The 57,671-nt window shown below is 36.2% G+C and carries 42 protein-coding genes (2 of these 42 cut by a window edge); 29 read left to right on the top strand and 13 right to left on the bottom strand.

Annotation, left to right across the window (positions count from 1 at the left end):
* From clpB to B8977_RS00470, 3 genes are all read left to right on the top strand, one after another.
* Nucleotides 1-356, top strand: partial view of an ATP-dependent chaperone ClpB gene (gene clpB, locus B8977_RS00480; RefSeq protein ID WP_084015317.1) — the final stretch only. Its footprint begins 2,254 nt before the window's first position; only the last 356 of its 2,610 coding nucleotides appear in the window; its start codon lies beyond the left edge, outside the window; the stop codon is at nucleotides 354-356.
* Between the two features lie 117 nt (nucleotides 357-473).
* Nucleotides 474-1,832: a helix-turn-helix transcriptional regulator gene (locus B8977_RS00475; RefSeq protein ID WP_084015316.1), complete on the top strand. Its 1,359-nt coding sequence runs from the start codon at nucleotides 474-476 to the stop codon at nucleotides 1,830-1,832.
* A 206-nt stretch (nucleotides 1,833-2,038) separates the two neighbouring features.
* Nucleotides 2,039-3,574 carry a T9SS type A sorting domain-containing protein gene (locus tag B8977_RS00470; protein ID WP_159447429.1) on the top strand — a complete coding sequence of 512 codons (1,536 nt, stop codon included), beginning with the start codon at nucleotides 2,039-2,041 and terminating at the stop codon, nucleotides 3,572-3,574.
* Nucleotides 3,575-3,656: 82 nt separating this feature from the next.
* Here the strand turns inward: B8977_RS00470 and era are convergent, their stop codons facing one another.
* A complete protein-coding gene (gene era / locus B8977_RS00465; RefSeq protein ID WP_084015314.1) occupies nucleotides 3,657-4,544 on the bottom strand; it encodes a GTPase Era in 888 nt (295 codons plus the stop codon).
* Between the two features lie 74 nt (nucleotides 4,545-4,618).
* On the opposite strand from era, the gene scpA reads away from it, so the two are divergent.
* The 6 genes from scpA to B8977_RS00435 all read left to right on the top strand — a co-directional run bounded on the left by scpA (nucleotide 4,619) and on the right by B8977_RS00435 (nucleotide 14,353).
* On the top strand, nucleotides 4,619-6,742 hold the full coding sequence (gene scpA, locus B8977_RS00460) for a methylmalonyl-CoA mutase (protein ID WP_245828372.1): 2,124 nt from the start codon (nucleotides 4,619-4,621) through the stop codon (nucleotides 6,740-6,742).
* A gap of 3 nt (nucleotides 6,743-6,745) precedes the next feature.
* Nucleotides 6,746-7,270: a hypothetical protein gene (locus B8977_RS00455; RefSeq protein WP_084015312.1), complete on the top strand. Its 525-nt coding sequence runs from the start codon at nucleotides 6,746-6,748 to the stop codon at nucleotides 7,268-7,270.
* A gap of 42 nt (nucleotides 7,271-7,312) precedes the next feature.
* Complete coding sequence (locus B8977_RS00450) at nucleotides 7,313-8,554, top strand: DUF445 domain-containing protein (RefSeq protein WP_084015311.1); 1,242 nt, start codon at nucleotides 7,313-7,315, stop codon at nucleotides 8,552-8,554.
* Between the two features lie 82 nt (nucleotides 8,555-8,636).
* The gene (locus tag B8977_RS00445) at nucleotides 8,637-10,247 is read left to right on the top strand and encodes a tetratricopeptide repeat protein (RefSeq protein ID WP_084015310.1); all 1,611 of its coding nucleotides are present in this window, start codon (nucleotides 8,637-8,639) and stop codon (nucleotides 10,245-10,247) included.
* A gap of 111 nt (nucleotides 10,248-10,358) precedes the next feature.
* Nucleotides 10,359-12,689 (top strand): T9SS type A sorting domain-containing protein, encoded by a 2,331-nt coding sequence (locus tag B8977_RS00440; RefSeq protein WP_084015309.1) that lies wholly within the window; start codon nucleotides 10,359-10,361, stop codon nucleotides 12,687-12,689.
* A gap of 191 nt (nucleotides 12,690-12,880) precedes the next feature.
* Entirely contained in the window at nucleotides 12,881-14,353 is a 1,473-nt protein-coding gene (locus B8977_RS00435; RefSeq protein ID WP_084015308.1) for a T9SS type A sorting domain-containing protein, read from the top strand.
* Nucleotides 14,354-14,403: 50 nt separating this feature from the next.
* Here B8977_RS00435 and B8977_RS00430 read toward each other — a convergent pair whose 3' ends face one another.
* A complete protein-coding gene (locus B8977_RS00430; RefSeq protein WP_084015307.1) occupies nucleotides 14,404-15,195 on the bottom strand; it encodes a DUF2797 domain-containing protein in 792 nt (263 codons plus the stop codon).
* 36 nt (nucleotides 15,196-15,231) lie between these two features.
* On the opposite strand from B8977_RS00430, the gene B8977_RS00425 reads away from it, so the two are divergent.
* Together B8977_RS00425 and B8977_RS00420 are read left to right on the top strand one after the other, a co-directional pair.
* Nucleotides 15,232-16,749 carry a GH3 auxin-responsive promoter family protein gene (locus B8977_RS00425; protein WP_084015306.1) on the top strand — a complete coding sequence of 506 codons (1,518 nt, stop codon included), beginning with the start codon at nucleotides 15,232-15,234 and terminating at the stop codon, nucleotides 16,747-16,749.
* Nucleotides 16,749-19,295: a phosphoenolpyruvate carboxylase gene (locus B8977_RS00420; RefSeq protein WP_084015305.1), complete on the top strand. Its 2,547-nt coding sequence runs from the start codon at nucleotides 16,749-16,751 to the stop codon at nucleotides 19,293-19,295. The genes B8977_RS00425 and B8977_RS00420 overlap by 1 nt, the downstream gene beginning before the upstream one ends.
* A gap of 64 nt (nucleotides 19,296-19,359) precedes the next feature.
* On the opposite strand, the gene B8977_RS00415 is transcribed toward B8977_RS00420, so the two are convergent.
* The gene (locus tag B8977_RS00415; RefSeq protein ID WP_084015304.1) at nucleotides 19,360-21,504 is read right to left on the bottom strand and encodes a M12 family metallo-peptidase; all 2,145 of its coding nucleotides are present in this window, start codon (nucleotides 21,502-21,504) and stop codon (nucleotides 19,360-19,362) included.
* Nucleotides 21,505-21,575: 71 nt separating this feature from the next.
* On the bottom strand, nucleotides 21,576-23,768 hold the full coding sequence (locus tag B8977_RS00410) for a T9SS type A sorting domain-containing protein (protein WP_084015303.1): 2,193 nt from the start codon (nucleotides 23,766-23,768) through the stop codon (nucleotides 21,576-21,578).
* A 99-nt stretch (nucleotides 23,769-23,867) separates the two neighbouring features.
* Here B8977_RS00410 and B8977_RS00405 point away from each other — a divergent pair, with 99 nt between their 5' ends.
* The 4 genes from B8977_RS00405 to B8977_RS00390 all read left to right on the top strand — a co-directional run bounded on the left by B8977_RS00405 (nucleotide 23,868) and on the right by B8977_RS00390 (nucleotide 27,372).
* Complete coding sequence (locus B8977_RS00405; RefSeq protein WP_084015302.1) at nucleotides 23,868-24,932, top strand: NAD(P)/FAD-dependent oxidoreductase; 1,065 nt, start codon at nucleotides 23,868-23,870, stop codon at nucleotides 24,930-24,932.
* A complete protein-coding gene (locus B8977_RS00400; protein WP_084015301.1) occupies nucleotides 24,925-25,272 on the top strand; it encodes a DUF6122 family protein in 348 nt (115 codons plus the stop codon). Before B8977_RS00405 ends, B8977_RS00400 begins: the two co-directional genes overlap by 8 nt.
* Nucleotides 25,273-25,316: 44 nt before the next feature.
* On the top strand, nucleotides 25,317-25,784 hold the full coding sequence (locus B8977_RS00395; protein WP_084015300.1) for an RDD family protein: 468 nt from the start codon (nucleotides 25,317-25,319) through the stop codon (nucleotides 25,782-25,784).
* A gap of 115 nt (nucleotides 25,785-25,899) precedes the next feature.
* Nucleotides 25,900-27,372 (top strand): tetratricopeptide repeat protein, encoded by a 1,473-nt coding sequence (locus B8977_RS00390; RefSeq protein WP_084015299.1) that lies wholly within the window; start codon nucleotides 25,900-25,902, stop codon nucleotides 27,370-27,372.
* 85 nt (nucleotides 27,373-27,457) lie between these two features.
* Here the strand turns inward: B8977_RS00390 and B8977_RS00385 are convergent, their stop codons facing one another.
* Both B8977_RS00385 and B8977_RS00380 read right to left on the bottom strand, forming a co-directional pair.
* On the bottom strand, nucleotides 27,458-28,891 hold the full coding sequence (locus B8977_RS00385) for a RagB/SusD family nutrient uptake outer membrane protein (RefSeq protein ID WP_084015298.1): 1,434 nt from the start codon (nucleotides 28,889-28,891) through the stop codon (nucleotides 27,458-27,460).
* Nucleotides 28,892-28,911: 20 nt separating this feature from the next.
* Nucleotides 28,912-31,944, bottom strand: coding sequence for a SusC/RagA family TonB-linked outer membrane protein (locus tag B8977_RS00380; RefSeq protein WP_084015297.1), 3,033 nt, complete (start codon nucleotides 31,942-31,944; stop codon nucleotides 28,912-28,914).
* A 509-nt stretch (nucleotides 31,945-32,453) separates the two neighbouring features.
* On the opposite strand from B8977_RS00380, the gene B8977_RS00375 reads away from it, so the two are divergent.
* On the top strand, nucleotides 32,454-34,340 hold the full coding sequence (locus B8977_RS00375) for an ABC-F family ATP-binding cassette domain-containing protein (RefSeq protein WP_084015296.1): 1,887 nt from the start codon (nucleotides 32,454-32,456) through the stop codon (nucleotides 34,338-34,340).
* 27 nt (nucleotides 34,341-34,367) lie between these two features.
* On the opposite strand, the gene B8977_RS00370 is transcribed toward B8977_RS00375, so the two are convergent.
* Nucleotides 34,368-34,865 carry a DUF6973 domain-containing protein gene (locus tag B8977_RS00370; protein ID WP_084015295.1) on the bottom strand — a complete coding sequence of 166 codons (498 nt, stop codon included), beginning with the start codon at nucleotides 34,863-34,865 and terminating at the stop codon, nucleotides 34,368-34,370.
* 2 nt (nucleotides 34,866-34,867) lie between these two features.
* Nucleotides 34,868-36,373 carry a glutamate--tRNA ligase gene (gene gltX / locus B8977_RS00365; protein ID WP_084015294.1) on the bottom strand — a complete coding sequence of 502 codons (1,506 nt, stop codon included), beginning with the start codon at nucleotides 36,371-36,373 and terminating at the stop codon, nucleotides 34,868-34,870.
* A gap of 116 nt (nucleotides 36,374-36,489) precedes the next feature.
* Here gltX and B8977_RS00360 point away from each other — a divergent pair, with 116 nt between their 5' ends.
* Nucleotides 36,490-37,026, top strand: coding sequence for a TlpA family protein disulfide reductase (locus B8977_RS00360; RefSeq protein WP_084015293.1), 537 nt, complete (start codon nucleotides 36,490-36,492; stop codon nucleotides 37,024-37,026).
* Between the two features lie 65 nt (nucleotides 37,027-37,091).
* On the opposite strand, the gene B8977_RS00355 is transcribed toward B8977_RS00360, so the two are convergent.
* From B8977_RS00355 to B8977_RS00340, 4 genes are all read right to left on the bottom strand, one after another.
* Entirely contained in the window at nucleotides 37,092-40,310 is a 3,219-nt protein-coding gene (locus B8977_RS00355; RefSeq protein ID WP_084015292.1) for a T9SS-dependent choice-of-anchor J family protein, read from the bottom strand.
* Nucleotides 40,311-40,639: 329 nt separating this feature from the next.
* Nucleotides 40,640-41,902, bottom strand: coding sequence for a T9SS type A sorting domain-containing protein (locus B8977_RS00350; RefSeq protein WP_084015291.1), 1,263 nt, complete (start codon nucleotides 41,900-41,902; stop codon nucleotides 40,640-40,642).
* Nucleotides 41,903-42,040: 138 nt separating this feature from the next.
* On the bottom strand, nucleotides 42,041-43,177 hold the full coding sequence (locus tag B8977_RS00345; RefSeq protein WP_084015290.1) for a tetratricopeptide repeat protein: 1,137 nt from the start codon (nucleotides 43,175-43,177) through the stop codon (nucleotides 42,041-42,043).
* Nucleotides 43,177-44,481 carry a helix-turn-helix domain-containing protein gene (locus B8977_RS00340; RefSeq protein WP_084015289.1) on the bottom strand — a complete coding sequence of 435 codons (1,305 nt, stop codon included), beginning with the start codon at nucleotides 44,479-44,481 and terminating at the stop codon, nucleotides 43,177-43,179. Before B8977_RS00340 ends, B8977_RS00345 begins: the two co-directional genes overlap by 1 nt.
* Nucleotides 44,482-44,590: 109 nt before the next feature.
* On the opposite strand from B8977_RS00340, the gene B8977_RS00335 reads away from it, so the two are divergent.
* From B8977_RS00335 to B8977_RS00290, 10 genes are all read left to right on the top strand, one after another.
* Nucleotides 44,591-45,751, top strand: a complete 1,161-nt coding sequence (locus B8977_RS00335; protein WP_084015288.1) for an ABC transporter ATP-binding protein — start codon at nucleotides 44,591-44,593, stop codon at nucleotides 45,749-45,751.
* 6 nt (nucleotides 45,752-45,757) lie between these two features.
* On the top strand, nucleotides 45,758-47,536 hold the full coding sequence (locus B8977_RS00330; protein WP_084015287.1) for a hypothetical protein: 1,779 nt from the start codon (nucleotides 45,758-45,760) through the stop codon (nucleotides 47,534-47,536).
* Between the two features lie 120 nt (nucleotides 47,537-47,656).
* Nucleotides 47,657-48,661: an AAA family ATPase gene (locus B8977_RS00325; RefSeq protein WP_084015286.1), complete on the top strand. Its 1,005-nt coding sequence runs from the start codon at nucleotides 47,657-47,659 to the stop codon at nucleotides 48,659-48,661.
* Nucleotides 48,662-48,739: 78 nt separating this feature from the next.
* Nucleotides 48,740-49,615: a DUF58 domain-containing protein gene (locus B8977_RS00320; protein WP_084015285.1), complete on the top strand. Its 876-nt coding sequence runs from the start codon at nucleotides 48,740-48,742 to the stop codon at nucleotides 49,613-49,615.
* Entirely contained in the window at nucleotides 49,612-50,610 is a 999-nt protein-coding gene (locus B8977_RS00315; RefSeq protein WP_084015284.1) for a BatD family protein, read from the top strand. Before B8977_RS00320 ends, B8977_RS00315 begins: the two co-directional genes overlap by 4 nt.
* Complete coding sequence (locus tag B8977_RS00310; protein WP_084015283.1) at nucleotides 50,610-51,626, top strand: VWA domain-containing protein; 1,017 nt, start codon at nucleotides 50,610-50,612, stop codon at nucleotides 51,624-51,626. Before B8977_RS00315 ends, B8977_RS00310 begins: the two co-directional genes overlap by 1 nt.
* Nucleotides 51,626-52,636, top strand: a complete 1,011-nt coding sequence (locus B8977_RS00305; RefSeq protein WP_084015282.1) for a VWA domain-containing protein — start codon at nucleotides 51,626-51,628, stop codon at nucleotides 52,634-52,636. The genes B8977_RS00310 and B8977_RS00305 overlap by 1 nt, the downstream gene beginning before the upstream one ends.
* A 19-nt stretch (nucleotides 52,637-52,655) precedes the next feature.
* Nucleotides 52,656-53,441 (top strand): tetratricopeptide repeat protein, encoded by a 786-nt coding sequence (locus B8977_RS00300; protein ID WP_159447428.1) that lies wholly within the window; start codon nucleotides 52,656-52,658, stop codon nucleotides 53,439-53,441.
* On the top strand, nucleotides 53,441-55,210 hold the full coding sequence (locus B8977_RS00295; RefSeq protein WP_084015280.1) for a BatD family protein: 1,770 nt from the start codon (nucleotides 53,441-53,443) through the stop codon (nucleotides 55,208-55,210). Before B8977_RS00300 ends, B8977_RS00295 begins: the two co-directional genes overlap by 1 nt.
* Before the next feature lie 33 nt (nucleotides 55,211-55,243).
* Nucleotides 55,244-55,843 (top strand): MarC family protein, encoded by a 600-nt coding sequence (locus B8977_RS00290; RefSeq protein WP_084015279.1) that lies wholly within the window; start codon nucleotides 55,244-55,246, stop codon nucleotides 55,841-55,843.
* Between the two features lie 157 nt (nucleotides 55,844-56,000).
* Here B8977_RS00290 and rnpA read toward each other — a convergent pair whose 3' ends face one another.
* Complete coding sequence (rnpA, locus tag B8977_RS00285) at nucleotides 56,001-56,381, bottom strand: ribonuclease P protein component (RefSeq protein ID WP_084015278.1); 381 nt, start codon at nucleotides 56,379-56,381, stop codon at nucleotides 56,001-56,003.
* A 99-nt stretch (nucleotides 56,382-56,480) separates the two neighbouring features.
* On the opposite strand from rnpA, the gene B8977_RS00280 reads away from it, so the two are divergent.
* Both B8977_RS00280 and B8977_RS00275 read left to right on the top strand, forming a co-directional pair.
* Nucleotides 56,481-56,891: a BrxA/BrxB family bacilliredoxin gene (locus B8977_RS00280; RefSeq protein WP_084015277.1), complete on the top strand. Its 411-nt coding sequence runs from the start codon at nucleotides 56,481-56,483 to the stop codon at nucleotides 56,889-56,891.
* Nucleotides 56,892-57,105: 214 nt separating this feature from the next.
* Nucleotides 57,106-57,671: the 5' portion of a riboflavin synthase gene (locus B8977_RS00275; RefSeq protein ID WP_084015276.1), read on the top strand. Its footprint extends 22 nt past the window's final position; only the first 566 of its 588 coding nucleotides appear in the window; its start codon is at nucleotides 57,106-57,108; its stop codon lies off the right edge, out of view.

Genomic DNA, 57,671 nt, shown 5'->3' with positions numbered 1-57,671 from the left:
AACGAAATTTCCGTCCGGAATTTTTGAATCGAATTGATGAAATTATTTTGTTCAAACCATTAAGCAATAGTCAGATTTCAGGAATTGTAAAAATCCAGATTGACGAATTGGCAAAAAAATTGGCAAAACGTGATATTACTTTGGACATCACTCAGGAAGCGTTGGATTATATTTCGCAAAGAGGTTATGATCCGCAATTTGGAGCACGACCGTTGAAAAGGGTCGTTCAGCATGATGTTTTGAATGAATTATCAAAAGAAATTCTGAAAGGAAATATTCATGACAACAGTGTCGTTTTAATCGATTATTTCCCGGAAAAAGAAGGAGAAAGTAAGTTAATATTCAATGTTAAATAATTAAGTTAAGTTTTTTCATTGTGAAATCCTGTTGGAGCAATCCAACGGGATTTTTTTGTTTTCAGAAATTCTTAATTCCGTCAAAACTCAAAATTTCCCTATCTTTTCATCGAAATTATGAGGGTACTTATTTTATTTATATTCTTTCTGACATCTACATTTTCAATCGCTCAAGAAAATGACCCGCAAAAAAAGCTACTAAAAGAAACTCAGGCAAATCATAATAATTTTAATGAAAATCCTAAAAAAGCTTTTGAAAAAGCAGTTTTATTTATAAAAAATGCAAAGAAAATCAATGCGCATAAGGCGGAATTAACCGCTATCATGACTCAGTGCAAATATTACAGAAATGCTTCTGATTATGAAAAATTTATGGAAATGACAAAAAAACTGGAACAAAAAGCCAAGTTGTACAACGAACCTATTTATGAGGCTTCTGCCAAAGTTTATCAATCTGAGATTTATTACCATAATTCGCAACCAAAAAAATGGCGGGCTGCATTGGAATATGCGTTAAAAGTTTTGGAAAAATCTCCTCCCGATGATTCTTTGACAATGCTCACTCGTTCCAACATCTATATATGTCTATCAAATTATCATACGGATTTCGAAACGAGAATTAAATACATAAAAAAATCAAATGAAAACCAATATGCAAAGGAATTGTATATGGGTTATTCCAACTTGGCTGTAGTTTTTTATAAGCACAATCTTGATTCTGCAAAACATTATGCGTTATTATCTTTAAAGGCAAAAAATGCAAAAAGTGATTACATCTTCAACAATTACATGGTTCTAAGCAAGGTTGCTTTAAAAGAAGAAAAGTATCAGGATGTAATTAATTACGCTAAAAAAGCGGAAGAAATAAAAGGATATAAAGATTGGTATAACATTCAATTACTTTATGCCAACGTAATTGATGCCTATGAAAAACTAAATGATCAGGAAAATCTTACGAAATATAAATCCAAAAATGATTCTCTCACCATATTAATTTCCCAAAATCAAAAGAAATATCTGCTTCGCGCACTCAACGAAAATGAAAAACCCATGTTTGGGAAAAATGCTATCATTGCATTTTCGGTTTTTGTTATCTTATTATTGATAATTTTTTATTTTTTACTGAGAAAATCTCTCAAAAGAAAAAACACTATTTCGAAAGAATCAGAAACAAATATTTGGAATTATGACTATTCTAAACTGGTCGAAATTCTAAAGAATAAAGACAAATCTTTCATGGTTCATTTTGATGAGGCTTTTCCTGAATTCTCTAAAAAATTATTAGAATTAAATCCAAAAATAGTTCAGTCCGAGATAGAATTTTGTGCCCTTTTAAAGTTGAAAATCCCTACAAAAGATATTGCTGCTTACACAAATATCGAAGCAAAAACCGTCAGAAATAAAAAATACCGCATCCGAAGAAAATTAAATATACCCGATGGAACCGATATTTATCAATGGTTTCATGATTTCTAAAATTTTGATTTTTAATACTTTGTAAAATAGATTTCAAAGTAAGGACACTTTGAGGTTGCTCCAAATCTTAGGTAGGGACACTTTTGAGGATGCTGTTTTTTGGCAGTTAGCTATGATTAAGATAGAATTGTACTGAATTTTATTCACTCCCTCCCCTCCTTCAATTTTCCTATTTCATAGCGTAAAACATTAACAAAATGATACACATGAAAAATTATTTATTAATTCTGACATTAATTAATTGTCTGTTATTTTCCTATGGTAACGCCCAAGACGGATGTTTAATTAATAACCCGGATTATCAAAATGTTCCAAGTCCTTTACAAACTTTTATTCCAACCTGTTCAGGCCACTATGAAAATGTTTCTTTTGCAAACATAAGTGGCAGATATGCCTTGATACAACTTACAGCAGGAAATACCTACATTTTTTCAAGTTCAAAATCAACTGACTTGATTACCATTGGTGATGAAAACGGAACTGTTGTTTTAGCCGCAGGATTTTCATCCGTTAGTTATGAATCAACTTCCGACCAAATTGTAAGATTTTACACGCATCTTGATGAGGATTGTAGTGTAGATGGCGTAGCCGACAGTAACAGAGAAAAAAGAGTTCAATGCGGAGACATACAACCTCCTGTAGAAAATGACGAATGCGAAAATGCCATACCATTGGCTTGTGGTGATAGTTCTTCAGGCACTACCACAATCGCTACAGACTCAGGAGGCTACCCTTATGCAGATGTTTTTTATTCTTACACAGGTTCGGGTGAAGAAGAAATCGTTACAGTATCATTGTGCGGCTCAGACTACGATACTTATTTAAGAATATACACCGACTGTACTTTGTCCAGTCTTGTAGCCTACAATGATAACAAATGTGGTGAACAGTCCGAAATTACTTTTGTTTCAGATGGCGTTTCAACTTATTACATAATGGTCGAGGGTTATGGAATATTTGGGGAAACGGATTATGTTGGAGACTATGTGATTAATGTAACCTGCGAAGCGATGCCGGAAGCACCGGAAAACTGCTCAGACCATTTGGTGTTGGATAACAACATGGAAGATGGATATTTTTTCGAGTTCCGTACATTTGCTGACATCCCAGTTGGCGACAATGGATTTATCATAGAAGGCTTAGAGCTTTCAGCATTTTTTGCAGGAACATTTTTTGAAGTTACACTACTATCAAACGAAAATTCTTTACCAGGAACTGAAATTGCAACCACAACAACACAAATCTTAAGCGAGGAGGTTTATGGAACCTTGCATGGATTTGACTTCTTAAATTATACACTAGAATTCGACCAGCCCCTAACCTTAGAACCCAATACAGTATATTGGATGGAGGTTAAATCAGATGCAGGCGGATGGGTAATTACCTATGATCCAGATTCTACAATCGGAAGGTTTGCAGTAGTAGATGATGGAACTGGATTTATAGCGCCCGGAGGAGAATTCGTTTATAAATTAGTTTGCGAAGAAGTTTTAAATGCAGAGGATTTGGAAAAATTCAATTTCTCATATTACCCAAATCCTACAAGCGATATATTGAATTTCAAATCAGAAAAAGAAATCAAAACGCTTTCTGTTCACAATTTGGAAGGACAAAAAGTTTTGACACACCCAAAGATTTCAAACAATCAAGTGAATTTGTCTTCACTTCCACCGGGAGTTTATGTTTTCCGAATGGAATTAGAAAATGGACAAATTGAAACTTTTAAAATTGTGAAGAAATAAATTTTTCTCAAATGTTTAAATGAGAATCCCGCTGGAGAAATTCGGCGGGATTTTTTATAAATTTTGTTTTTTAAGCATCTGATTAATACCCAAACCTCCTCAAGTCACCGTCTTTCTTGCGCCAGTCTTTTTTGACTTTTACAAAAAGTTTCAGGAAGATTTTTTTTCCGAAGAATTTCTCTAAATCTTCACGCGCTTCTTTCCCAACTTTGGAAAGAGATTCGCCTTTATGACCGATGATGATTCCTTTCTGGGTATCGCGTTCCACATAAATTTCACTTTCGATTTGAATCAATTCCAAACCTTCCTTGAAAATCTGTGTCACAATTTCTACCGAATAAGGAATTTCTTTTTTGTAGTTCAAAAGAATTTTTTCGCGAATGGTTTCATTCACAATAAACCTTTCAGATTTGTCGGTCAATTGATCTCCCGGAAAATACTGAGGACCTTCCGGCAAAATGCTGATAATCTTATTTTTAAGCAATTCAATGTTTACTTTTTCCGTTGCAGAAATCGGTAGAATTTCTGCTTTCGGAAGTTGTTCGTGCCAATATTCAACCGCCGATTCCAATCGTTTCTGGTCAGTCGTATCGATTTTATTGATCAAAAGTAAAATCGGAATGTTCACTTTTTTTAATTTATCAAAGAAATCTTCATTTTTCAAACCTTTTTCACCGATTTCTACGACATATAAAATCAAATCAGCATCGACCAAAGCTTCCTTTACATAATCCATCATCTTGGACTGCAGCTCATAAGCAGGCTCCAAAACGCCCGGTGTATCAGAAAAAACAACTTGATAATTTTCGCCGGAAAGAATTCCCTTGATGCGGTGACGTGTTGTTTGTGCTTTGTGCGTAGCGATAGCAAGTTTTTCGTCCATCAACAAATTGAGGAGCGTTGATTTTCCGACATTGGGATTCCCGATGATATTGACAAAACCCGATTTGAATTTTATTTCTTCTGACATAATTTTACAAAAGTACTAATTCTCTCGCATAGATATTTTGCCTTTCTCTTACAGAAAAAATGTATTTTAGCCCTATGAATTTACGAAAGGATTTTTCTCAACTTCAATATAAAAATAAATCGTATCAAACCACTGAATATGAGTCGTTTGAATTAGACAGTTTGACGGTAAAAAATCTTTATGATTACAACGATGTAAAGGATTTGAAACAACTGGAATATCTTCCGGGAATCTCTCCTTTTCTCCGCGGGCCTTATACGACCATGTATGTCCGTAAACCTTGGACCATCCGCCAATATGCTGGGTTTTCCACTGCTGAAGAATCCAATGCTTTTTACAAAAGAAATCTAGCGGCCGGACAAAAAGGTCTTTCCGTTGCATTCGATTTGGCAACGCATCGCGGGTATGATTCTGACCACGAACGCGTTGTTGGAGATGTGGGAAAAGCAGGAGTTGCTATCGATTCTGTGGAAGATATGAAAGTTTTATTCGATGAAATTCCATTGGATCAAATTTCGGTTTCGATGACCATGAATGGTGCAGTTTTACCGATTCTGGCTTTTTACATTGTAGCTGCAGAAGAACAAGGCGTGAACCAAAATCAACTCAGCGGAACAATTCAGAATGATATTTTAAAGGAATTTATGGTGCGAAATACCTACATCTATCCACCGACACCTTCTATGAAAATCATCGCCGATATTTTTGAATATACTTCTCAAAAAATTCCAAGATTTAATTCAATTTCAATTTCCGGTTATCACATGCAGGAAGCCGGTGCCACGCCCGTTTTGGAAATGGCTTATACATTGGCGGACGGATACGAATATGTAAAAACTGGATTAAATGCAGGATTAAATATCGACGATTTTGCGCCGAGATTATCTTTCTTTTGGGCAATTGGAATGAATTTCTTTCAAGAGATTGCAAAAATGCGTGCCGCGAGAATTATTTGGGCGCAAATGATGAAAGAATTTAATCCGAAAAGTGATAAATCTTTGATGCTCAGAACGCATTGCCAGACTTCGGGCTGGAGCTTAACTGAACAGGAACCTTACAACAATATTACCCGCACGGCTATCGAAGCCATGGCTGCCGCTCTTGGCGGAACCCAGTCTTTACATACAAATGCTTTGGATGAAGCGATAGCTTTGCCGACAGATTTTTCTGCAAGAATTGCCCGAAATACACAATTAATCATCCAAGAAGAAACCCAAATTTCCCGTACCGCAGACCCAATGGGCGGAAGTTTTATGATTGAAGCTTTAACCAACGAAATGGTAAAAAAAGCTTGGGAATATATCGAAGAAGTAAAAGAATTAGGCGGGATGACACAAGCCATCGAAGCCGGAATTCCAAAAATGAGAATCGAAGAAGCAGCTGCGAAAAAACAAGCGAAAATCGACATCGGCGAAGACGCAATTATTGGCGTAAATTCTTATAAATCAAAATTAAAGCAAGAAGATTTAGACATTTTAGACATTGACAATACCGCAGTTCGTTTGAGTCAAATCGAAAGATTGAACAAAATTAAACAAGAAAGAAATTCCCAAAAAGTAGATGAAATTTTGACTCAATTGACCGAATGCGCCAAAACCGGAAAAGGAAATTTATTAGAACTTTCCATCGAAGCAGCTAGAAGAAGAGTAACTTTGGGAGAAATTTCTGACGCTTTGGAAAGCATTTTTGGTCGTCACAAAGCACAGACAAGAAGCATACAAGGAGTTTACGCTATGGAAGCCAATCAAAATAATTCATTTTCAGAAGCCAGAAAATTAGCAGATGAATTCGCATTGAAATTCGGACGCAGACCCCGAATTATGGTCGCCAAAATGGGACAAGACGGACATGATCGCGGTGCAAAAGTTGTAGCCACCAGCTATGCCGATATGGGGTTTGACGTGGACATCGCGCCACTTTTCCAAACGCCTGCCGAAGTTGCGAAACAAGCTGTAGAAAATGACGTACACATTTTAGGGATTTCTTCTTTGGCAGCCGGACACAAAACTTTGGTGCCAGAAGTGGTGAAAGAGTTGGAAAACTTAGGTCGTGATGATATGTTCATTGTGGTTGGAGGGGTGATTCCGAGACAGGATTATGATTTCTTGTATGCAAATGGTGCACACGCGATTTTCGGACCTGGAACAAACTTGTCTGAATCGGCAATTGAAGTTTTGAATCATTTTTTAAATGCTTAATTAGTGAAAAGATTTTACTCCGTTTTACAGAAAATTACAGCCGCTTTATGCGGAATCATCATCTCGTGGTTTGCCGTGTATTTTTTGCGTGGAGAAGAATTTTCGCTAACATTTTCGGACCGGGTTTTTGCTTCCTATTTTCCGCAGATTTTAGTTTTTGCTACAGGCGTTTCGATTTATTTGTTGTTCATTTTTCAAATTAAATCTAATTTGAAATGGTGGAAAAAATTATTGATTCTGTTAATTGGATTTTTATTTGCAACAATTCCGTTTTTGCTTTATCACGGTCATTTTCAATATCAGGAGCATAGCTTTTGGAATCGTGAAATTTCGAAGTCTAAAAATTTATATTTCAATAAATCACACTCATCTGAAACAATCAAAATCATTGAATCTAAAAGTCAAATTGATACCTTAAAAATTGAAATTGATACGATTCATTCCAAACAAATTACACCTTATTTTGAATTGCAAAATCCTGTAAAGATTGTGAAGTCAGAAAAGGCGAATTGGGAATTGGGAAAATAAGTTAAATTTTAAACCTTAACTTAGTGCTTAGAAATTCGCACAATGTTATCAAACAAAGAACTTCAACTCCGTAAACACAAAAGAATCGCCACCGGGCTTTTCTTTCTGATGGCGGTTGTGTATAGTTTGATGGTGTATTTTCAGCATCAGAATCCGCAAAGTTGGATGGGGTATGTAGAAGCTTTTGCCGAAGCTGGAATGGTCGGGGCATTGGCTGATTGGTTTGCGGTTACGGCTTTGTTTCGGCATCCGCTGGGAATTCCGATTCCGCATACAAATCTGATTGAACGAAAGAAAAATGACTTGGGTGAAAATTTAGGGAAATTCGTCAAAGATAATTTTCTAACTCCCAGAAACATACGTCCTTATATTGAGAAATTAGATGTTGTAAAATTTGTTTCCATTTGGTTAAATAAACCCAGCAGCAAAGAAGTTTTAGAAGTTGAAATCATTAATCTACTTAAAAAAATCATTCAGGATTTAGATGACGATGAAGTAGAAAATTTTATGGCGAATAAAAGTTCTGAAATTCTAAAATCAATTGATTATCAAAAAATTACTTCTTCAGGAATTCATTACATGATCGAAAAAGATGAGCACATAAAATTGCTCGAAACGCTCTTACCACAAATCAAAGAATACATCGACGAAAGTCAGCAAATGATTCGTGATCGAATCAGTGAAAACCGTCCTTTCATTTCATTTTTGGCTGGAAAAAGAATTTCTCGTGAGCTGACCGATGGTTTGAGTGCTTTCATTGAAGAAATTGAAATAAATAAAGAACATTTTGTCCGAAAAAAATTAACTCAAAATCTTGAAGAATTTGCAGAAGAATTGTTGATTTCAGAAAAGTGGAATGAAAAATTTGAACAGTTAAAAAATGAATTGATTTCTGCCGAAAACCTTAGGAATTATACCGACGATGCTTGGGATTCCATTAAAAAAATGCTTTGGTTAAATATCGAAGAACCCAATTCTTCTTTGAAAAAACACCTTCATAAAAACATCGAAAAACTTTCGGAAAATCTTACCAATGATGAGGGTCTAGGGCTTCGAATCAACAAATGGATTCGTCATTTTCTTTACCGAATGATTCTGAAAAACAGCACAGAAGTTGAGCAACTCATCAGTTCAACTGTTTCAGGCTGGGAAGGAAAAGAGTTGAGCGAGAAACTGGAACTCGAAGTCGGCAAGGATTTACAATTCATTCGTATAAACGGAACACTTGTAGGTGGCTTGGTTGGATTAATTATTTACTTCGTCACGCAACTTTTCACCACTTAGACAGTCTTGTGATTATTGTATCTTTGAATCCGATAAATTTGGTGTGAACAATTTGAAGTATCTTTTATTTTTTACTTTTTTAATGATTTGTGGTTTTTCTCAATCGCAAACCGTAGAAGAATGCGATAAAATCCTCGTCGAAGCGGTAAAAGAAATGAACCAGAAAAACCATGCACGTTCTCTTGAGTTGCTCACGGAGGTCAAGTCTATGGCGCAAACTAATAATTGGAGCAAACAACTTTTTCTTGCTATCAACAATATCGGAGCTAATTATTATCTCATGCTCGATTATGGCGAAGCACTCGATAATTATCTCGAAGCTTACAAAATTGCGCTCAAAGATTTGGATGCAAAACATGAGATGATTGTGCTCAACAACATTGCAATTCTCTATTCCAAAGATGCCAAAAATGACAAAGCCGAAGAATATTTTTTAAAAGCCTATGAAATTGCAAAAGAGAACAATGACAGTGTGAAAATCGGTTTATATGCTACGAATTTAGCGACTGTTGCCAATGCTGAAAATGAGATTCAAAAAGCAGAATCTTACATCAAAATTGCGCTTCCTTTATTGAAAAATATGCCCCCGGTTCTGGCTCAGGCAAAAATCACAAATGCACAAAACTTAGTGTTAAAAGGCAAATTTGAAGAAGCAAAAGAAATCGCACTTGAACTATTGCCCACTTTGAAAACTTCAGAATTCAGCGAACATCGGATTTCTATTTACATGATACTTTCCAAGGTTTATGAAAACGAAAACAATCTTCCGCTCGCGATTGATTATGTAAAACGCGCGGGAAAAGATGCCAATGTCAGCTTGGAAAATAAGATTGATATTTATAATCGGTTGACTGAATTATACAGAAAATTAAATGACAATTCTGTCGCATTTGCTTATAAAGACTCGGTACTTTTTGCAAAAGATTCTTTGAGTCAAATCAAAAACGGAAAACTTTTCGAAAACAGCAGGATTAAGTTTGAATTACAAAATTACCAAAAGGAATTATCTGAAAGTCAGAGTAAATTAAAATCGGAACGAAAGTTATTTTACATGATTTTAGGCGGAATTTTATTTTTAATTTTAATTACACTTTGGGCGATTTGGAATTATTTTTCAAGATTAAGACAAACAAAAATAATTGCTGAAAGCAATCAGAAAATTGCTGAACTTGAATTAGAAAAACAGAAGAACGATAAAATTTTACTGGAACAGCAACTGAATGAAAAAGAGGCTTTGACATTGCTTGAACAGGAAAAATTCAAAAATGAAATCGAAGCTAAAAATCGCCAACTCGCCGCAAAAGCACTTTCACTCTCAACACGTAATGAACTCATTGAAGATGTCATTGACTCTCTATCGGTTCACAGTGAAATTTCCCAAAATCCAAAACTTCGAAAATCAATTTCAGAATTAAAAAATCAATTGAAAAGAGATTCGGATTGGGATGATTTTTTCTCACATTTTGAGGAAGTTAATCATGGTTTTCTGAAAACTTTAAAAGAAAAACATCCGGACTTGACTTCAAATGACGTTCGATATATCAGTTATGTGTACATGAATTTGTCAACTAAGGAAATTTCATTGCTTCTCAATATCACTGTGGAAGCCTGTCGTAAACGAAAAGAACGAATTATCAAAAAAATGAACCTCGCTGAAGACGCTGACTTATATAACTATCTTTCAGTTGTTTAAACAAATGTCACGCTTTTTCTGAATGGTGGTCGTGTTATTTCCGACGAAAATTTTTGTGTTGAAAATCTTTGTTACGAATTTGCGGTTATAAAAATTTACACCCACATTCACATGAGAAAAATTACACTTTTATTGTTACTCAATTGTTGCTGTCTTTCATTTTTATTTGGACAATTCGAAGTGATCGGATCCAAAGAATACGGAAGAATTTTTGGCGTTACTTACGACAAAACAACGGAGAACAAGTTATATGCAATCACATTGGGAAATCATATTTTGAGCTCAAATGACAACGGTCAAAACTGGGATATTTTTTATTCCATTGAAAATGGTTATTTCAACAAATTAGATAATAATTTAAAAAATTACGGAAACGATAAATTGACTTTTGCAATGCGTTCAGTTGGAAACATTGGTCGTACAGTCTATGCTTTAAATACTGTTACTCGTCAAATTGATCTTCAGTACACTGCTCCAAATCCAAATCCGGGTGGAGACAGTTGGGTTTCCTCTTACTCTATTTCGCCATCAGATTCTGATTATGCTATGTTGTCAATTGGTTATCCTCTGGGTTTTGGTGCTGCTGAAACTACCTATTACACCACCGACGGCGGACAAACCTGGGAAGTAGTTTATGATTCTACCCAAAATATTGACATCATTCCGGGACAAGTTGCAATTCACCCAACAAATCCTCAAAAGCTTTATATCGCTCGAGGAAATGGAAATACAGATGTTGACGGAGGTCTTTTGGTTTCGGAAGATGGTGGACAAATCTGGGAAGAAAAAATTGAAGGAATTGTATTACAGCCAATCGCATTTAACCCTAGTAACCCAAATGAAATCTGGGTTGGAACAGGAATCAGTTTTGGGGAATACCCGGAGGGTCTATACAAATCTACAGATGGAGGCGATACATGGAATGAAGTTGAAATTCCTTGGACAGATTATTTATTAGACTGTATCAATGTGATTCAGTTTAACCCGTCTAATCCATTAAACATGATTATTTTGGAAGATAATGAAGTTGCCATTTCAAATGACGGAGGAGCTACTTGGAATCTACACGTTTATGAAGATGCTTTGGATCACCCGGAAGAATATTCTTATGGTTTAGATGCTTCATTCAATCCATTTAATCAAAATGAAGTATTCATTTCTGCAAATTATTATCCTATGTTTTCAACTAACAAAGGTGAAACAATGACGCGAGTTAAAACAAAATATTTTGCAGCAGAAGGAGGAGTTAATTATTTCAACAACGGGACAGAAAAACATTTGTATTATGGAGTTCAATATGGGTTTTCTCATAGAAATTTACAAACTTCAGAAGAAAATGGTTATGACATCATGCCGTTAAATTTTGTGACCAATAATTCCGGAACCGGAGCTATGATTGATCCAAATATGGCTGGAAGAGTTTATACTTTTTCAGGGGGATTTATGGGTTCAAGCCTAAAAATGAGCAACAATCATGGAGAAACATCAACTGAGATTTATTCGATTTTCTCAAATAGTCTGCACGATGTGAAATCTCTGCCGGGAAATCCAAATAAAGTTTGGGCTTCGTTTTCTTCTTTTGGGGACAATCCGGAAGTCTATGAAATTGATTTTGCCGATTTAGGAAACATTCAGGCAAACTCCATTACATTACCAAATTCTTCGGGTGTTGTTATTGGATTTCTATTCGGAACTGATGCCAATACTGCCATTGCGGCAAAAGGAAGCCGTGTTCATAAAACTACAAACGGAGGAACTTCCTGGACAGAAATCAGCAACGGTCTTTCAACGTTACATGCTGACAATGACATGATTTTCAAATTAGTAGAGAATCCATTAAATGCAAATCAGATCTCAATCACTTCAAATAAAGGAATATTTACAACTGTCGACGGGGGTGCAAACTGGACAAGAATAAACAATTCTTTTGTTCACAATTTAAAACATTCAACCGTTACAGAAGGGCATATTATCGCTGCTACACATGATTCAAATGATTCAGAATTCGGTTTGAGATGTTCTACAGATGGTGGATTAACGTGGACGGAAATAGCAGATGAAGAAATGATGTTTTTAAGCTCTTCTTCAGTTTTTGGTTCAACGGACTTTGATTTTCATGATCAATATGTAGATGTATATGTTGCAACTTCCGGTTTAGGTTTAATTAAATTCACAATTGATTTAACTACTTTAAAGGTTATCGAATCTGATTTATTGGTTAAAAACTCAACCGTTGTTTATCCAAATCCAGCAACTGATGTTGTAAATATTGAAAGCAAAGAAAATATTTCTTCAGTTGAAATTATCGGATTGGCAGGTCAGAAATTATTTAATTCAAATGATAAAAAAATCAATGTTTCACATCTCAATAAAGGAATATATATTTTAAAAATTCTTTTAGAAAATGGAAAAATCGAAACACATAAATTGATTAAAAAATAATAATTTATTAAATCTCCTCATAGATAAACCCTTCAGAAATCTGGAGGGTTTTCTTTTTTATTAGGTGTAACATTTTCAAATTTTACATTACTAATCAACCAATTAAACCCAATGTCACAAAATGTCCTCATCAACTTTGCTTAAATTATCAATTAATTTATCAAATTCACAACTCAAAAAAATTAACACAGATGAAAACATTTTTACAATCTTACAAACCTGCCCTAAGCGCATTATTTCTTGGACTAACTATAGCCGGAAATGCACAATTTCAACAAGCGCAAAAAATCGTTGGCGAAAGAGAAAGCCGCGCCGAATTTGGAACTTCCGTAGCAATCGATGACGAATTTGCTATCGTGGGAACCTCTCGTGAGTCTATTGCTGCAGGTGCCGCCTATGTTTATAGAAAAGAAGGAGAAAACTGGAATTTATCCCAAAAAATTGTTGCAAGTGATGCCTTCGAAATGGCTGAATTTGGCGGAGCTGTAAAACTTGGAAACAGTTTGATGGTAATCGCTGCGGGACGATCCAACTACGAAGGTGTTGACAGAACAGGAGCTTTGTATGTTCATGAGCGCGTAGGAAATACTTGGGTTAACACCATAAAATTGAACGCTTCTGACTATACTGAAAATGCATTATTGGGTGTAAACCCAACAACTTTAGACTTACAGGACAATACAATCGTGGCTGGTGCGCCTGGCGAAAACAATTGGCTGGGGTCCGTTTACGTATTTGAAAAAGAAGGAAATGATTGGAATGAAACCAAAATCTTACATCCTGAATTGACAGAAAACGCAACTTTCGGAATTGGAGTAAGTATCTCCGGAAACACGCTCATTGCTGGCGCAAGCGGCGAGGATAATGGTGCAGGAAGTGCATACATTTTTCAAAAAATCGATGGAAATTGGGAATTTGCGCAAAGAATCACAGCTTCCGACCCACAGACAAATACTTATTTCGGAAATTCAGTAAGCATCGATGGAAACCAATTGGTGGTAGGCGCTTATGCAGAAGGAAGTGTGGGCGGAAACATTGCTGCAGCTTACATTTTTGAAAAAAATGATGCAGATGAATGGGTAGAAATACAGAAAATCCCAAGCCCTGTTTCGGCTGAAAATACTTATTTCGGCTGGATGTGTAAAATGGAAGGAAATCAAATGTTGATTTCAGCACCACACATTTATGGAGAAGAAGCAGGCGAAGTTTATTTATACAATAAAACTGAAAGTGGACAATGGGAAGAAGCTCAATTGGTAGAAACGTCAGAAGATGTTGAACAAAAATTTTACGGTTGGAGCATTGACTTGAACGGGGGAAACTTAATCATAGGTGCGCCACGAGATGATTTCGATGAAAATGGAGAAAATGAAATGAATGATGCGGGTTCTGCTTATATTTTCAAAGGTTCTGATATGGGTGTGGTTGAAAACAATTCAAATTTCAATTCAATAAAAATTTATCCAAATCCAGCTGAAAGTCAATTAAATATTGAAAGCAAAGAAATTATAAAATCTGTTGAAATATTTAATTTATCGGGGCAGAAAATTGGTTCGACGAAACAAAATATGGTAAATGTTTCTTCTTTACCAAAAGGGACTTACATTATCAAAGTTTCAACCGTAAACGGAAATGTAAATACACAGAAATTTATCAAGAAATAATCGAAATTTGATCAAATAAAAATCTTGCCCGGCTACTTCGTCGGGCTTTTTTATAATTTAATCTTAACATAAAAACCTTCGTGACCGCGAACATTCCAGACGGTTCCGTCTTCAAAAATTAAGTATTGACCTTTGATTCCGGTAAGTTTTCCTTCAAATTCTTTTTGTTTTGAAAGGGAAAGTGATTTTATTTTTTCAGGAAAATTCAAAACCGGATATTCCATTTTGTAAATAGTTTCATCAGCGACGTAAAATTTTGCTTGCTCTTCGGGCAGGTATTGTTTGAGGAATTCTTTTTGGTGAATCAAATCAATTTCGGGCACTTCATTTTTGAGCATTTTCTGGTAACTCGTTTTGTCGGCCACATAATTTTTCAAAGCAACTTCAATCATTCCGGCTTCGTAACGATTACTTGTTTTCGCAAGAATGGTGGCATAAGAAGCACCCTGATCAATCCATCGGGTAGGAATTTGTTTCTCGCGCGTCACTCCTACTTTCACATCAGATGCGACTGCCAGGTAAACGATGTGCGGTTGCAATTGAAAAGCAATTTCCCATTCCAAATCGCGTTCGGCAATTCCTAAATGCGCCTGAGAAAGTTCAGGACGGATGATGGTATCACTGGCTTCAGGCACGAGAAAAAAACAGGATTTGCAATAACCCATGCGGTAAATTTCTTTATCCAAACCACAGCTTAGGCATTCGTTATGATGGTGAAAAATCTTAATTTTTTTACCGATCTGTTGGTTTACATCCAGGTAATCGTCCTTTAAATTCAAATAATAACGAATCGGATTACCATTTTCTGTGATCATCTTGCGAATCTGTCCCTCAAAAATCATTGTCTTTGCTTAAATTTGTGACTAAAGTACAAAAATATGCCGGCACTTGGATTGGTCAATAAGGTTATGGAAATGGTGATGAGCAAGCGCATTCGCCAGATCGAGAATTTCATCAAACACCCAATTGAAACACAAGAAAACATCTTATTCAGCAATTTATCTACCGCGAGAAATACGGAATACGGGAATTTATACGGATTTAATGATGTGAATTCTTATGAATCATTTAAATCCAATGTTCCTTTGGTAACTTATGAACAGTTCGAGCCTTTTATAGATAAGGCGCGAAAAGGAATCCCCGATGTGACCTGGCAAGGTAAAATCAAATGGTTTGCAAAATCTTCGGGAACAACAAATGCCAAGAGTAAATTCATTCCCATCAGTGAACAATCATTGGAAGAATCTCATTATGCTGCAGGAAAAATGATGTTTGCGCTTTACCTCAACAACCATCCGGAAACGGAAATATTTAAAAATAAAAATCTTAGACTCGGCGGAAGCAGTGAAATTTACCAGAAATACGATACCCTTTTTGGTGATTTGTCGGCAATTTTGATTGACAACCTTCCCTTTTATGCAGAACTGAGAAATACACCCAACAAGCAAATTTCCCTGATGAGCGAATGGGAAACGAAGATGAAAGCCATTGCCGATGCAGTCATCAAAGAAGATATTGGTTGTCTGACGGGCGTGCCTTCGTGGATGCTGGTTTTGTTGAATTACGTATTAAATCAAACCGGGAAAACGCATTTGGATGAAATCTGGCCGGACTTGGAAGTGTTTTTTCATGGCGGAATCAGTTTCAAACCGTATGAAGACAATTATAGAAATTTAACCCAGAAAAAACTGAATTTTTACGAAATATACAATGCTTCGGAGGGGTTTTTCGGCATTCAGGATCAAAGTCATAGCAAAGATTTATTATTGCTTTTGGACAACGGGATTTTTTATGAATTCATACCAATGGAGGAATTTGGGTCGGACAACCCAAAAACAATTACGCTTGAAAATGTAGAGATTGGTAAAAATTATGCGGTTGTCATCACGACAAATGGTGGTTTGTGGCGTTACATCATCGGTGATACGGTGAAATTTACTTCGTTGAATCCATTTCGAATTGTGGTTTCCGGACGAACGAAACATTACATAAATGCATTTGGTGAAGAGTTGATCATCGAAAATGCAGAAGAAGGACTGAAACGCGCTTGTGATGCGACAGGTGCTTTGATTAAGGAATATTCTGCCGCGCCGATTTTCATGTCAGGAACTGAAAAAGGAGCACATGAATGGATCATCGAATTTGAAAAAATGCCTACTGATGTCAATCAATTTGCTGAGATTTTAGATAATTCTTTGCAGGAATTGAATTCGGATTACGAAGCCAAACGTTATAAAAACATTACGCTTAACCAATTGAAACTGAATATCGCCAGAAAAGATTTATTTTTCGACTGGATGAAACTCCGCGGAAAACTCGGCGGACAAAATAAAGTCCCAAGACTTGCCAACACAAGAGAATTTATAGAGCCACTTTTAGAAATGAACCATTCATAATGAATACTGAACAATCCATCAATAAATACCGACAGGTCGTAGAAAACAAGTACCAGATTTACAACAGTCTTTTCATGAATCTGCCGTATGACAAGATGACCAACATCGGTTCGCTGATTCCGTTCTTGTACAACCAAAGCGCGGAAGGCTTCCCAAAAGGAAAAACGCCGACGGAAATTGTGGAAACTTTTTTTCAGAAACATACGGAAATCAAGGACGAAAATGAACAGATTGATTTGTTGTTCAGGTTTATACAGTACATTGAACGTCAAGTAGTTTTATTTGACAGCATCGAAGATGCGGCGTTCAGTAGTTTGTTCAGTTACACTGATGAAGGAACCATCGAAAGTCTTTATCAGCTTGCAAAACAGCAGAATAAATTAGAAGAAGTCAAACAAAAGCTGGCTGATTTTGCCATCAGAATTGTCTTTACAGCTCACCCGACGCAGTTTTACCCGAACAATGTTTTGCGCATCATTCAGGATTTGCGTTCTGCAGTTCAACATGATTCGGTAAGTAATGTCGATTTGCTTTTGCAGCAATTGGGGAAAACGCCTTTTCTGAACGAGGAAAAACCGACACCTTATGATGAAGCGATGAGTGTGATTTATTACCTCAGAAACGTTTATTATGATGCCGTTGGCGAATTGGCTTCGCAAATCAATTCTACGTTTTTTGATCATGGAGAAAATGTGGAAAACCCTTTTATACAATTAGGATTCTGGCCGGGTGGAGACCGCGATGGAAATCCATTTGTGACGGCAGAAATTACCCGAAAAGTTGCAGATGAACTTAGAAGTGCTATCCTCAAAAGTTATTATGGACATTTGAAAGAAGTACGCAGAAGATTGACTTTCAAAGAAATATCTGAGCCTTTGAAAATTCTTCACAAGAAAATTTATGATGAAATGTTTACCAACGAAGGAAATGTTTCGGATGAAGATATTTTAAATACTTTGAATGAAGTTCGTAAAACTTTGATTCAAAGACACAATGGAATTTTCCTGGATATTTTAGACAATTTAATCCAGCGCGTTAAAATCTTTGGGTTACACTTTGCTTCGCTCGACATTCGTCAAAATGCAAACATTCACGACAGAATTATCAGAGATATTGTTCAAAAAGAATTTAAACTAAATTTTGATGAATTATCTGAAGAAGAGCAAATTAAAATCCTCACTGAAAAAGAATTAAACATCGATGAAAATGATTACGAAGATGAATTGACCAAAGATACTATTCTCAACGTAAAACAACTCAGAACCATCCAAAAACTAAACGGAAAACGCGGCGTTCACCGGTATATAATTTCGGACAGCGAGACGATTTTTGATGTGTTAAATGTATATGCTTTGTTTAAATTCTGCGGATATAAAGACGATGAAATCGACTACGACATCGTTCCACTTTTTGAAACGATTCAAGGTTTGGATATGGCTGAAAACACGATGGACATTTTGTATAATCTTCCGGTTTACAAAAAACATTTGAGCCGAAGAAAAAACAATCAAACCATCATGCTCGGCTTTTCTGACGGAACAAAAGATGGGGGCTATTTAAAAGCAAATTGGGAAATTTACCATACAAAAGAAACGTTGACAAAAGTTTCAGAACGAAACGGAATGAAAGTGATTTTCTTTGACGGGCGCGGCGGTCCCCCGGCAAGGGGAGGCGGAAAAACGCGTCAGTTTTATGCTTCACAAGGAAATACGATTGCCAACAACAGAATTGAATTAACCATTCAAGGTCAAACGATTACAAGTATGTATGGCGCAAAAATGCAGGCAAAATATAATTTTGAGCAACTGCTCACGGCTGGAATTCAATCCACGGTTTCAGAAGACCCGAAAGCTAGTTTGAATCCTGAAGAAAGAGAAATTTTGGATGAATTGGCGAATGTCAGCTTGCAGAAATATGCCAATTTGAAAGCACATGAGAAATTTATTCCTTATCTGGAAAACCGAAGTACGCTGAATTATTACGGAAAAACCAATATTGGAAGCCGCCCAAGCAAAAGAAACAGTGATTCAGGATTGAAATTCAGTGATTTGCGAGCGATTCCGTTTGTAGGTTCTTGGAGTCAATTGAAACAAAATGTTCCTGGATATTTTGGGGTTGGAAGTGCTTTGAAAAAATACAAAGACGAAGGGAAAATTGATAATCTAAAAATTCTATTTGAAGAATCATCTTTCTTTAAAACTTTGATATTGAACAGTATGATGTCGATGCAAAAAACTTATTTTCCATTGACTTTTTACATTGAAAATGACAAAGAATACGGAGAGTTTTGGAAAATCTTGTATGATGAATTTTTGCTGACTGAAGAATTGCTTTTGGAGATTTCAGGCTACAATAGTTTGATGGAGAAAGAACCCATCAATAAATCTTCCATTCTACAAAGAGAAAAAATCGTACTACCGCTTTTGGCAATTCAGCAATATGCGCTGGAGAAAATTCAGAATGATTCGCCTAAAAAAGAAGCATATGAACGAATGGTTACGCGTTCGTTGTTTGGGAACATTAATGCGAGCAGGAATTCGGCTTAATATTAAATTATGCAAATAAAAAATGCCACGTAATAGTGGCATTTTTTATATCATTTTTATCAGATTAATTCTTGATAATCTTCTTCGTAACTGTTTGTCCTTTCATTTCAACCGTTAAAATGTAAACGCCTTTTGGAAGGTGTTTGATGTTTAATTTCTCTTTCACAGCATTTGATTTTTTAATCAAAACTGATTTTCCTGAAACATCATTTAATTTAACTGAGATGATTTCTTTCTTGGCATCGATATTCAATACAGAAGAAGTTGGATTTGGATAAATTTCAACTCCTGAAATGTTGTCATTGTCTTCTACAGAAAGTTGTGTACATTCTATTGCTGCTACCCAACCTTGCGAAGTTACACCTCCGTCAGAAATAAAACGAACAGTAATTGAACCATCCTCTGCTGTTGATGTAAATGGTCCCGGAATGTTGTTTCCTGATAAGTTATTTCCGTTTGCAAACAAAGGAGCATTGACACTGTTTCCATTGTAAATATACATGAAATCGTAATCAGACTCTAGGTCAAATTGAGAGAAAGTCAATTTGACTTTTTCGCTGGCAACTGCCGGGTAGAATGTTTTGATAATTGTCTGATAATCTTGGTAATTACCTGAATCCCCACCCGTATCTACGAAATTTTGACCGCAGAAGTTTCCTATAAGAAGTGTGGCACTCGTTGTTCCGCCCATTAATCCATTTGAGCATTTATTACCCAATTCAAATTGATAGTAACGATTTGGATTTAATCCACTTATCATAATTGTTTGAGAATTTGTATCTACCCAATCAGTAGGAGTTGTTCCAAATTCATAAACGCGGTATGCCCATGCGCTAGATGTTTCATCTGAAATCGTAATCTGATAATTGTCAGGTGTTATTTCCTGAACAGAAATTCCTTGAACTGTTGGAGGGCAAGAACTCGTACAATCTGTTCCGATGCAGGGTTTGCCTTCAATTGTATTTCGGATTAGCGCTGCTGGCTGAGGTCCAAAACCTTGGGTGAAGTTGATACCAACCCAGGTCCCATGACAGTAGCTCATGATGGTTCCTCCTTCGTCAGGAATCGGGCCGTCACAGCCTTCAGAGTACCCCCATGCTGGACCACAACCGTCTATCGCTGTGTTATCACCATTCCATGCACAGGCATGTGTATGCGGAGAACCCATTGAGTGACCCATTTCATGTGTCATTGCCATAATAGTCCATGAATATGTCGGAAATTCTTCAAAATACATATCAATTCCTGAATAAGCATATCTGTAGTCACCACAAAGAGAATTCAGGAATGCAACACTGGTAGTTGAAGGATAATTTACCAAATGTGCCAAATCTCCGTTGAAACTCGTTCTTGTTTCTGCAAATTCGTATAAATTTTGACTATAATCTCCATCATAAGGGTCATCATTTGTCCAAATCATCACTTCGCTAAGTGAAATCTGTATATCGTCATTTGCATATAAAGTATTGATGTTATTATGTATCGCAGTAATCCAGTTCATAGTTTCAGTTTCGCTTGAACCGTTTTCTAGAAATGGGGCATTTGCTATTTCGTAATAAATCCTTACACATTTCTCTGTCATTTCAGCTTTGCTGAGCATTTCCAACTGGAAACTTGGCGTTTGTCGGTTTTCTGGAATTTCATCTACTCCACAAACGAATGGATTTGAACCTAAAATATTTTTGTCAGAATAAGCCAGGAAATCTCGTTTGTCCTTTGATTTTCCAACAGTTAAATTTCCTAAATTAATGGAAGAAACAATGCCTATAACATCGTTTTCAAAAAAGCTAAATCCTGCAAGTGATGTATTGTTTCCTTTTACAATTCCCTGATAATAAACACCTGGCTGATAACTGATTATATTTCCTTTTTCATTTTTAGCTACAAAATCTTCAGTAAAAATTTCTTGTTTGATTAATTCTACTGTGACCTCGGTTCCATTGTAAGGAATTGTAAGTTCAAGGTTTCTTGGTTTTTTTGAAATTAATTCATTCAGTTGTTGATGATTTAAATTTAAAACCGAAACATCTTTTGCCGATTTGGTGTAATCCTGCGACTGGGTTTTGGAAATATTTAATCCAAATAATTCAAATTTCTCGAATTTTTGATTGTTTTTGTGTGACTGCTGAATCTTTTCAGCGACTGCTTTGTTCTGCGCTATTAGGGTACAAAAAAGCAGTAAAGTCATTAGTTGAAATAATTTTCTCATGTGCTAATCAATTTTATTTTAAACAAAAAAACGCTGTATAAATACAGCGCTTTTCTTATTATTTAAGATTTTTAATTTTTGATAATCTTTTTGGTAACAGTTTCACCTTTCATCTCAACCGTTAAGATATAAATTCCTTTTGGTAAATGTTCGATGTTTAGTTTCTCTTTCAAAGAACTGGCTTTTTTATTTATAACTGTTTTCCCTGAAATGTCATTTAATTTAACAGAATTGATTTCTTTTTTCGCATCGATATATAACACAGAAGTTGCCGGATTTGGATAAACAGCAATCTGATTTGAATTTGAGATGTCTTCAATGCTCATAGTTGCATTACAATCAACGCTTGCTTCCCAGCCATATAATGCACCTGAAGAGTCAGAAACAAATTTTATTGTAATTGCTCCAGTGGCATGAGTTGATGTAAAAGACGGTCCAGGGTTATTGTTTCCTGTAATTGTTCCTCCTTCAAATAACGAAGCTGAGCTTGTTGCTGTATCTGAATTGTAAACATACATGAAGTCCTGATTATTCTGAAGACCTATTCTATTGAAAGATAAGGATACTTTACCGGTAGGAAAAGACGGATAAAATGTTTTTACAAAATTTTGATTGTTTCCGTAAGTTCCAGCTGTTCCTCCTGTATCAGTAAACAATGTTCCGTCACAGAAATCACCTGTAAGCACAATGTTGGTTTTCATTCCTCCTTCTGTTCCATCTTGACAAACATTCACAACATAAACTTCGTAATACTGATTATCTGCCAATCCTGAAAATGTAAAAGTCTGTTCTGTAGTTGTCTGCCACTGATCATCAGCTAAATCACTTCCAAAAGGAATTACTTGATATTTCCATTGTGTAGAAGAATTGTCTATGATTTGTGCCTGATAAGAACCATTATTTAAATTTGTCAAACGAACTTCACTTATTGCATATGTACATGTTGTAAAGTCTGTGTTACAGTTTGCTCCAAGACAAGGTTTGGAATCTACTGTTGCACGAATCAATGCTCCTGGCTGATCACCAAATCCATTTAAGAAATTGATTCCAACAGAAGGCATCAAATGACAGTAGCTCATGATGGTTCCTCCGTTTGATGGAAGCGGACCTGATGCACAGTTTCCATTGTTAGGGTCTGGATTTCCTGATAGTGGACCACAACCGTCTATCTGAGTACTGTTTCCATTCCATGCACATGCATGTGTATGCTGAGACCCTAGGGAATGCCCCATTTCATGAGTCATAGCCATGATTGTCCAAGAATAGGTGGGAACTTGCGCATAACTCATGCTGATTCCTGAATACGCATATCTCGCATCTGTGCATAGTGAATTTAAATAAGCTACACTTGTGGTAGATGGGAAATTAACCAAATGCGCCAAATCTCCGTTAAACTCGGTCACGTTATTTCTAAATGATGCTAAGTTTTCTGAAAAGCTTCCTGTATAAGGATCTGCTATTGTCCAGATTTTGATTTCGTGTAAGGCAACGTTGATGTTGTCATTTGAATAAAGTGTTCCTATGTTATTTTGAATGCCTGTGATCCAGTTAACTGTATTTTGAACATTTGATCCATTTTGAGCATAAGGTCTGCGCGCGATTTCATAATAAATTCTCACACAGTTTTCCGTTATTGTAGTTGACATCATCGCAGGGTCAAAATCTACGGTTTCTCTGTTATGGTTTTCTTCTAATTCATCTACACCACATGTAAATGGATTTTCTCCCAAGATGTTTTTATCTGAATATGTGATGAAATCCTGTTTGTCTGTAGATTTTCCCAGAATAACATTTCCAAATTCATGAGTTGAAATAACTCCCATAACATCTCCTTCAAAAAAGCTGATGGCTACCAATGATTCATAGTCTCCTTTAACAACTCCTCTGTAATACTCTCCTAAAGTAAACTCCAAAACATTTCCTTGTTCATCCTTCGCGATAAAATCCTCGGTAACTACATTTTGCTTGTACAATTCCACTTCAACGATTTCATTTTGATATGGAACTGAAATCGCCAAATAATTTGGAGCGTCTTCCATCAACCTGTCAAGCTGATTTTCATTTAAATTGAGAACTGTTACGTCTGTTGCAGACGTAAAGTACTTTGCCATTTTGTGAGCGTCATTATTAATCGAAAAGAGGTCATAAGATTTAAACTGTTGGCTTTTTGCATTTAATTCTTGAACTTTTTTAGAAACCGCTCTGATTTGTCCAAAAGACAGAACAGAACAGCATAAAAAGATAAGTAAATAGATTTTTTTCATTGTGAAGTATTATTGTGTATTAATTATAAAACCATCAAATATATAGATTATTTTTGTTCACTTTAATTTTGAGTTAATTTTTTTTATAAACAAAATCAAATGTTGAATCCTGATTATCTGATTGTTGGCCAAGGTGTCGCCGGAAGCTGTTTTGCTCTGAAACTGCTTAGGGAAGGCTTTTCTTTTGTTATAATTGACGAAAATAAAGACAAAGCTTCTTCCGTTGCCGTTGGCATTTACAATCCTGTGGTTTTAAAAAGATTTTCACTCATTTGGAATGCTCAAATACAGTTGGATTGGATGCATGAATACTTTTCTGAATTTGGTAAATTGTTGGGGCAAAATTACATCGATGAATTTCCCACAAGACGCATCATCAAAGACGAGAATGAAATCCATGCCTGGAACAAAAAAGCAAATCATCCTGATTTAACCGATTTTCTTGATCAGGAAATTCAACCGCTTCATCATCCCGATTTTGATACGCCTTTAGGTTATGGAGAAGTCAAACAAACCGGAAGAATTGATTTAGGGAAATGCCTGAATGATTTTCGCAATCACCTGATAGAAATGCGTTTATATGAAAATGAAAATTTTGACCATTCTGAATTAATTATTTCCGATTCTGAAATTCAATACAAAGAATTTAAAGCTAAAAAAGTAGTTTTCTGCGAAGGTTTCGGTGTGACCGAAAATCCATTTTTCAATTATATTCCAGTCATCGGTGTAAAAGGTGAAGTTCTGAAAATAAAAACCGAAAATCAAATCCCGAAAGCCATCTGGAAAGCTCATAATTTTTTGATGCCCATCGACAAAAAAATTTGTGTTACTGCTTCAACTTATGACCGTGATGATTTGGCACCGGATCCGACTGAAAAGGGCAAAGAAGAAATGATTCAGCATTTGAGATCGTTTTACAAAGGAAATTTTGAAATTCTGGAACAAACTGCCGGAATCCGCCCCACAATCATAGACCGACGTCCCGTTGTAGGTACACACCCGATTCATGAAAATGTTTTGATTTTAAATGGAATGGGAACGCGCGGAACTTTGCTCGGACCTGCGATGGCAGAGGAATTATTCAACTTCACAGAAAAAAAACAACCTATCGACAAAGAAGCCGACGTTTTGAGATTTACCAAAAAATATTTCCAAAATGTCTGATGAATTCCTAAGTGTTTTACAACCTATTATTCACTACAGTTTACATTTTCTGTTTCCTGGATTGATTGCTTATATTTTCTTTCGGGAGAATTGGAAAAAAGCATGGCTGATAATGATCGGAACGATGTTGGTGGATATTGACCACCTCTTCTCCTCTCCTATTTTTGATCCGGGAAGATGTAGCATCAACCATCATTTTCTGCATACTTATTACGCGATTGCTGTTTATTTTATTCTATTATTTTTTCCAAAAACAAGAATTATTGCTGTTGGATTGCTTTTCCACATGATAACTGATTATCAAGATTGTTTATGGTCGGAACATTTAATTTCACCCTAAAATAAATTCATATTTTTTGATTATCATTGCCCAAAATTTACCTTATGAATAATTTTCTTGACCCAGTGGAATTGTCATTGGCGTCCAAAGGACTTCGCTTTACGAATTTTTTAATTGATTATATTTTGTTTATAGTTATATATTTTGTTTTTCGTAACTACTTTTCTAATTTACTAGGTCTAATTTATTGGGGAAATGGCTTAATTCAACTACTTATTGATTGGTTTTTTTACTTTGCCTTTATGACTATGCAGGAGTTTTTATTTAAGGGAAGAACCATTGGCAAGTTTATAACTGGGACAAAAGCCGTTACAATTAATGGTACTGAACCCCATTTTGGCATGTATGCAATTAGATCTCTTTGCCGTATGGTTCCATTTGAACTAATTTCTTTCCTTGGTGAAACCGGATGGCACGACACATGGTCTAAGACACGCGTTGTGAACATAAAAGAATTTGAACAAAATCAGACTAAATTTAATTCTATCGACCAAATCGGAACACATTCTTAACATTTTCTTTCTAAGTGTGGTACAAAGATTGATGTTTGGCTCAGCTTAGTTATGTAGAATGATGATTCTTTTGTGGGAAATTAAAAATTCTCATAAAAGATAATGTTTTGATTTTATGAATAATAAAGCTTTTTTAACCATCCTTAGTTTAGTCCTGTTCCTCGGTTTATATAATCCTCTGAATGCAGGCTTTGATTTTTTTCGACTTGAAAAATCCGCAAACCCTGAAATTGATTCTTTGCTTCAAGTTGCAAATCATTTTTATGAAATCGATAATTACGATTTAGCGCTTCAGCATTACAATAACATCGTAGAAAAGTCTGAAAAAGAAAATTATTCCAAAGGTTTGACTCAGGCTTATATCGGTTACGCTTCTATTTATTTCATTCAAAACAAATTAGATGTATCGACTTCTTATCTGCTCAAAGCAAAAGAACAGCCCTATGCCAATGAGAATCCTGAAGAAATGTATAACATTTCTTTCCGTGAAGGATTGAATTTGCATTCGTTAGGACTTTATGATGAGGCAGTAAAAAAATACAAAGAATCAATCGCTGCTTCCAATAAAATTACTGATAGAGAAGACAAGCTTAATAAATTGGTGGGAGTTTATATCAATATTGGAGATATTTTTCAGCTTAAAAATGAACGAGATTCAGCGTTTTATTACTACAAAAATGCTTACAATTCTCAAACAACAAATTTGAATAATAAATTTACAAGCTCTATAAGTATTTCTGAATTGTATGTTGAAAACGGAGAATTGGATTCTGCCAGAAAATATCTTGGATTTGCAAAATACTATGCAGAAAAGTTAAACTCAGATTTCACAGATGCGGTATTGAGCCAGATAAATGGAAAATACCTAAGCGCTAATGGAAATTTTTCTGAAGCGATTATTTCCTACAAAAAATCATTAATTCTAAATGAAAAATTGGATCGGTCGAGCCCCGCTTTGTTTAAATTATTATCTGAGGCTTACCATGAAAAAGGGGAAGATAAACTTTCCAATGCCTACCTGAAGCGCTATGTGGAGGTAAAAGACAGCCTTGAAGAGGCCAAGAAACGCAATCTGAAAGTTCCGATTTTGATAGCCAATAAGGACAATGCTAATAAAATACAAAAAGCGGAGTCGAATACACAATTGGTCATTGTAAGTTTTGGCGGAATTATTTTGTTAATTTTTCTGATTGTCTATTTATATGTAAAAAAACAGAAGAAAAAAACGGTAACGAGAAGAAATGAAAACATTCAGCTCAAGAAAAAACTGAACAATGCTTTTGATGAAGTGGCTGATTTGGCAGCAACAAATTCTCCTAATTTTTTGTCCCGATTTATAGAAGTTTATCCTGAATTTTACAATCAATTGATTTCTGAATATCCTAATTTAACGACTGCCGATTTGAAATTGTGTGCATTGATGAAATTAGATTTTTCGACCAAGGAAATCGCTGAAATTTCTTTCAGTTCGCTTCGTACCGTTCAAAACAGGAAATACAAGCTTCGTAAAAAATTTGGTCTGGAAACAGAAGAAAACATCAACCAATGGATTCAAAATATTCAGATTCAATCTTTGGTTCCGGCATAAAGATAATCTTAAATAAAAATAGAAAAGCCGTTCAAAATTGAACGGCTTTTCTGTTGTAATAAATCTAATTTTAACTTAATTATTGTTATTGATAAGAGGGATTCTGTACCATTGCTGAGTTGGTATTCATCTCATTCAATGGAATTGGAAAAACTCTTCTGTAATCTGAGAATGGCATATCGCAATTCAAAGTACAGTTAGCGTTTTTCTGGATATCAAGACCGTAACGATTCATATCAAAATATCTATGACCTTCGAACGCCAATTCTATTCTTCTTTGTTTTAAGATTTCATCAAGCAATGCTTGCCCTGTTCCAGAAAAAGAATAAGAAGAATCTCTGTATGTTTGAACCCAATTAACCAATTCAGTCGATGCCAATGAAGGATTTGTGTAATAGAGAGCTTCGATCTTATTCAAAAGAACTTCAGTCGCTCTTATTACAACAACATCATTGTCAACACCACCAAATTTTCCTACACCATAAGGTTTAGGACTATCTGATGTATCCCACTGAGTATACAAGCCTTTTCTTGCATCTGTTGCTGGAATCAAATTATAAAAATCTTCTGTAGCAGCAGTATCTTCGTAACGACCACCAGTAGTCCATGTTGCAAACAATGCATCATTTTCTCCAGGATTATCTAATTCCGTAAATGGAATTGCAAAAAGAGTTTCTCCTTGCCCGGTAATACTAAGGGGATCCATATAATAATTTTGTAAATCCGTTTGATTTTCATTAGTAAAATCAACAGCTAACAAATTAGCACCTGTCAATGCTAAATCTGCATATTCAGCAGCCTGTGTATAATCTTTTTTGTAAAGAAGAACTCTTGACAAAATTCCATAAACGGCCTGTTGTGTTATTCTACCTTTATCAGTATTTGTAAGATTATCGGCAGCCAATTCTAATTCAGATATTATTTCATCATACACTTCTGCCACAGTACTACGAGGAATTTGTAAATCTCTTTCGAATTCGTAAGGGATTGGAATACCTAATTCCTGATCTGTTGTACCATAGGGTCTAGCATAATAATTTACCAGATTAAACAATTGCAATGCTCTTATAGCTCTTGCTTCTGCAAAACTTGACTTAGCGGCTACGCTAGTAAATAATAAGTCTCCTGTGGTAGTGGTTTTGTCTTCATAAGACAGAACAAAATTAGATCTTGCGATAACTCTGTAACCTATTGTCCACATGTTGCCAATAGAACCTCCTGTAGCTAAAGCATGTTGGTAACGATAGAAATCTGTTAACCTGTTTGAGTTTTGCAATACAACAAAACCGTTATCAGTTAACAATTCCTGTGAAGAAATATAATAGTTCCCGTATGCATTCAAATTTTGAAGCCCATCATAAATACCTAATACGGCAGTTTCTAACTGACCTTCATCAGAAATTGTTTCATCACCTATTTCTACTGAATCTGTCGGATCATAATTTAAAAAATCATCTTCTTGACATGATGTCATTGCAAATAAGCCGATGATGCTTAAACTAAATAATATTTTTTTCATTTTAATTTTCTTTAATAATATTAGAAATCAAGTCTTACCCCAAACACAAATTGTCTAAGATTCGGCTGTGTCATGTCATATAAACCCATTCTTTCTATACCGTACACCAAGTCTGCATCATTTGAACCTACTTCAGGGTCAAACCATAAATCTTTATCAAATGTCCAAACAACAAGATTATAACCTCTCACGTAAACATATACGTTATCTAGGAAAAGTTTTTCACCTAAGATTTTTTTACCAAATCGGTATCCTATTTCTGCTGATCTCCAACGGATATGGTCTGCATCATACAAATAACGGCTAGAAGCTGTACTACTTGCATTGTTTCCACCATACACAACCTGTGGAAGCGTAGCGCTACCTGCATTTTCTGGTGTCCAGGCTCCTTCTGCCCAATCTTCTCTTGTGTTTAACTGACCATAAAGTCCATCACTATTGTAAACAAATCCCCAACGATCATAAACTGAGTGTCCGCCCGCATAAGTGAATTGAGAATTCAATACAAATCCTTTATAATTGAAAGAGGTTGATAAACCTGCAGTATGTACTGGCAATGCTTGTTTACCTGTAAATGCTTGTGCAGCTTGAGAAACATCACCCGTTGTTTCAGTTCTAGTTGCATCGGTGTACCAAAGTGGCGTACCGTCTTCCTGATTTACCCCTGCCCATAATCTTGTATAAAACTCTGTTGGATTGTGTCCATTTTCCCAAGCTTTGAAACCATTTCTAATTGCGATGTTGCCACCATTGATATTTGTAATTTCGGAATCATTGTAAGCATAGTTACCTGTAATTGACCATTCGAAATCTTCGGTTCTAACCGGAACTACTGTTAAAGTTGCTTCAATACCTCTACTTCTCATTTCTCCGTCATTTGTCCAGTAAGATGTGAATCCTGAAGATGAAGCATTAGTTGGTACTGTGTATAATAAATCTTCAACATCTTTGATGTAATAATCAACAGTTGCTCTTAATCTATTTTGGAAAATTCCAAAATCAATTCCCACATTTAATTGGCTTGTAGTTTCCCACTTTAATTCTGGATTACCCAATTGCGTAATTGCTCCTGCAGGCGCCCCCATGTAAGCACCGTTAGCCGCTCTATAAAGATTCATAGAAGCATAGTTCCCAATCTCTCCATTACCTACTGTACCATAAGAACCTCTAAGTTTCAACTCATTAACTGTTGATCCGCTCAAGAAAGCTTCTCTATTGATGTTCCAAGCTGCTCCAACACCCCAGAACGTACCCCATTTGTTATTAGCTCCAAATCTTGAAGAACCATCTCTACGAATGTTACCTGTAACAGAGTATCTTCCATCAAAGTTATAAGCCATACGTCCGAAATAGCTCACGAATGAGTAATCTGCTCCACCCGAAGATGCATCTGAAGGATTGGCTGCATTGTCAAGAGTTGGTTTTGTATTACCTGCAGGGTATCCTCTTCTTTCAGCCATAACATAACTATATGTATATTTGATAGCCTCCGTTCCGGCCGTCAATGTCAAATTGTGTACGTCTGCAAATGTTTTGTCGTACTTCAATGCATTACTCCAATTCCATGTATTGAAATTTCTTTGAGAAGCATATCCATATCCATTCCCTAGAGGATGTCCTGTATTACCATCTCCAAAATCAGGATTCCAGTACAATAGCTCATCGTAGAAGTTATAATCTACACCAAATTTAGTTTCAAAGTTTAAATCTTTCGTGATATCATAATTACCCCCAATGTTGATTAAAGCTTTGTAAAAATCTGAAAGTGTTTTATTTTTATCCTGAAGTGCTAATGGATTAAATTCAGGATTTAAAAAGTATAAATCTAAATTGTATGAACCGTCAGTGTTATAAATAGCCTGGGTAGGTGACATTAAATTACCTGCAAAAATTGGGTTAGAAAATGAAGAACCATCAGTTGGCCCTGTTTGTTGCGCTTTACTTAAACTCACATCAAAATTAATCCCCAATTTGTCGTTAACTGTCCAATCTGCTCCTAAGTAACCAGAAACACGGTCAAATCTTGAATCTCTTGCAATACCATCTTGAGAGTTGTAACTTAAAGAAGTAAATAATCGCATATTTTCAGATCCACCAGAGTAATTGAAGACATATTTTTGTGAACCAACTGCATTTTGTCTTACAGCATCTCTCCAATTATTGTTAGTAACACCATCCCATCCTAATTCAGCGACAGTATCATCGTATGTCATCCCATAAGCATTACCCAAAGCAGTTGCAAAATAATTAACATGTCCCTGAGCATCTAACCAATCATTCTTTTCAAAAGCAACGTCACCAATACCAAATTCTGTATTGAACATGAATTTCCCTGAATTTCTAGCTCCTTTTTTCAAAGTAACCAAAATAACTCCATTTGCTCCACGAGACCCGTATAAAGAAGTTCCTACAGCATCTTTCAACACAGTAACAGATTCAATAGTTGATGGGTCAATATTTGCCAATGGATTTGAAGCTGCTGCAATTCCTGACATATCATCAGTGGTTATAGGAACTCCATTTACAACAACTAATGGCATCGTGTTTCCTGTTAAAGATGTAATACCACGTACAAAAATCGGAGCATTTGCCCCTGGTTGTCCACTCGAAGCTCCAATGCTTACACCTGCTACTTGACCCTGTAAAGCTTGATCAAATGAAACGGATCCAACTTTTTCAATATCTTCTGCCTTTACAGTTGTATAAGCACCTGTTTTTTGTTCGTCTGATTCCGAAATACCATATCCTAAGATTACTGCTTCGGTTAGAACTTCAACTCCAAAACTAAGTGTTCCCATATTGGCACTTGCAACACTAAAATCTTTGGTAGCCCCCAGCATATCCGTCACTACCAAAACATCACCTACTTTAGCATCGATTTCAAATGCTCCATTCTCATCTGTGACTGCCGTTGCGTCAGTACCTCTTACGGTCACTTCAGCATCTGCCACCGCAAATCCGTCCTGGTCATTCACCGTTCCTCTTACCTGCGCATCCACAAACTGGAAAACCGCAAACAAAAAGAGGAAGCTTAATAACACATTTCTCCTCATTTCTTTATTTGTTTTAAAAATTAGAACCACAAATCAATAAAACATTACCCATAATTCTTTGTACAATTATTAAGAGAATGTAAAATGAGTAACAGGTAAGTCATATTTAAAAAGATACTCACTTTGTACTTACTTAAGGTTTATTTGTCTGATTTTTAAATTATTAAAAATAATTTTCAGCAAAAATTGATTTTTCAAAATGTTAAAGGATAGTTTAATTGAAGATGGCATTAACAATTCATTTTTTAGAATAAATTTTATTAAAACATCTTTTAGAGTACTAGATAAGTAATTAGAAAGTTTGGAGAGTAAAGTTTTTGAAAGTTCTTTGCACTGTAATAAAAAACGGTACAAAAATTAAATTGTTAAAATGTTAAATAGTTAAAAAAAGTTTCTTCATAAATCGTACTGAATTTTATTATAACATTATCATAGAAAAGGAAGAGTAAATGCTCTTCCTTTTTTCGTTTAAACTTTTTCAATCCTAAATATCAACTTACTTTTGCAAAATGTTATTAGTTCAGAATTTAGGCGTTCATTTCGCCGGAAGTTATTTATTTGACAATGTTTCGTTTCGTATCAACAAAGGAAACCGCGTAGGCCTCGCCGGTAAAAACGGTGCCGGAAAATCAACCCTTTTAAAAATCCTTGCCAAACAACAAGATTCAGACGAAGGTGATGTTGTCCATGAAGGTGAAGTAAGTGTTGGTTATTTGACACAAGACATTGATTTCCAAAAAGGAAGAACTGTTTGGGAAGAAGCGGGACAAGCATTTAAACAACTGAATGAAATTCAGAAAAAAATTGATTATACCAATCAGCAATTGACAGAAAGAACTGATTATGAAAGTGATGCGTATGCACAATTCATCGAAGACATCACCGTTTTGACCGATCGATTTTCACTTTTGGGCGGATATACAAAAGACGCCGAAATGGAAAAAATCCTATTCGGATTAGGATTTACAGCTGAAGATTTTCATCGTCAAACCGAAGAATTTTCCGGTGGCTGGCGAATGCGGATTGAATTGGCAAAACTCTTACTTCAAAAACATGATGTTTTGTTGCTCGATGAGCCTACCAACCATTTGGACATCGATTCTATTCTATGGTTAGAAGACTTTTTACAGGATTATCCGGGAGCGGTGGTTTTGGTTTCGCACGACAAACAATTTTTGGACAATGTAACGAACAGAACACTTGAAATCGCCAACAAACAAGTTCATGATTATAAAGCGAATTACTCCAGATATATCGAATTGCGCCAAGAAAGACGTGAAAAAATGGAACAGGCTCAGAAAAATCAGGAACAATACATCAAACATACCGAACAGTTAATCAACAAGTTTCGCGCAAAAGCTTCTAAAGCAGCCACCGCGCAATCTTTGATTAAAAAACTAGATAAAATTGACCGAATTGAAGTTGAAAATGAAGATGTTCACAAAATGAATATCCGTTTCGCTTCCGCTGTAACTCCCGGAAAAATTATTTTCGAATTAGAAGACGTTGGAAAAGCTTACGGCGAAAAACAGATTTTTGACAAAGTAAATTTCTTCGTAAATCGCGGCGAAAAACTCGCTTTTGTCGGACAAAACGGTCAGGGCAAAACCACACTTGCAAGAGCCATGGTGGATGGATTGGATCACACCGGCGACATCAAACTCGGACACAATGTGGAGGTTGGCTATTTTGCACAAAATCAAGCCGAAGTTTTAAATGAAAAATGGACGGTTTTAGAAGAGGCTGAATACGCTTCGACAGAAGAAACACGCAAACAGGTTCGTGACGTTTTAGGTGCGTTTTTATTTGGCGGAGAAGCCGTTGAAAAGAAAGTTTCCGTACTTTCCGGAGGTGAAAGAAACCGTTTGGCACTGGCGAAATTATTATTGAAACCTTTCAACGTTTTGGTAATGGATGAACCTACGAACCACTTGGACATCCAATCTAAAGAAATCCTTAAACGTGCTTTGCAAAACTTCGATGGAACTTTGATTTTGGTTTCGCATGACCGTGAATTTTTGGATGGATTGGCTAAAAAAGTTTTTGAATTCCGTGATGGAAGAGTGAATGAATTCTTAGGAGGAATCAATGAATATTTAGCAGAAAGAAAAGCCGCCGGTTTCCGCGAAATTGAAAAGGTTGAAATTGAAAGGGTTACTACTCCAAAAGAAGAAAAACCACAACTTTCTCAGGAAGAAATTAAAGAACAGAAACGCATCAAAAATAAAATCTCTAAGGTTGAAGAAGAAATTGCTTCATTTGAATCGAAAATTGCTGAATTGGAGAAGAAATTTGAATCGACTCATTCGGACGAAGATTTGAAAAATTATGATGTGATGAAACTTCAGTTAGAGGACAAAATGCAGGAATGGGAAGAATTGATGGAGCAGGTATAGACTTCTCGACTTCTTTCGAAATGACAATTATTCTTGGAAATAAACCATTTCATCTGGATATTTAACCATCAATTTTTCATCCGTTAATCCAACCGCAGATTTCGTTTTCTGAACCAAAAACTGAATCATTTTCTTTTTGGATTTGAGGTTTTGATTCATTAGTTCAAGAAAAACTTCTCGTCCTATTTTGTTGTTGTGTAAATCCATTTGGTGGTCAAAAGGTTCGTTTGGGAAACATTCTTCATGCAAATCTGTAACATATTTTGCCCAAATGATTGCTTTTCTTTTCGATGTAAATAACGAAGCATTTTTCGCAATCAGCAAATTCCATGCTGCATGACGAAAAGCGTTTGCTGCACCTCTTCCGCCGTGTGATTCACGAAAATTTAATTCAGAAAAAAGAATGGATTCTATGGTCGCCCAAACCGTCGGCAACAGCAACAAAGGCTTTGACAACAAAGCTTTTATCATTTTCCAAGTAAGGTTCGCAGAAAGGTTTTTAAGAATTCCGAAGATTTTTTTCATGTCTAAAGCTTATTGCCTATCGCATTAAGTCTTTTCACAACCTCATCCTTGCCCAATAATTCCATTATCAACGGAACGTCAGGACCTTGTAAATCACCTACCAAAGACAAACGAACCGGCATCATCAATTTTCCGAATCCTATTTCTTTTTGGGCTACAAATGCCTGAACTTTATCGTGAATGGTTGTGTGGTCAAATGATTTCAGTGAGTTTAATTCTTGCGCAAATTCATTCAATAATTCGGCGGAATCTTCTTTCCACGCTTTCTTTACTGCGTTTTCGGCATAGGTTTCTGGAGCAATGAAAAAGAATTTTCCTTGTGTGAAAATATCTTTGATAAAATTGACTCTTTCTTTCAGTAAATCAATGACTTGTAAATTAAATTCCTCAGAAGAATCAATTCCGTTTTCATTTAAAACTTTATTGAATTCAGGTAAAATCTCTTCGTTTGATTTTTGTTGAATGTATTGGTGGTTGAACCAAATCGTTTTTTCAGGATTGAATCTCGCACCAGATTTACTAACCTTCTCTAAATTAAAGGATTGAATTAATTCATCTAAAGTAAATATTTCCTGTTCCGTTCCAGGATTCCAACCCAAAAGAGCCAGCATATTGACCATTGCGTCAGATAAATAACCTTCTTCTCTGTATCCTTTTGCGATTCCTTCTTCTGTGTTCCATTGCAACGGAAACACCGGAAATCCGTGTTTGTCACCGTCGCGTTTGCTTAATTTTCCTTTTCCTTCAGGCTTTAAAATCAAGGGTAAATGAGAAAATTTGGGAGCAGTCCAGCCGAAGGCTTTGTATAATAATTCATGCAAAGGCATCGATGGCAACCATTCTTCACCACGAATGACATGTGTGATTTCCATCAAGTGGTCATCGACAATGTTCGCCAAATGATAAGTCGGCATTCCGTCTGATTTGTACAAAACTTTATCGTCCAGAGTATTGGAATCAATGGAAATTTTCCCGCGAATCAAATCATCTAACAAAATCGTTTCGTTTGCAGGAATTTTGAAGCGAATCACATAAGGAATTCCTGTATCGATTTTAGATTGAATTTCATCCGCAGATAATTTCAAAGAATTATTTAATTGATTTCTATTTTGAGAATTGTAAATGAAGGTTTGTCCTTTTGCTTCGGCTTCAGCACGAAATTGATCTAATTCTTCCGGTGTATCGAACGCATAGTATCCATTGCCGGAATCAATTAATTCCTGCGCATATTTTGCATAGATTTCTTTGCGTTCTGACTGTCTGTAAGGCGCGTGCTGACCTCCATAACCCACACCTTCGTCAGGTTCGAGTCCTAACCATTTGAGCGATTCGATAATGTAATCTTCTGCTCCGGGAACGTAACGATTCTGGTCGGTATCTTCGATTCTCAAAAGGAATTTGCCGCCATGGTTTTTGGCAAAAAGATAATTGTACAAAGCAGTGCGGACACCGCCGATGTGCAACGGACCGGTCGGACTGGGAGCAAAACGAACTCTAACTTCAGACATTCTAAAAAAATTTCTGCGAAGATACTAACTTGAAACCTTAAACCTTAAACTTTAAACATCCAATTTGGCTGAATTTTTGTAATTTGGTTGGGCATTATTTTAATTAATCTGGAAAAATGAAAAATTCGATATGGATTCTAGGATTGTTTTTGTTGAGTTTAAATCTTTCTGCTCAGGAAGTTCCGACAGAAATGAAAACTGAGTTTGATGCTACTTCGCTAGGTCAGGCTTTGCAAGATCTGGAAGGAAACAAAACTACAGTTGGCGAAGTTTTGGGGAAATACAAAGGAAAAACGGTGTTTTTGGACTTGTGGGCGTCTTGGTGCCCTGATTGTATAAAAGGTTTGCCGAAATTGAAGGAAGTTCAGGCGCAATATCCGGATGTTGTGTATTTGTTTTTGTCGCTGGACAGGGTTGGGAAGGAAGATGCTTGGAAAACAGCAATTGATAAATATGAAATTAAGGGTGAGCATTATTGGTTCAATGCCGAGTGGAAAAATGCTTTTACGATATATATCGGAATCAACTGGATTCCGAGATATATGTTAATAGATAAGGAAGGGAAAATAGCACATTACTACGCGATCCATGCAGATGACCCTCAAATGATGGAGACCTTGGTGGAATTAAAACTGAATCCCGAAACAGAATAAAAAAGCGCCTCTAAGAGGCGCTCTTCGTTTAATAATAAATCACATTAAACATTCACTACAAGGATTTATTTCTTAATGATTTTGAATGTTTCAACCTGCCCATCCTCAAATGTTACACGGAATACATAAGTTCCCGGAGTCAATGCCGATACATTGACCTGACCGTTAGAAACTTTTGCATTATTAATCATTTGCTGACCTGCCAAGTTAAATATAGATATACTTTCTACTGATTTCTCAGATGATATATTCAATACATCCTTCGCAGGGTTCGGATAGTAAGTGAACTCAAACGAATTCATGCCTGATACACCAAGCTCTCCTACATTGACAGTATAATCTTCTGTTTCTCCAAATGTCTGGTCTTCATCACATGCCATATCCCATGTCGCAGACCCTTCTCCTACTGCCGCTACTCTTACTCTCATTCTGTATTCTCCATCAGATATGCCTGCTGGAATTACAACATTCCCTACAACATCACTTCCGGAACCTGTTCCTATATAAGTAAACTCATCTTCTTCAAAAATGAAATTGTTGTTGTAATCAATCCAAACAGATACTGATTCAAAGCCCCATCCGCTACCTACAGTTACAGAAATAGGATATGTGTTTCCTGCTTCGACATTTGCAATTTGGTCTGTATAGCCACCGTAACCGTTAGGGCTGCAATCAGTATCATTGTCAATTCCGACAAAAGTGACATTGGTAATCAAGTCTCCATCCGTACAATACAGCACAGGTTCACAGTAGTCTGTTGGTTCAGAAATTTCTTCACACGATAAGCCAATTATATAGTTTCCTACATTCGAAGCAAATCCTTCAACCATGATCACATAAGTAGACGTTCCGTCTGAAACAAAAGATACTTCTGACTGTAGTCCACATGAATCATCATTGAATGCAATTTCATTAGTCAGTGTACAATCTGAGAATACTCTCACAAATGTATCATACCCTGATCCACATAATGAAACTGTTACCAATTGCTCTTCTCCTTCTCCCGTAAAGGTATAGAATACATCACCTGCAGAGTTACCACCTGAATCGGTTGCAAATGTTGTACTTCCTGTTTCGCTGTCTCCACAAGATAGAGCAATTGCATCTGCACAATCATCATTGGCAGGTGGTGGTAATATCTCCCCACATTGAATTGATCTTGTCAGAATTATTTCATCATCCCATTCACAATCAGAGTTAAAGTGGGTGTAGAATCTTACCAACTGATCTGCAGGCGCTGTCCAGGTTACAGAACCTGTTCCACTTGCTAAGACGGTTGTTCCTGTTTCATCTCCAATTGTTATAAAATAGCTTGTGTCAGATACTGAGAAAATATATTCTGTTCCACCTGTTGCTTGTACCATTGAATATTCTCCCGTCCAGCCCAAACCTGTAACTGTTTCAACAGCTCCGGTACACGATGGAGTATATGTATTGAATGGCCATTGTCCATTCTCTGCTTCTAAACAACCATCTGGTTCAGTAGATTCACAGGTAACACTTATTTCGAAGTTTCCTGACTCAATATCTCCGAAAATCCCTTCGTATCCTTCAACTAAAATGACGTAAGTTGAAGTTCCGTCTGACATAAAGCTTACTTCTGACTGAAAGTTACAGAAATCATCATTAAATGCTATTTCTTCAGTCAAGGTACAATCCGAGAAAACTCTGATAAACGTATCATATTCTGAACCACATAAGGAAACCGTTACCATTTCTTCTGTTCCAGATCCGGTGTAAGTGTAAAATACATCAGGTGCTGCATTCCCTCCGGAATCCGTTGCAAATAAAGTACTTCCCGAATCACTATCTCCACATGAAAGTGCTATGGCATTTTCACAGTCATCGTTTGCCGGTGGTGGTAATATCTCCCCACATTGAACGGATTTTATCAGGAATGTTTCATCATCCCATTCACAATCTGAATTAAAGTGGGTATAGAACCTTACCTGCTGATCTGCCGGTGCCGCCCAGGTTACTAAACCTGTACCGCTTGCCAATACCGTTGTTCCTGTTTCATCTCCAATTGTTATAAAATAGCTTGTGTCAGATACTGAGAAAGTATATTCCGTTCCTGCTGTTACTTGTACCATTGAATATTCTCCCGTCCAAGCAGCATCTGTAACTGTTTCAATAACCCCGATACATGATGGAGTATATGTATTGAATGGCCATTGTCCATTCTCTGCGTCTAAACAACCTTCTATTGTTTCTACTGCTTCGCAAATACCAGATATGATGAATGCTCCATCTTGTGTCGTGCTTCCCAACCATGTAGTTCCTCCGTCAACAGACGTATGAGCCATGGCATTTGTATTGGCATCGGCTTTTTCCCATCCAATCGGAGTTCCTTCTCCTCCAGCGGTAACTTTAAGCCCTATCCAGTATATAGATCCGCTGGCTCCTCCTTCCAAGGGCTCCGCAGGAAAATCTATAACAACTTCATATACGTTTTGTCCAAAAGCGGTTCCAACATTTGTTTTGGAAGTGGGTGTAATACCCATATGCGAAGCTACAAGCGTACCGGGAGAACCTCCATTATTTTCAAACAAGTAAATATCGGCTGTTCCGATATTTCTAATCACATTTAATGTAAGCCGGTCAACATTCATTATTGTATTTGCATCAACTGTAAAATCATTAGCCATTATTGAAACACTCAATGGCCCCAATGCATTTGCTAATGATCCGTCATATGTTACGTTACACTCTTCGCTTCCTCCTGTTATCTCATCAGCGTTCACTACCACATTATCCACATACCAGCTGTCACCGTCATCATTTACCATGACAAATGCTATATAGATGGTTTGGCCATCGTAAGCACTTAAGTCAACCGTCTTTTGTTCGTAAACGTTGTATGTAGCATTTAGAGTTAATTCTGTCCAGCTAGCAACATCTGCAAAACCTGCATGGTTTACCTGAGATGTAGTTGATACTTTTACATAGTACTGACCTGCCCAGTTTGCACTAAAATCTTGTCTGGTATAAAAAGTGAGCTCTGCATTTTCATAATCAGACAAATCAATAGCAGGGGTAACCATCCAGTCTTCTGCTGTGCCACCGGTAACATTTTCGTATCTTACGAATGCATAACCGCTTCCTTCATAAGGAGTGGCCGTAGCACGCCCCCAGTTAAATCCCGTACCGATACCATTGGTTCCGATAAAGGTTGTCCATCCGGCCGGAGGGAATGTGCTTCCCTCAAAGCCTTCGTTTAAAAGTTGTCCAAATCCTGTAAACGGAAAAATGGACAAGAGTAAATAAAATAAATGCTTCCTCATAAAATTTAATTGTTAAGGGTTAATAAAATTAAGAGAGGCTTACCCTCCCTTTCGGGCAATTTTAAACGAAATTTTTGACATAAAAAGTCAGATGCATCCCTAATTTCCTGAAAACAGAGAGAGTAATTATTTTTATAACTATTTAATTTTTAGTTTATTAATTATTCTAAAAGTTAAAAAATTCTATCCTTGTTATTCTATTTTTTTGTTCTTTTCTTATTCACGAATTTGTAAAGCAAATAATGCTTTTTTATCTCTTTATAATGAAAAAGGCACCCTAAAAAGGATGCCTTTAACTATTAAATATTTTTATTTAACTCTCGCTAGATTTATTTCTTAATGATTTTAAAGGTTTCGAGCTGACCTCCTTCAAGCGTCACCCTAAATACATATACGCCCGGTGAAAGGGATGTGACATCTAGTTGTGCATTCGATAAGTTCACTTTGCTCATTACCTGCTGACCTGCTAAATTATAAACTGAAACCTTTTGAATTTGTGATTTTGAATTTAAATTCAAAATATCTTTTACCGGATTTGGATAGAAAGTTAAATCTGAAGTATTCAAATCTGAAACGCTCATTACAGCATCATCCAGATAAACTGCCCATCCCGTTGCCATGAATGCAGGTCCGCTGATCCAGCCTGCGATGTATTTTCCATCTGAAGAGATTTTGTAACCAATGCCGTCAAATGTAGAAGTATCTATGTCATGATCATTTAAAAAGTCTGCCAAGAAGATTGGCTGAGCTCCTAAGTTTGGATGAAAGATGATTGGATTTCTAAGCCCTCCTTGTCCTTCTATGAAAGTTTCAGCATAACCAACTGCGATACCATTATCAGAGATGTCAGCGAAGGCCGCTGAAAGATAATCAGACGGTATTTCGTAAGTTGTAAGCTCTTCACCAGCAATTTTATAAAGGAATGGAACGCCTTCTAAGCTTCCCACGATTTCGTTGTTGTCATTGATGTTACTTGCTTCACCGTAAGCTTCACTGATTAAGGTTATATTTCCTTCTTCATCAAAATAAGCCGGCATTCTCACTGTTCCCGAAGGAAGATCATCTACCCAGCCTACTGCAATACCTTCGTTGTTTACGCCGTAAGCAGCCCCATACTCATACAAAGGGCTGTCTAAAACTTTTAAAGTTTCTGTTTGTGTATTGTAAATAAATCCCCAAGCTCCTGTTTCAACAGTCCAATCCGTTTGTCCCACTACGTACATTCCATTTTCAGAAATTGCATAAAGCGTATATGTAAAACCATCGCCCATATTGGCAAGTGGTGCCCATGCTCCGTTATTTTTTAATGCCGGAATAAAAATCTCCCCGCTTTCATCTGCCATCAATCCTAAAACCTGACCTGAATTGGTAATCTCAACGGTCTGTACTACTCCCGTTTCTGTAGATGAGGATGAGTTTGTAGTAAAATCATAATACCCATTTCCATGTACACCTTTTCCGTCATTGTTGATGTCATAAATACTCGTACCGAAATCTGTCAATTCATTTAACTTAACTTGTGCCGACACAAAAGCACCTAAGGAAATTGTACCAAGCAAAAGTGCATTTTTTAAAGAAGAAATTTTTTTCATTGTTGTTATTTTATATGAAGTAAAATTAGAATGAAATTCCTTTAGAAAAAAGAAAATGGTTTTTGAATTTCATGAAATTCTGAAAGGAAAATAAAATACAAAACATTGACTTATAGACATTTATTAAGTCAAATAAGTTTAATCTCTTTGGGAGAATTTCAACTGTGATTTGAGGGCATTAAACTGTTTCTGAAACCTTATTTGCCCAAAAATTATCAAAACTATCATTGCTAAAATGACAACAATAAGGACAAAAAATCCGATCCCAAATTTGATTTCCAAATCTTTAATTTCTGACTTAATTTCTTCTGAATGTTTCGCTAAAGAAACACTGATAGTTTTCCTTTCTTCTGTTTTATTTTGGGCTTCAGTCTCCAGGTATTTATCGTAATATTTTTGGTATTCTTCCCAATTATTGATAGCGAGATAATTATCAGCAAAACCTTTATAAATTCCCTGATTGAGAACCAAATCGCCCACATTTTTTGAAATTTCCAATGCCTTATTCAATTCAGAAATTGCATCATTGTAATTTCCCTGCAAAGTATAAACCTCTGCAAGTCCTTTTCTGGAAAAGGCTTCAAGGCTTTTTGCTTCGGCTCTGATAGCAAGATTTAGAGATTGTTGAAGGGTAATTTTCGCCGAATCCATTTGTCCCAATGTCACGAAGCAGTTTCCTTTGTTATAAGTAACAACACTCATATTTGCCAGCGTTTTATTGTTACCCATATCTTTTTTGTATTGATTAATCGAACGGTTGAAATAATCAATAGCAATATCACAACTGAGCTGGTCGCGGTATATAAAACCGCGGACTCCATGATTATTTCCGATGACCATTTGAACTGAGTCCTGGTACGGATAAGTGGCAATTATTTGGTCGGATTCGTCTAAATATTGAAGTGCTTTATCATTTATTCCGAGCTGATGATACTGCGCGGCTATCTTGTTGAGAACGGCAATTTCAGAGCGTGCATCATTACTTTTCTTGCTTAATTCTCTGGCTTTGATAGCATAATCGAGGGATTTTTCATATTCGCGTTTCGACGAATAAGCATTTGAAAGCAACAAAAGTGCATTGATTTGTCTTTTTGGTTTGTCTCTGCTGGTTTCAAACATACGGATTCCCACTTCAATAGTTTTATCAGGATCATCATAAACATTGAGCGTCGCCGCATTGTATTCTTCGTCCGAAACTTTTTGTGCAAAGGAAATCTGGGAAAAAATTAATCCAAGAAATAAAATGAAATTATATGTTTTAAACTTAAATTTCATCACACAAGAATTTCTTTTTCGGTTGAAATTTCCTTCCTTACAAATTCCACAAATGTTATCGGTGAAACACCAACAACTGATTTGAAAACTGTCGTAAATGTACTGTGAGATGCAAATCCGCACTCTTCAGCGAGATAACTCACTTTGTAATTGAGATAATTAGGTTCGGTTTTTATTTTTTCTGTTATGTAATTAATTCTTAACTCGTTGATATATGAGTTAAAATTTTTTTCTTTGTGGCGGTTGATGATTTCTGAAAGATATTTAGTGTTGGTATTGAGTTGCACCGCAAGCATTCCTAACGACATTTCTTTGCTGGTAAACCTTTTGGAAGATTCAAATTTTAACAACCCTTGTAAAATCTGGTTTTCACTTTCTTTCAGGATTGTCGTGGTCCGAGGCATTTCATTTGTAATTTCTTCGACAGCGGGAACTTCTTTTTCCTTTGGTTTTTCTTTGTTTAAATAATTGAGAAGTGTTGAATAGGTTTTCAGTTTGTTGTGGTTTCTGATGACTAGAATGATTTTAATCAAAATCAACAAAACCGTTACTGACAAAACAATCCAGAGTGAAGTTGAAAATTGATTTTTGGTTTTTAATAACTCATTGTCTTTTTCTTGATTGATGAGCTGGTGCGCAGTATTAGATGCATTATTTTCCATCCTTGTCGTTACATTTCGCAATGCAACAGCTTCTTGGTTGTGTGCATGGTATTCTTTTTTGTTGTCTAATGAAAGAAAATTGGCTGAAAGCTTCTGATGGATTTCCTGTTGCAGAAATGGATTATTTAGTTTTTTAGCAATCAAAAGCGCATTTTGAAAAACTAGGATGGAAGAATCATTTTTCTTTTCCTGAAAAAAATTATCACCTGTTGAAATGAGTGAATTAATTTCAGATGAATTTTTATGGGATTTAATTTCTCCTGAAATTTCAGCTAATAGTTTATCCGCTTCGCTATTCAACTGAAGAAAATGAAGTATCTCGGAAATTATAAATGTGCTTTGCTCAAAAGTCTTTTCCCCCTTTTTTCCAACAGAAAGATTTCTTGCTTCAAATGCGTCTGACAAAGACTGGTCATAATTTCCTTTTGCGTAGTGAGCCTGCGAGCTCAATAGAAATGCTTCTGCTTTTTGGTGGTTATTTTCGGGAGATTTTATAATGTGCTGTGCAACTTTCAATGCTTCTTCAGGATTGGAATAAACGGTTTCAAATGCTTGTTGCAACAACCTGCCGGACTCTGTGGTTTGAGAGAAAACCAGAGAACCGAAAGCAAATAAAATCAAAATCAAACAAAATTTGTTCACGATTTATACATCATTCCAACAAATATACGAGTTTTGATTCTCTAAAATAAGCGCAGGCAGTTAGAGTTTATATTATTAATTTTCATAGTTTTAATCGAATTACATTTTTATGGACATATTTGAAAACAGACTTTCGGAAGTTTCACAACATTACCAAAATGGTGATGTTTCGCTGGGATTTCGGAGAATGATAGACTCCGCTTTGGATACGGGAAAAACAAGTATTTTGAAAGACATGATTGAATTCACGGAATGGAAATACAAAGCTCAACCCGATACGGCTGCAGAAAACCAAAAGGCGCAAGGACTCATCCTCAAAATCAGAAATGCAGGAACTCCGGCGAAAGATTTGTCTGCGCAGCCACTCATTTTGGCGAAAGGCATTTCGAAATCTTATTCAAAAGGCGGATTCAAATTGGGCCCGTTAGATGTTTCGGTTCAGAAAAGCGAAATCGTCGGCTTAGTGGGTGAAAACGGAAATGGTAAAACGACTTTGCTCCGCGCTTTGGGCGGTGAATTGCAACCTGATTCGGGGAAGATTGATTATCACTTTTCGACGCCATATAAAAATTCATACGATTTACAAACGCGATTGGTTTACATTCCACAAAGGATTGAAGTTCTTCGCGGCGGATTGATGGACAACCTTCAGTTTACGCTTACCACGCACGGAATTACGGGTGAAGATAATTTTTACCTGGCGCAAACGATGCTGGCGCGAATGGGACTTTGGCCGTACAAAGATTTGAACTGGAACCGTCTTTCTTCCGGATATAAAATGCGTTTTGAACTTGCTCGGACTTTGCTTCGAAAACCGGAGGTTTTGCTGCTGGATGAGCCTTTGGCAAACCTTGACATTTTGGCCCAGCAAATCATTTTGGAAGATTTGAGGTATTTGTCCAGTTCTCTCCTTCATCCGTTTGGTGTGGTTTTGAGCTCGCAGCAATTGTATGAAGTGGAAAAAGTTTCGGACAAAATTATCTTTTTGGACAAAGGAAAATTGGTCAATGACAGTTCCATACAGCCTGAAATTGAAAACGAAAAATATTTGATTTTGGAAGTGGATTCTTCTGCGGAAAGAGAAAAATTACAACTTCAATTGCAATCTGCCGGATTGGTAAAAGTGCATTTCAACGGTGGAAATTATGTGCTTTATTTCGCAGAGGATAAATCGATTCAGGATGTGATGGCAGTGATGAGCAGTGAGAAAATTCCTGTGACCTACATCAGAGATATTTCAAATTCAAGCCGTCGTTTTTTTATAAATTAATTCAAGATGATTAAAAAATTAAATAAATATTTACTCGAAAACCATCCTTTGGTTTGGAACACGCGACTTGTTTGGATGCTTCTGATTATGGGGTTGATGCATATTGGATTTTTTGTGATTGGATTTTTTGCTTATTTTTCTGCTGTTGATTTACATGATTCTGATTTGTTTGACAGCTATTTGGAATCGGGTTTTGTATGGATTGGGATTTTGCTTTCGATTTTGATTTTGATTCTTTGGATGAATCAATATTTCAAACAAAACGCATTTAAGTTCCATTATCCTAAAAGTAAATTATCTCTCTTCAAAGAATTTTTGATAATATTTCTGATTTCACTTTTGTGTATTACGCAGTACTTTTCTTATACCAAAGGATTACAGATCCGCGTTTCCGGACTGAAAACAACTGAGCAATTGGAAAAAGAAATTGATCTCACCAATTTAGCTGCCGCATTTGCACTGCAATCTTCTTATTATGGAAATGATTATCGAACTTCTTATTTTTATTCACAATCAAATCGTTGTGTAGATGTTCCAGCTTTTGATTCGCTTGTTTCCAAGGATGAAGTTCTGAAATTGCATGTTTCGAAAGAATTTAAAAGAAATGTTGTAGATTATGCTGCAGAGGACACTATCAACTATCATAAATTTCCGGATAGCATTTTCTATCCTCTGTACAAAAATGATGAATTTGAAGATGTTTTGATAAGAAGCTTTCCGAAACGGAAAGCTTGGAGATCAACTCAGGATTACAAAACAAATGAACCATTTGTCAAAAGAGATAATTATAATGGATATTATGAAGAACATATTGTTGTAGAAGATGTTTCTGAGACGGCTTCAGATGTTGTATACTCTGCTGGATCAAGTACTTATCAATACTATAATTTAAACAGTATTTATAATTATTGTGGAGTGGTCGTTAATCCTTTTGATTCTACCAAAACAGATAATACATATGCAAAACAAGTATTCAAATTATTAAATGAAGATCAAAAAACAGAAATTCAAGCTTTATTAAATAACTATCAAAAACTGGCAGATGAATATGAGGTTGGCTATAGGTTCAAAGACAAGAAGTGGATAGATTATGTTTACAATCCTCCTTATTATTTTGTTGATTATGAATTAACTTCACCTTCGAGGTATGATGACAATGACCACAAACGTTACAAAAAAGATTATTTTGCTCAGGCAGATATGGAAAGATCCCTAAAAACTATAATAGAAGCCAAATCAGGGGTTATAGACTCATACAGTTATTTAATAGTTCTCTATATCGCATTAGGAATCTCATTACTCGTTTATACATTTAGAATTACAACAATGCGTACATGGGTTATTTCAGTTGTAGGATCTATTGTCGTCTTTTTTGTTTACTTCTGCCTTTATTTTGCATTTGGAATGCTTTTTTCAACAATCAATGAAACCTATGCGCTCATCTTGGTTTTGTCATTTATCTTTCTGTTTTTTATTTTAGCATCTTCAGGTATTTTGTGTGGCAAGAGAAAACTGATTACAGGTGTTAATTTTATTTGGAGCATTTGGACGTTTGGATTTATATTTCCAATTTTACTGGGACTATATAGAATTTACCTGGAATGGAAATATCCTGTTTATTTGTCTCAATCAGAAAATGTTACACTTTTTAATAGACATCCGCATATAGAATGGATGAATGATCACTCTGAATTAATTCTTTCCATCAATTTGGTTTTAGTGTTTTTATTCTTAATTTTAATCATTCCTGCAATCAAAAAATGGAAAGCAATGCCCGAAGAATAACGGTTTATAAGCTGTCAATAAGATTTTTTGATTAACAAACTTTAACAAATTTCTATCAATAAATTAGCGCATTAATTTGTTTAATTTGTTCAACTTAGCGTGCTTAATTGAAACCAGACAATGCAAACTGAAACAACTTCGTTAGATATAAAACAAATCAGTCAAGAAATCGAAAGAGAAAGCCATGCCATCCATCGGCTTTCCACTGAAATCAACAAAAAAGTAATCGGACAGGAAAAAATGGTAGAAAGCCTTTTGATAGGGCTTTTGGCTAATGGTCATATTTTGCTGGAAGGCGTTCCCGGACTGGCAAAAACTTTGGTAATCAAAACCCTTTCCGATGCCGTTGATGGTGCATTTTCACGCATTCAGTTCACACCAGATCTGTTGCCTGCAGATGTCGTGGGAACTTTGATTTACAACATCAAAGAAAATGATTTCAAAATCAAAAAAGGACCAATTTTCGCCAATTTCGTATTGGCCGATGAGATCAACCGTTCTCCTGCAAAAGTGCAGTCCGCATTATTGGAAGCGATGCAGGAAAAACAAGTGACCATCGGTGATGAAACCTACAAGCTCGAAAATCCATTTTTGGTTTTGGCTACGCAAAATCCGGTGGAACAGGAAGGAACTTATCCTTTGCCGGAAGCCCAAGTTGACCGTTTCATGTTGAAAACTGTGATTACTTACCCGTCACGTGAAGCCGAACAAATGGTACTTCGCAACAGCATCGACGATACTTTTCATAAAGTTGAAAAAGTGATTTCATTGCAAGAAATTCTAAGTTCCAGAGACATGGTGAAGAAAGTTTACATGGATCAAAAAATTGAAAAATACATTCTCGATATCATATCTGCCACCAGAAATCCGGAAGAATTTGGTTTGTCAAAACTGAAACCTTTGATTTCGTTTGGCGCTTCACCACGCGGAAGCATCAATTTAGCTTTGGCAGCAAGAGTTTATGCGTTTTTGAGACGACGTGCTTATGTAATTCCGGAAGATGTACGTGCCATGAGCAAAGATGTTTTGCGCCACAGAATCGGATTGAGTTATGAAGCGGAAGCGGAAAGCATCAATGCAGATCAGATCATCGACGAAATTTTAAACGCAGTTCCAATTCCTTAAAATTCTGTATAATGTATGAATGTACAAAGTATTAAGTATCACAACTTGAAACTTTGAACTTGAAACTCAAAACCTGCTTTGGACACAAAAGAAATCATTAAAAAAGTAAAACGAATCGAGCTTAAAAGCCGTCGTAAAGCCAACAATCTTTTTATGGGCGAATACCATAGTTCATTCAAAGGTCGTGGGATGATTTTTTCTGAAATCCGTCCGTACCAATATGGCGATGACGTCCGAAATATCGACTGGAACAAAACCGCGCATTTCAACGAGCCTTATGTTAAAATCTTTGAAGAAGAACGCGAATTAACGATGATTTTGATGGTCGATATCAGTGCTTCGGAAAATTTCGGAACGCGCAAACAATTGAAATCAGAAACGGTTGCGGAAATCTGTGCGACTCTGGCTTTCTCGGCAATTACTTACAATGATAAAGTCGGATTAATTCTTTTTTCGGAAGAAGTGGAATTGTTCATTCCGCCCAAAAAAGGAAAAAAACACGTGCTCAGAATCATACGTGAACTGGTGAATTTTGAACCGAAAAATAAAGCTACAAATTTTGAAAAAGCATTGGAATTTTTGATGAATTCTTTCAAACGAAAAGCCAATGTTTTTGTGCTTTCTGATTTTGTAGATGCAGGAAATTATGAACGCAATCTGAAAATTGCCGCTAAAAAACATGACATCACCGGAATCAGAATTTATGACGAAAAAGAAACCTTTTTCCCAAATATTGGATTGGTTACAATTCAGGACAATGAAACCGGAGAAAAACGATTGATCAATACTTCTTCACCTGCTGTGAGAAAGAATTATGAAGAATTTTATGCTTTGGCAAAATTAAATTTCGAAAAGAATTTTAATCTTTCCGGCGCAGGAAATCTGAACATTCGAACCGATGAAGATTATATCAAACCTTTGTTGAATTATTTCAAAAAACATTCTGTGAAATGATGGTTATTGGTCGTTGGTTGCTGGTTATTGGTTGTTGGAGGTTTTATTGCCTTTTGCCTTTTGCCTTTTGCCTTGTTTCTATTTTCTCTTTCGGTCAAGTCAAAACAGAAATCGATACTACACGTATCAAAATTGGTGAACCGATTCAATATACATTAAGCGTTCCCCTTAATTCAAAAGATAAAATTCAACTTCCTCAATTCCAAGATACATTGAGTTTTCACATCGAAATTCTCGACCAAAAAATCGATACCGTTTTAGATGGGGAAAAGAAAAGATTGGTCCAACATTTATCGATTACGAGTTTCGACCCGGGAGATTTTCTGATTCGTTCGTTTCCGGTGATTATAAACGATGATACTTTGCTTTCCGCTTCCTTTCAAATCAAGGTCGATGAGGTAAAAATTGATTCTGCGAATCTGGGTGGATTTCCCATCAAACCCATCATGGATGAAGAATATACGTGGAAAGATTATTGGGCCAAATATTGGGTTTATTTTGTGGTGGGAGCGATTGTTCTCATTGCGTTATTGATTGTTTTGATTTTATTTCTTCGTGATAAAAAACGAAAAGACGAGAAATCTTATAACATCAAAACGCCTTACGAAGAAGCGATGGAATCTTTGAAAAACATTGACAAGAAAAAATACCTGGAAAAAGAACAAATTTATCCGTTTTATTCAGATTTGTCTTATACTTTGCGCAGGTATATCGGTTGCGTTTACACCTTTTCTTCGCTTGAGTTATTATCGGACGATTTGATTGAATATTTCAGGAAAACTACTCATTTAGACAAAAACGATTTAGAGAAATTAAAAGAATTTTTATACGATTCGGATTTGGTAAAATTTGCAAAATCGGAACCTGACGAGTATAAGCACTCTTTTTACAGAAAGTGGGCGGAAGATTTGATTGAAAAAATCAAACCTTTGGAATTGGAAGACAATACCGTTCCCGAAATAAAACCCAATGAAAAATTTAGAAAATTAAAGTAATGGGAAATTTCGAGTTTCAAAATCCGTGGCTGTTGCTATTTCTGCTGATCATTCCTTTGATTATTTTCATCCGGATTAAAAACAGAAGACCACAGCCTGCAATGAAAATTTCTTCCTTGAAAGCCTTTTCCGGTGGAGAAAGTTTTTTATCAAAATTAAAACCATTGCTATTTCTTTTGAGGTTGATTGCGATTGGATTGTTCATCGTTGCACTGGCGCGTCCGCAAATCGTTGAAATCAGTTCCACTGTTAAATCTGACAAAGGTGTCGATATTTTGATGGTCGTTGATACTTCGCTCAGTATGCTTGCGCGCGATTTGAAGCCAGATCGACTGGAGGCTTTGAAAGAAGTCGCGGAAAATTTTTCAGTGCATCGTCCTACGGACAGAATTGGTTTGGTTGCTTATTCGGGAGAAGCCATCGCAAAAGTTCCGTTGACCACAGACCATCGTGTTTTGGTAAATGAAATCCGTCAGTTGCAAACAGGAGAATTAGAAGATGGAACCGCCATCGGAGTGGGACTTGCAACGGCGATTAATCATTTGAAAGACAGCAAAGCAACCAGTAAAATTGTAATATTAATTACAGATGGGGTTGAATCGATTGATTATGCCAACGATTTGATGTATGTTTCGCCGGAAGCAGCTGCGCAAATCGCTGTAGAAAAAGACATAAAAGTTTATACAATCGGGGTTGGAACCAATGGAATGGCACCGTTTCCGACGAGAAGAGATTTTTTTACGGGTGAATTAATTTTCGACATGCAGCCTGTGGAAATTGACGAACCTTTGTTGGAACACATTGCTTCAGAAACCGGAGGAGAATATTTCAGAGCGACTGACAACCAATCCTTGGAAGAAATTTATAAACAAATTGACCGCTTGGAAAAAACTGAAATCAATGAAATTAAATATTACAATTACACAGAATTGTTCGGGAAATTCCTCACTTTTGGATTAATCTTTTTGTTTTTAGAGTTGATTTTACGTAAAACTATATTCAAAGAATTAACCTGATGGATTGGGGCAGTTTTGAAAATATCGCTTGGTTAACTTTCCTGATTTTATTTATCGGATTGGCAATTCATGTTTATAAATGGAGAATCAAAACAAGAGAAAATTTTGCCGACTCCAATTTAATTAATTCCATTTTTCCTCAAACTTCTAACAACCGTTTCCGATTCAAAATAATCTTGACTTCAGTTGGAATTTTATTTTTGGTCATTGCCTTGATGGATCCGCTTTTTGGAGAGGAAGAAGTAAAAGTTAAACGCGAAGGAATTGACATCGTGTATGCTCTGGATTTGTCAAACAGTATGGACGCGCAGGACGTTGCTCCAAGCCGTTTGGATAAAGCCAAAAAAATCATTTCCGAATCGGTGCAGCAATTGGGCGGTGACCGTGTAGGATTGATTGTTTTTGCGGCGGATGCTTATGTGATTTCGCCTTTGACAAACGATTACAGCGCAATTCAATCCTACATAAACAGTGCTGAAACCAATTTGATTTCACAGCAGGGAACCAATTTTGGGGATGTTTTGCTGAAATCTTCAGAATTGTTTCAGGGTGCACCAAGCACCGGAAAATTATTGGTCATTCTTTCGGACGGAGAAGACAACGAATCGAGTTTGTCAAAAGCAATTGATTTGGCAAAAAGTAATAAGATCCACATCGCAACGCTCGGAATCGGAACCAAATCCGGCGGTCCAATTCCCGTTCAGATGGGTGGTTTTGAAGAATACAAAATGGACCGATACGGTGAAACGGTAATTTCGAAATTGGATGAATCTTCCATGAAGTCGCTAGGGGAATCCTCTTCAGGAGTTTACATCAGAATCAATAAAACACAAGCCGGATTGGAAGATTTACACAGATACTTGAACAGTTTAGACAAAAATGTCCAGGATACTGCTATGCGTAAAGACAAAAAACATATCTTTCAGCTGTTTTTGGCGTTGGGATTGTTACTTATATTTATAGATACTTTAACAACTGACCATAAACTTTTTAACAACAAAAAGCAATAGTTTTGCTACGGTGATGCCTATGATAAAAAATATACTGTTTTTCTTCTTTTTGGTAACTGTTTTTGTTTCCGTCTGTGCTCAGTCGGACGCGAAAGACTATATCATTGGCGGAAATCAGTTATATGCTCAAAAGGATTACGCCAAAGCTGAATTGCAATACAAACAGGCTTTGTCCAAAGACGCTAATTCCATCAAGGCTAATTACAATTTGGGGAATTCTCTTTATCATCAAAAAAAATATGATGAATCTCGTGCACATTACTACAAAATCATTAAAAACATAAAATCTTCAAAAGCAGATAAACACAAAGCTTTTCACAATATTGGTAAAACTTATCTGGATGAAAATGAACCTGAAAAAGCTGTTCAGAATTTGAAAGAAGCCTTGAGATTCAATCCTTATGATGAACAAACGCGTTACAATTATGCGTTAGCCAGAAAAATGCTGGAAGAACAAAAAAAACAAGATCAAAATAAAGACCAACAAAAGGATCAAAACAAAGGCGATAAAAACCAAGAAAATCCTGAGTCTGGTGATAAAAACGAATCTGAACAGGAAAAAAATAAAGGCAATCAACAAAACCAGGGACAAGGCGGAAATGAAGAAGGAGAAGGAAATCAACCCAAAGACCAGCAAATCACAAAAGGCTCTGACGGGAAAGGACAAGATTCTCGAAATGCGATGAACAAAGAATACCAGGAAGGTGTACTCAGAGCGCTGGAACAACAGGAACAGGAAACGCTCAAAAAAATAATCAGTCAAAAAGCTAAAAAAGTCAGAACAAATACAGAAAAAGATTGGTGATGATGAGAGGTAATTTGTGTGTGTTTTTTGTAATTTTTTGCTCTGCAGTTTTGTGGGGACAGGAAATCTCATTTACTGCCCGCGCCAATAAAACTGAAGTTTCCGTCAATGAAAGATTTTCTATCCAATTTGTTTTAAGTTCTGACGAAAGAAACCTTCGCGTTGACCAACCCATCAAACTTCCGGATTTTAATGGCTTAAATCAATTGGCTGAGTCCCAGCAAAGTAATTTCCAAATCGTAAACGGACAAATTCTCAACCAATCCGGATTGGAAGTAATTCTCGTTGCCGACAGAGAAGGCGAGTATACCATCGGTGCCGCAAGTTTGGTCATCGACGGAAAACGTTACAAAACCAAACCTATAACAATCACTGTAAAACAAGGCTTAAAACCCAAAGTGAAACCCAATCAGCGATTACAAGGTGTTTTTCTTACTACTGAAGTTACGGAAGAAAATCCTTTTGTAAACCAGGAAGTGGTTTTAATTGTGAAAATTTATGCAAGGGATTATTCGATTTTAAATCGTCTTCGAAAATATGAAGAACCTGATTTTGCCAATCTGGTAGCGAAATTCGTAAGTGAAAAAACAGATGACAACATCAGACAAGAAGTCGTAAACGGACAAACTTATGTCTCTCAGGAATTGGCGCGTTATATTTTATTTCCACAAAAAACAGGAAAAATTGAAATCGATCCTTTTGCAATAGAAGTCATTATATCAGGTTATTATGGTTCGGAAGCAGTTCAGTTGACGTCACAGCCTATTTCATTGAAAGTAAAAGATTTACCAGGAAATAAGCCGAAAAATTACAGCGGTGCAGTTGGAACTTACAAATTAAATGCTTCGATGTCGAAGGACGAAGTCAAAGCCAATGAAGCGGTAAAATTGGAAGTGGAAATCATCGGCTCCGGAAATTTGAACACCATCAAAACGCCGAATATCGAACTTTCAGAAACCATCGAAACTTACGCCCCAAAACGCAGAGACGCTTTTGAAGCGAGACCTACGGGAATGCGCGGAAAAGTGGTTGAAAATACGGTTTTGGTCCCTCAGTATGGCGGCCAATATGCCATTGGACCGATACGATTCAGTTATTTCGATCCGAAAGAAGAAAAATATGTAACGCTCGCCACCGAACCGATGGTGTTGAAAGTGGATGGTCCTGAACCGCCGAAAAATGTCATTTCAAAAGAAGATAGTTTAACGCAGGATGAGCTGATTACAGACCACCAAAGAAAAGATTCTACGGCAAGCATTACTTCATTTGTTCCGCAAAAAATTACGGAAGTAAAAGACAGGGTGGTTACTACTGTTTCAGGAAATAACAATTGGATTTGGATTGTTGTGGCTGCAATTTTGGCGTTGTCGGCGTTTTTATTTTTCAGAAAGAAAAAAAGCAAAACAGTACCGAAAGTCATTTCTGAAAAGAGATTAAATGATGGTTTCAAATCTGAAATTAAATCCAAACTGGTTCAGTTGAAATTATTTGCGCAAACGGATAATGCCTCCGAATTTTATTCATTGCAAGAAGAAATTTTAACCCAGTTGGGAATGAAGTTTACCCAAACGAATTTATCTGATTTTACAGAAAATTTTGTCGCTTCAAAAATAGCTGACATTCATTCCGAAGAATTGGCACAAAAATGGGAAAACCTTTTGCTGGAAAGCAAACAAGCGAAATATGCCTTTGCTTCATCCGCCGTAGATTTAGAATCTAAACACAAGGAAACCGAAACATTGGTGCAACAATTTTTTTCTGTTAAATAGTTCGTTGTACCTTTGTCCAACAAATACAATTGTATGGCTGAGTTTTTTGCAAAAATTTCTCTCAAAGAAATAGGAACTTGTTTTGCTGTTTTGTTTGCAGTCATTGATATTTTGGGAAGTCTTCCCATTTTGGTCAACATCAGAAGCCGTGTCGGCGTCATAGAATCCGAGAAAGCAACGCTGGTTGCGGGTTTGATTATGATTTCCTTTTTGTTTTTCGGAACTAAGATCCTTACGTTTATCGGAATAGATGTAGAGTCATTTGCAGTTGCGGGTGCATTCGTAATTTTCATCATCGCCTTAGAATTAATCCTAGGAATAGAAATCCACCGAGATACTGCGCCACAGGCAGCTTCCATTGTTCCGATTGCATTTCCATTGATTGCGGGAGCCGGTTCTTTGACTACAGTTCTTGCGCTGAGAGCGGAATTTGGAGATATCAATATCATCATTGCCATCATCCTCAACATGGTCATCGTTTATCTGGTTTTGAGAAATGCCGGTAGATTGGAAAAACTATTAGGTCCAGGAATCATGTCCGTTTTCAAAAAAGTATTTGGAATTATTTTATTATCGATCGCCGTGAAATTATTTGTTTCAAACATCGGTGCATTATTTGTTCAAAATTTTTAAAAAATGAAAATCTTCGTCTATATAGTCCTCGCAATTATCTTATTTTCTTTCGGTTACAATCTGTATTACCTTGATTTTTCTGATGGATTTTTCAGTACAGAAAACAGACCTTATGTAATCGGAACAGCTGCAGGAATCTGTGGTTTGATCCTTTGTGTTATTTATTTTCGATATGCGCGTCTGAAATCGAATTTAGAAAACCGAACAAAGCAACCATAGATTTTTCAATTTCTGAGTAAGGAAGGATTTCTTTTCCGGAATAAATGAACATAATATTCAATTTTCCATTAAGTTTTAAATTTTCCTGATTTAATCTGAAAGCTTCTCTCATTCTGCGTTTGAGTAAATTTCGGTCAACCGCTTTTTTGAATTTTTTCTTGGGAACCGAAACGCCAATTTTGAATTCTTGCTCTAAATCAGCATCATAAAAATAAACCGCGCGAACAGGAAACCGGTGAAAATTTTTCCCGTCATAGAAAATTTTTTCAATCGCTTTTTGGCTTTTTAATTTTTTATCTTTCCCAAAGCTCAGCTTCATCAATTCCTGTTATGGTTCAATAATAAAATCAAAGGTAATTCTTTCCAACTAATCAGAAAGAATCCCGTAATTTTGTGTACTAATTTAAAATTAAATAAAATGTACCCAGCAGATATAGTAATTCCGATGAAGGAGCAGTTGACTTTCAACGGGTTTGAAGATTTGACAACTTCTGAATTGGTTGATGAAGCCATCAAAAAAAGCGGAACGACATTGGTAATGGTAAACAGCGTTTGTGGTTGTGCTGCAGGAGCGGCCCGCCCAGGCGTATTGATGTCGCTTTCAGGAGAAAAAGTACCAACAAATCTTACAACGGTTTTCGCAGGATTTGACCTCGACGCAGTGAAAAGAGTTAGAGAACATTTGTTGCCATTTCCTCCAAGTTCACCTGCTGTTGCGTTGTTCAAAGACGGTGAATTGGTTCACATGTTAGAAAGGCACCACATCGAGGGCCATTCGGCGCAAGCAATTGCTGAAAATTTAATGGACGCTTACGAAGAGTTCGTTTAATCTATCCATTTTAAAAACTTTTGCCCTTTGATTTACAAAAAAATTAAGGGGCATTTTTTATAATTACTTATTTAATTTGTAATTTTAAATTTATTTTAATGAAATTAAACCTAATCCAAATCTCCATTACTCATATTTGTTTTAATAAAATTTAATCGGGCTGAATTTTCATATATCAGACCTGATAGGAATCCTTATAATATACTCAAACAAAATGTTCACAGGAATTATTGAAAATACAGGAATCGTAAAACGCATAGAATCTGACCAAAATAACAAACATTTTTGGTTGAAATGTGATTTTACAAACGAATTAAAAATTGACCAAAGCCTTGCTCACAACGGAGTTTGCTTAACTGTTGTAGAAATCTCAGGAAACAAATACAAAGTTACCGCCATCGATGAAACGCTTAACAAAACCAGTCTTAATGATTTAAAGATTGGGGATTTGGTAAATTTGGAACGATGTATGAAGTTGAACGATAGGCTCGATGGCCACATCGTGCAAGGACACGTTGACCAGACAGGAGTCTTGAAATCGATAGAGGATTTTGACGGAAGTTATTTATTAACAATAAATTACGACGAAAATAATTCCGGAAATGTGACAGTTCCAAAAGGTTCAATTTGTATGAATGGTATCAGCCTTACGGTTGTAGACTCTTCGGTCGGTGAGTTTTCGGTTGCTATAATTCCTTACACTTGGGAGCATACCAATTTGAAAAACCTGAAATCCGGAAATATTGTGAATTTAGAGTTTGACATACTCGGAAAATATAT

Origin of the sequence: Moheibacter sediminis (genome assembly GCF_900176425.1) — a bacterium.
Taxonomy (GTDB): Bacteria; Bacteroidota; Bacteroidia; order Flavobacteriales; family Weeksellaceae; genus Moheibacter; species Moheibacter sediminis.
Note: the sequence above shows the minus strand (reverse complement) of the source record. Positions and strands in the feature narration are given on the sequence as shown.

Coding starts and splice junctions, on each gene's coding strand:
- B8977_RS00475 (WP_084015316.1), top strand. CDS start 474: ATGAGGGTACTTATTTTATTTATATTCTTTCTGACATCTACATTTTCA.
- B8977_RS00470 (WP_159447429.1), top strand. CDS start 2,039: ATGAAAAATTATTTATTAATTCTGACATTAATTAATTGTCTGTTATTT.
- era (WP_084015314.1), bottom strand. CDS start 4,544: ATGTCAGAAGAAATAAAATTCAAATCGGGTTTTGTCAATATCATCGGG.
- scpA (WP_245828372.1), top strand. CDS start 4,619: ATGAATTTACGAAAGGATTTTTCTCAACTTCAATATAAAAATAAATCG.
- B8977_RS00450 (WP_084015311.1), top strand. CDS start 7,313: ATGTTATCAAACAAAGAACTTCAACTCCGTAAACACAAAAGAATCGCC.
- B8977_RS00445 (WP_084015310.1), top strand. CDS start 8,637: ATGATTTGTGGTTTTTCTCAATCGCAAACCGTAGAAGAATGCGATAAA.
- B8977_RS00440 (WP_084015309.1), top strand. CDS start 10,359: ATGAGAAAAATTACACTTTTATTGTTACTCAATTGTTGCTGTCTTTCA.
- B8977_RS00435 (WP_084015308.1), top strand. CDS start 12,881: ATGAAAACATTTTTACAATCTTACAAACCTGCCCTAAGCGCATTATTT.
- B8977_RS00430 (WP_084015307.1), bottom strand. CDS start 15,195: ATGATTTTTGAGGGACAGATTCGCAAGATGATCACAGAAAATGGTAAT.
- B8977_RS00425 (WP_084015306.1), top strand. CDS start 15,232: ATGCCGGCACTTGGATTGGTCAATAAGGTTATGGAAATGGTGATGAGC.
- B8977_RS00420 (WP_084015305.1), top strand. CDS start 16,749: ATGAATACTGAACAATCCATCAATAAATACCGACAGGTCGTAGAAAAC.
- B8977_RS00415 (WP_084015304.1), bottom strand. CDS start 21,504: ATGAGAAAATTATTTCAACTAATGACTTTACTGCTTTTTTGTACCCTA.
- B8977_RS00410 (WP_084015303.1), bottom strand. CDS start 23,768: ATGAAAAAAATCTATTTACTTATCTTTTTATGCTGTTCTGTTCTGTCT.
- B8977_RS00405 (WP_084015302.1), top strand. CDS start 23,868: ATGTTGAATCCTGATTATCTGATTGTTGGCCAAGGTGTCGCCGGAAGC.
- B8977_RS00400 (WP_084015301.1), top strand. CDS start 24,925: ATGTCTGATGAATTCCTAAGTGTTTTACAACCTATTATTCACTACAGT.
- B8977_RS00395 (WP_084015300.1), top strand. CDS start 25,317: ATGAATAATTTTCTTGACCCAGTGGAATTGTCATTGGCGTCCAAAGGA.
- B8977_RS00390 (WP_084015299.1), top strand. CDS start 25,900: ATGAATAATAAAGCTTTTTTAACCATCCTTAGTTTAGTCCTGTTCCTC.
- B8977_RS00385 (WP_084015298.1), bottom strand. CDS start 28,891: ATGAAAAAAATATTATTTAGTTTAAGCATCATCGGCTTATTTGCAATG.
- B8977_RS00380 (WP_084015297.1), bottom strand. CDS start 31,944: ATGAGGAGAAATGTGTTATTAAGCTTCCTCTTTTTGTTTGCGGTTTTC.
- B8977_RS00375 (WP_084015296.1), top strand. CDS start 32,454: ATGTTATTAGTTCAGAATTTAGGCGTTCATTTCGCCGGAAGTTATTTA.
- B8977_RS00370 (WP_084015295.1), bottom strand. CDS start 34,865: ATGAAAAAAATCTTCGGAATTCTTAAAAACCTTTCTGCGAACCTTACT.
- gltX (WP_084015294.1), bottom strand. CDS start 36,373: ATGTCTGAAGTTAGAGTTCGTTTTGCTCCCAGTCCGACCGGTCCGTTG.
- B8977_RS00360 (WP_084015293.1), top strand. CDS start 36,490: ATGAAAAATTCGATATGGATTCTAGGATTGTTTTTGTTGAGTTTAAAT.
- B8977_RS00355 (WP_084015292.1), bottom strand. CDS start 40,310: ATGAGGAAGCATTTATTTTATTTACTCTTGTCCATTTTTCCGTTTACA.
- B8977_RS00350 (WP_084015291.1), bottom strand. CDS start 41,902: ATGAAAAAAATTTCTTCTTTAAAAAATGCACTTTTGCTTGGTACAATT.
- B8977_RS00345 (WP_084015290.1), bottom strand. CDS start 43,177: ATGAAATTTAAGTTTAAAACATATAATTTCATTTTATTTCTTGGATTA.
- B8977_RS00335 (WP_084015288.1), top strand. CDS start 44,591: ATGGACATATTTGAAAACAGACTTTCGGAAGTTTCACAACATTACCAA.
- B8977_RS00330 (WP_084015287.1), top strand. CDS start 45,758: ATGATTAAAAAATTAAATAAATATTTACTCGAAAACCATCCTTTGGTT.
- B8977_RS00325 (WP_084015286.1), top strand. CDS start 47,657: ATGCAAACTGAAACAACTTCGTTAGATATAAAACAAATCAGTCAAGAA.
- B8977_RS00315 (WP_084015284.1), top strand. CDS start 49,612: ATGATGGTTATTGGTCGTTGGTTGCTGGTTATTGGTTGTTGGAGGTTT.
- B8977_RS00310 (WP_084015283.1), top strand. CDS start 50,610: ATGGGAAATTTCGAGTTTCAAAATCCGTGGCTGTTGCTATTTCTGCTG.
- B8977_RS00305 (WP_084015282.1), top strand. CDS start 51,626: ATGGATTGGGGCAGTTTTGAAAATATCGCTTGGTTAACTTTCCTGATT.
- B8977_RS00300 (WP_159447428.1), top strand. CDS start 52,656: ATGATAAAAAATATACTGTTTTTCTTCTTTTTGGTAACTGTTTTTGTT.
- B8977_RS00295 (WP_084015280.1), top strand. CDS start 53,441: ATGATGAGAGGTAATTTGTGTGTGTTTTTTGTAATTTTTTGCTCTGCA.
- B8977_RS00290 (WP_084015279.1), top strand. CDS start 55,244: ATGGCTGAGTTTTTTGCAAAAATTTCTCTCAAAGAAATAGGAACTTGT.
- rnpA (WP_084015278.1), bottom strand. CDS start 56,381: ATGAAGCTGAGCTTTGGGAAAGATAAAAAATTAAAAAGCCAAAAAGCG.
- B8977_RS00280 (WP_084015277.1), top strand. CDS start 56,481: ATGTACCCAGCAGATATAGTAATTCCGATGAAGGAGCAGTTGACTTTC.